The organism is Sporosarcina sp. P29 (genome assembly GCF_002743265.1).
Lineage (GTDB): Bacteria > Bacillota > Bacilli > Bacillales_A > Planococcaceae > Sporosarcina.
This window is the reverse complement of the sequence record NZ_PDYX01000007.1, coordinates 57,672-115,342: the sequence shown is the minus strand read 5'-3', so window position 1 is coordinate 115,342 and position 57,671 is coordinate 57,672. Positions and strand designations below refer to the sequence as shown.

The 57,671-nt window shown below is 41.1% G+C and carries 56 protein-coding genes (2 of these 56 cut by a window edge); 21 read left to right on the top strand and 35 right to left on the bottom strand.

The window, feature by feature from the left end:
• Both CSV68_RS08350 and CSV68_RS08345 read right to left on the bottom strand, forming a co-directional pair.
• Positions 1–762: the 5' portion of an ATP-binding cassette domain-containing protein gene (locus tag CSV68_RS08350; protein WP_199168409.1), read on the bottom strand. 147 nt of this gene lie to the left of the window's left edge; the window shows 762 of its 909 coding nt (coding positions 1–762); the start codon lies at positions 760–762; the stop codon falls past the left edge of the window.
• Positions 762–1,124: a GntR family transcriptional regulator gene (locus tag CSV68_RS08345; RefSeq protein ID WP_199168425.1), complete on the bottom strand. Its 363-nt coding sequence runs from the start codon at positions 1,122–1,124 to the stop codon at positions 762–764. The genes CSV68_RS08350 and CSV68_RS08345 overlap by 1 nt, the downstream gene beginning before the upstream one ends.
• Before the next feature lie 174 nt (positions 1,125–1,298).
• On the opposite strand from CSV68_RS08345, the gene CSV68_RS08340 reads away from it, so the two are divergent.
• Positions 1,299–1,631 (top strand): DUF5658 family protein, encoded by a 333-nt coding sequence (locus tag CSV68_RS08340; protein ID WP_099633659.1) that lies wholly within the window; start codon positions 1,299–1,301, stop codon positions 1,629–1,631.
• A 45-nt stretch (positions 1,632–1,676) separates the two neighbouring features.
• Here CSV68_RS08340 and CSV68_RS08335 read toward each other — a convergent pair whose 3' ends face one another.
• The 6 genes from CSV68_RS08335 to CSV68_RS08310 all read right to left on the bottom strand — a co-directional run bounded on the left by CSV68_RS08335 (position 1,677) and on the right by CSV68_RS08310 (position 8,109).
• Entirely contained in the window at positions 1,677–2,891 is a 1,215-nt protein-coding gene (locus CSV68_RS08335; RefSeq protein ID WP_099633660.1) for a DegT/DnrJ/EryC1/StrS family aminotransferase, read from the bottom strand.
• Positions 2,892–2,920: 29 nt separating this feature from the next.
• The gene (hisD, locus tag CSV68_RS08330) at positions 2,921–4,189 is read right to left on the bottom strand and encodes a histidinol dehydrogenase (protein WP_099633661.1); all 1,269 of its coding nucleotides are present in this window, start codon (positions 4,187–4,189) and stop codon (positions 2,921–2,923) included.
• Between the two features lie 36 nt (positions 4,190–4,225).
• A complete protein-coding gene (locus CSV68_RS08325) occupies positions 4,226–5,707 on the bottom strand; it encodes an APC family permease (protein ID WP_099633662.1) in 1,482 nt (493 codons plus the stop codon).
• Positions 5,708–5,824: 117 nt separating this feature from the next.
• Complete coding sequence (locus CSV68_RS08320) at positions 5,825–7,039, bottom strand: threonine synthase (RefSeq protein ID WP_099633663.1); 1,215 nt, start codon at positions 7,037–7,039, stop codon at positions 5,825–5,827.
• Between the two features lie 32 nt (positions 7,040–7,071).
• Positions 7,072–7,446 (bottom strand): Rid family detoxifying hydrolase, encoded by a 375-nt coding sequence (locus CSV68_RS08315; RefSeq protein WP_099633664.1) that lies wholly within the window; start codon positions 7,444–7,446, stop codon positions 7,072–7,074.
• 12 nt (positions 7,447–7,458) lie between these two features.
• Complete coding sequence (locus CSV68_RS08310; RefSeq protein ID WP_099633665.1) at positions 7,459–8,109, bottom strand: helix-turn-helix transcriptional regulator; 651 nt, start codon at positions 8,107–8,109, stop codon at positions 7,459–7,461.
• 298 nt (positions 8,110–8,407) lie between these two features.
• Here CSV68_RS08310 and CSV68_RS08305 point away from each other — a divergent pair, with 298 nt between their 5' ends.
• Complete coding sequence (locus tag CSV68_RS08305; RefSeq protein ID WP_099633666.1) at positions 8,408–9,079, top strand: MOSC domain-containing protein; 672 nt, start codon at positions 8,408–8,410, stop codon at positions 9,077–9,079.
• A gap of 51 nt (positions 9,080–9,130) precedes the next feature.
• Here CSV68_RS08305 and CSV68_RS08300 read toward each other — a convergent pair whose 3' ends face one another.
• A complete protein-coding gene (locus tag CSV68_RS08300; RefSeq protein ID WP_099633667.1) occupies positions 9,131–10,177 on the bottom strand; it encodes an NAD(P)/FAD-dependent oxidoreductase in 1,047 nt (348 codons plus the stop codon).
• Positions 10,178–10,299: 122 nt separating this feature from the next.
• On the opposite strand from CSV68_RS08300, the gene CSV68_RS08295 reads away from it, so the two are divergent.
• The 4 genes from CSV68_RS08295 (at position 10,300) to CSV68_RS08280 (ending at position 14,113) form a co-directional block, all read left to right on the top strand.
• Complete coding sequence (locus tag CSV68_RS08295; protein WP_099633668.1) at positions 10,300–11,094, top strand: ABC transporter ATP-binding protein; 795 nt, start codon at positions 10,300–10,302, stop codon at positions 11,092–11,094.
• Between the two features lie 3 nt (positions 11,095–11,097).
• The gene (locus CSV68_RS08290) at positions 11,098–12,030 is read left to right on the top strand and encodes an iron-hydroxamate ABC transporter substrate-binding protein (RefSeq protein ID WP_099633669.1); all 933 of its coding nucleotides are present in this window, start codon (positions 11,098–11,100) and stop codon (positions 12,028–12,030) included.
• Positions 12,031–12,101: 71 nt separating this feature from the next.
• Positions 12,102–13,109 (top strand): FecCD family ABC transporter permease, encoded by a 1,008-nt coding sequence (locus CSV68_RS08285; RefSeq protein WP_099661890.1) that lies wholly within the window; start codon positions 12,102–12,104, stop codon positions 13,107–13,109.
• Positions 13,106–14,113 carry a FecCD family ABC transporter permease gene (locus tag CSV68_RS08280; protein WP_099633671.1) on the top strand — a complete coding sequence of 336 codons (1,008 nt, stop codon included), beginning with the start codon at positions 13,106–13,108 and terminating at the stop codon, positions 14,111–14,113. Before CSV68_RS08285 ends, CSV68_RS08280 begins: the two co-directional genes overlap by 4 nt.
• A 51-nt stretch (positions 14,114–14,164) precedes the next feature.
• Here the strand turns inward: CSV68_RS08280 and CSV68_RS08275 are convergent, their stop codons facing one another.
• The gene (locus CSV68_RS08275; protein WP_099633672.1) at positions 14,165–14,815 is read right to left on the bottom strand and encodes a 3-oxoacid CoA-transferase subunit B; all 651 of its coding nucleotides are present in this window, start codon (positions 14,813–14,815) and stop codon (positions 14,165–14,167) included.
• A gap of 15 nt (positions 14,816–14,830) precedes the next feature.
• Complete coding sequence (locus tag CSV68_RS08270; protein ID WP_099633673.1) at positions 14,831–15,526, bottom strand: CoA transferase subunit A; 696 nt, start codon at positions 15,524–15,526, stop codon at positions 14,831–14,833.
• A 115-nt stretch (positions 15,527–15,641) separates the two neighbouring features.
• On the opposite strand from CSV68_RS08270, the gene CSV68_RS08265 reads away from it, so the two are divergent.
• On the top strand, positions 15,642–16,508 hold the full coding sequence (locus CSV68_RS08265; RefSeq protein WP_099633764.1) for a LysR family transcriptional regulator: 867 nt from the start codon (positions 15,642–15,644) through the stop codon (positions 16,506–16,508).
• A 120-nt stretch (positions 16,509–16,628) separates the two neighbouring features.
• Here CSV68_RS08265 and CSV68_RS08260 read toward each other — a convergent pair whose 3' ends face one another.
• From CSV68_RS08260 to CSV68_RS08250, 3 genes are all read right to left on the bottom strand, one after another.
• The gene (locus tag CSV68_RS08260; protein ID WP_099633674.1) at positions 16,629–18,185 is read right to left on the bottom strand and encodes an ABC-F family ATP-binding cassette domain-containing protein; all 1,557 of its coding nucleotides are present in this window, start codon (positions 18,183–18,185) and stop codon (positions 16,629–16,631) included.
• A gap of 279 nt (positions 18,186–18,464) precedes the next feature.
• Positions 18,465–19,946, bottom strand: coding sequence for a BCCT family transporter (locus CSV68_RS08255; RefSeq protein ID WP_099633675.1), 1,482 nt, complete (start codon positions 19,944–19,946; stop codon positions 18,465–18,467).
• A gap of 274 nt (positions 19,947–20,220) precedes the next feature.
• The gene (locus CSV68_RS08250) at positions 20,221–21,822 is read right to left on the bottom strand and encodes an ABC transporter substrate-binding protein (protein ID WP_099661889.1); all 1,602 of its coding nucleotides are present in this window, start codon (positions 21,820–21,822) and stop codon (positions 20,221–20,223) included.
• A 167-nt stretch (positions 21,823–21,989) separates the two neighbouring features.
• Between CSV68_RS08250 and CSV68_RS08245 the strand changes: the two genes are divergently transcribed.
• Together CSV68_RS08245 and pgeF are read left to right on the top strand one after the other, a co-directional pair.
• A complete protein-coding gene (locus tag CSV68_RS08245) occupies positions 21,990–23,123 on the top strand; it encodes an amidohydrolase (protein WP_099661888.1) in 1,134 nt (377 codons plus the stop codon).
• Positions 23,120–23,881, top strand: coding sequence for a peptidoglycan editing factor PgeF (pgeF, locus tag CSV68_RS08240; RefSeq protein ID WP_099661887.1), 762 nt, complete (start codon positions 23,120–23,122; stop codon positions 23,879–23,881). The genes CSV68_RS08245 and pgeF overlap by 4 nt, the downstream gene beginning before the upstream one ends.
• A gap of 33 nt (positions 23,882–23,914) precedes the next feature.
• Here pgeF and CSV68_RS08235 read toward each other — a convergent pair whose 3' ends face one another.
• The 7 genes from CSV68_RS08235 to CSV68_RS08205 all read right to left on the bottom strand — a co-directional run bounded on the left by CSV68_RS08235 (position 23,915) and on the right by CSV68_RS08205 (position 29,837).
• The gene (locus tag CSV68_RS08235) at positions 23,915–25,231 is read right to left on the bottom strand and encodes a DUF4179 domain-containing protein (protein ID WP_099633678.1); all 1,317 of its coding nucleotides are present in this window, start codon (positions 25,229–25,231) and stop codon (positions 23,915–23,917) included.
• Positions 25,224–25,748: an RNA polymerase sigma factor gene (locus CSV68_RS08230; RefSeq protein ID WP_233190404.1), complete on the bottom strand. Its 525-nt coding sequence runs from the start codon at positions 25,746–25,748 to the stop codon at positions 25,224–25,226. Before CSV68_RS08230 ends, CSV68_RS08235 begins: the two co-directional genes overlap by 8 nt.
• 222 nt (positions 25,749–25,970) lie before the next feature.
• Positions 25,971–26,507, bottom strand: a complete 537-nt coding sequence (locus tag CSV68_RS08225) for a class F sortase (protein WP_099661886.1) — start codon at positions 26,505–26,507, stop codon at positions 25,971–25,973.
• Positions 26,508–26,547: 40 nt separating this feature from the next.
• Positions 26,548–27,909: a copper amine oxidase gene (locus tag CSV68_RS08220; protein ID WP_099633680.1), complete on the bottom strand. Its 1,362-nt coding sequence runs from the start codon at positions 27,907–27,909 to the stop codon at positions 26,548–26,550.
• Positions 27,910–28,078: 169 nt separating this feature from the next.
• Positions 28,079–28,795, bottom strand: a complete 717-nt coding sequence (locus CSV68_RS08215; protein ID WP_099633681.1) for an anti-sigma factor — start codon at positions 28,793–28,795, stop codon at positions 28,079–28,081.
• The gene (locus CSV68_RS08210) at positions 28,788–29,351 is read right to left on the bottom strand and encodes an RNA polymerase sigma factor (RefSeq protein ID WP_099633682.1); all 564 of its coding nucleotides are present in this window, start codon (positions 29,349–29,351) and stop codon (positions 28,788–28,790) included. Before CSV68_RS08210 ends, CSV68_RS08215 begins: the two co-directional genes overlap by 8 nt.
• Before the next feature lie 138 nt (positions 29,352–29,489).
• On the bottom strand, positions 29,490–29,837 hold the full coding sequence (locus tag CSV68_RS08205) for a DUF378 domain-containing protein (protein WP_099633683.1): 348 nt from the start codon (positions 29,835–29,837) through the stop codon (positions 29,490–29,492).
• A 170-nt stretch (positions 29,838–30,007) separates the two neighbouring features.
• Between CSV68_RS08205 and CSV68_RS08200 the strand changes: the two genes are divergently transcribed.
• Both CSV68_RS08200 and CSV68_RS17150 read left to right on the top strand, forming a co-directional pair.
• The gene (locus CSV68_RS08200; protein WP_099633684.1) at positions 30,008–30,925 is read left to right on the top strand and encodes a patatin-like phospholipase family protein; all 918 of its coding nucleotides are present in this window, start codon (positions 30,008–30,010) and stop codon (positions 30,923–30,925) included.
• Between the two features lie 75 nt (positions 30,926–31,000).
• Entirely contained in the window at positions 31,001–31,156 is a 156-nt protein-coding gene (locus tag CSV68_RS17150; RefSeq protein ID WP_158233005.1) for a hypothetical protein, read from the top strand.
• A 35-nt stretch (positions 31,157–31,191) separates the two neighbouring features.
• Here CSV68_RS17150 and CSV68_RS08195 read toward each other — a convergent pair whose 3' ends face one another.
• Positions 31,192–31,419 carry a group-specific protein gene (locus CSV68_RS08195; RefSeq protein ID WP_099661885.1) on the bottom strand — a complete coding sequence of 76 codons (228 nt, stop codon included), beginning with the start codon at positions 31,417–31,419 and terminating at the stop codon, positions 31,192–31,194.
• 165 nt (positions 31,420–31,584) lie between these two features.
• Between CSV68_RS08195 and CSV68_RS08190 the strand changes: the two genes are divergently transcribed.
• The 6 genes from CSV68_RS08190 (at position 31,585) to CSV68_RS08165 (ending at position 36,868) form a co-directional block, all read left to right on the top strand.
• Positions 31,585–32,913 carry a TrkH family potassium uptake protein gene (locus CSV68_RS08190; RefSeq protein WP_099661884.1) on the top strand — a complete coding sequence of 443 codons (1,329 nt, stop codon included), beginning with the start codon at positions 31,585–31,587 and terminating at the stop codon, positions 32,911–32,913.
• Positions 32,914–33,037: 124 nt separating this feature from the next.
• Positions 33,038–33,409, top strand: coding sequence for a GntR family transcriptional regulator (locus CSV68_RS08185; protein WP_099633686.1), 372 nt, complete (start codon positions 33,038–33,040; stop codon positions 33,407–33,409).
• 6 nt (positions 33,410–33,415) lie between these two features.
• Entirely contained in the window at positions 33,416–34,276 is an 861-nt protein-coding gene (locus CSV68_RS08180) for an ABC transporter ATP-binding protein (RefSeq protein ID WP_099661883.1), read from the top strand.
• Positions 34,273–34,944, top strand: a complete 672-nt coding sequence (locus CSV68_RS08175; RefSeq protein WP_099661882.1) for an ABC-2 transporter permease — start codon at positions 34,273–34,275, stop codon at positions 34,942–34,944. The genes CSV68_RS08180 and CSV68_RS08175 overlap by 4 nt, the downstream gene beginning before the upstream one ends.
• 84 nt (positions 34,945–35,028) lie before the next feature.
• Positions 35,029–35,952 carry an ABC transporter ATP-binding protein gene (locus CSV68_RS08170; RefSeq protein WP_099661881.1) on the top strand — a complete coding sequence of 308 codons (924 nt, stop codon included), beginning with the start codon at positions 35,029–35,031 and terminating at the stop codon, positions 35,950–35,952.
• Positions 35,930–36,868 (top strand): ABC transporter permease, encoded by a 939-nt coding sequence (locus tag CSV68_RS08165; protein WP_099633690.1) that lies wholly within the window; start codon positions 35,930–35,932, stop codon positions 36,866–36,868. Before CSV68_RS08170 ends, CSV68_RS08165 begins: the two co-directional genes overlap by 23 nt.
• Before the next feature lie 84 nt (positions 36,869–36,952).
• On the opposite strand, the gene CSV68_RS08160 is transcribed toward CSV68_RS08165, so the two are convergent.
• Positions 36,953–38,407, bottom strand: coding sequence for a protein adenylyltransferase SelO (locus tag CSV68_RS08160; RefSeq protein ID WP_099633691.1), 1,455 nt, complete (start codon positions 38,405–38,407; stop codon positions 36,953–36,955).
• Positions 38,408–38,658: 251 nt separating this feature from the next.
• Entirely contained in the window at positions 38,659–39,516 is an 858-nt protein-coding gene (locus CSV68_RS08155; protein ID WP_099633692.1) for a YitT family protein, read from the bottom strand.
• 158 nt (positions 39,517–39,674) lie between these two features.
• Between CSV68_RS08155 and CSV68_RS08150 the strand changes: the two genes are divergently transcribed.
• A complete protein-coding gene (locus CSV68_RS08150) occupies positions 39,675–41,462 on the top strand; it encodes a multicopper oxidase family protein (protein WP_099661880.1) in 1,788 nt (595 codons plus the stop codon).
• Between the two features lie 41 nt (positions 41,463–41,503).
• Here CSV68_RS08150 and CSV68_RS08145 read toward each other — a convergent pair whose 3' ends face one another.
• On the bottom strand, positions 41,504–44,407 hold the full coding sequence (locus tag CSV68_RS08145) for a DEAD/DEAH box helicase (RefSeq protein ID WP_099661879.1): 2,904 nt from the start codon (positions 44,405–44,407) through the stop codon (positions 41,504–41,506).
• Positions 44,408–44,431: 24 nt separating this feature from the next.
• Positions 44,432–44,824, bottom strand: a complete 393-nt coding sequence (locus tag CSV68_RS08140) for a (deoxy)nucleoside triphosphate pyrophosphohydrolase (protein ID WP_099633695.1) — start codon at positions 44,822–44,824, stop codon at positions 44,432–44,434.
• 155 nt (positions 44,825–44,979) lie between these two features.
• Between CSV68_RS08140 and CSV68_RS08135 the strand changes: the two genes are divergently transcribed.
• Complete coding sequence (locus CSV68_RS08135; RefSeq protein WP_099661878.1) at positions 44,980–45,765, top strand: lantibiotic ABC transporter permease; 786 nt, start codon at positions 44,980–44,982, stop codon at positions 45,763–45,765.
• Between the two features lie 107 nt (positions 45,766–45,872).
• Here CSV68_RS08135 and CSV68_RS08130 read toward each other — a convergent pair whose 3' ends face one another.
• The 6 genes from CSV68_RS08130 to CSV68_RS08105 all read right to left on the bottom strand — a co-directional run bounded on the left by CSV68_RS08130 (position 45,873) and on the right by CSV68_RS08105 (position 52,557).
• Positions 45,873–46,355: a glycosyl-4,4'-diaponeurosporenoate acyltransferase CrtO family protein gene (locus tag CSV68_RS08130; protein WP_099633697.1), complete on the bottom strand. Its 483-nt coding sequence runs from the start codon at positions 46,353–46,355 to the stop codon at positions 45,873–45,875.
• A 38-nt stretch (positions 46,356–46,393) separates the two neighbouring features.
• The gene (locus tag CSV68_RS08125) at positions 46,394–47,512 is read right to left on the bottom strand and encodes a glycosyltransferase family 2 protein (RefSeq protein ID WP_099661877.1); all 1,119 of its coding nucleotides are present in this window, start codon (positions 47,510–47,512) and stop codon (positions 46,394–46,396) included.
• Positions 47,513–47,539: 27 nt separating this feature from the next.
• Positions 47,540–49,048 (bottom strand): phytoene desaturase family protein, encoded by a 1,509-nt coding sequence (locus CSV68_RS08120; RefSeq protein ID WP_099661876.1) that lies wholly within the window; start codon positions 49,046–49,048, stop codon positions 47,540–47,542.
• Positions 49,049–49,066: 18 nt separating this feature from the next.
• The gene (locus tag CSV68_RS08115; protein ID WP_099661875.1) at positions 49,067–49,930 is read right to left on the bottom strand and encodes a phytoene/squalene synthase family protein; all 864 of its coding nucleotides are present in this window, start codon (positions 49,928–49,930) and stop codon (positions 49,067–49,069) included.
• A 13-nt stretch (positions 49,931–49,943) separates the two neighbouring features.
• Positions 49,944–51,464: a phytoene desaturase family protein gene (locus tag CSV68_RS08110; protein ID WP_099661874.1), complete on the bottom strand. Its 1,521-nt coding sequence runs from the start codon at positions 51,462–51,464 to the stop codon at positions 49,944–49,946.
• A 391-nt stretch (positions 51,465–51,855) separates the two neighbouring features.
• Positions 51,856–52,557, bottom strand: coding sequence for a polysaccharide deacetylase family protein (locus CSV68_RS08105; protein ID WP_099661873.1), 702 nt, complete (start codon positions 52,555–52,557; stop codon positions 51,856–51,858).
• A 176-nt stretch (positions 52,558–52,733) separates the two neighbouring features.
• On the opposite strand from CSV68_RS08105, the gene CSV68_RS08100 reads away from it, so the two are divergent.
• The gene (locus CSV68_RS08100) at positions 52,734–53,270 is read left to right on the top strand and encodes an ECF transporter S component (RefSeq protein ID WP_099633703.1); all 537 of its coding nucleotides are present in this window, start codon (positions 52,734–52,736) and stop codon (positions 53,268–53,270) included.
• Between the two features lie 240 nt (positions 53,271–53,510).
• Here the strand turns inward: CSV68_RS08100 and CSV68_RS08095 are convergent, their stop codons facing one another.
• Both CSV68_RS08095 and CSV68_RS08090 read right to left on the bottom strand, forming a co-directional pair.
• Entirely contained in the window at positions 53,511–55,022 is a 1,512-nt protein-coding gene (locus tag CSV68_RS08095; RefSeq protein ID WP_099661872.1) for a malate:quinone oxidoreductase, read from the bottom strand.
• Between the two features lie 248 nt (positions 55,023–55,270).
• Entirely contained in the window at positions 55,271–56,464 is a 1,194-nt protein-coding gene (locus CSV68_RS08090) for a DUF4317 domain-containing protein (RefSeq protein WP_099633713.1), read from the bottom strand.
• A gap of 162 nt (positions 56,465–56,626) precedes the next feature.
• Here CSV68_RS08090 and CSV68_RS08085 point away from each other — a divergent pair, with 162 nt between their 5' ends.
• Positions 56,627–57,049, top strand: a complete 423-nt coding sequence (locus CSV68_RS08085) for an organic hydroperoxide resistance protein (RefSeq protein ID WP_099633714.1) — start codon at positions 56,627–56,629, stop codon at positions 57,047–57,049.
• Positions 57,050–57,140: 91 nt separating this feature from the next.
• On the opposite strand, the gene CSV68_RS08080 is transcribed toward CSV68_RS08085, so the two are convergent.
• A protein-coding gene (locus tag CSV68_RS08080) for an alpha/beta hydrolase (protein ID WP_099661871.1) crosses the window boundary here: on the bottom strand, positions 57,141–57,671 show its 3' portion. It continues 219 nt past the right edge of the window; the window shows 531 of its 750 coding nt (coding positions 220–750); the start codon falls outside the window, past its right edge; the stop codon is at positions 57,141–57,143.

Genomic DNA, 57,671 nt, shown 5'->3' with positions numbered 1-57,671 from the left:
GTCGACAATCCATTCTGTTAATGGACCAGCAGAAGACTTATGAATGACGGCATATCGATTAGCATATTGTTTCAATACATTTTCTTTACCTTGTAACGAAATAAATTTCTCTTGAAGTTCAGTTATTGAACCATGAAATGCACTATCTTTTCCATCGATCAATAAGATATCCTCCAGTAAGTCCTCCATTTCCTCCATATGGTGACTTGATAAAAGAATGGTTCGTGGATGCGCTAGATAATCTTTCAGCAGCGCTCGGTAGAAGTCCCTACGCGCTCCAGCATCCATTCCCGTAATCGGCTCATCAAACATGGTTAGTGGGCAACGTGTGGCAATGCCGACAACAGCATTGAATGTACTGCGTTTGCCTTTTGATAGAACACGATGGTTCAGCGACAGCGGTAATTTGAAATACTTGAGCAGACGCATAGCTAGGTCCTGATCCCAATTTTCATAGAAGCGATCACATTCCGTCAATAAATCGCCCAGTGTGAGTGCATCCGGAAAGCCCATCATATCGTCTATGAAAATCATGTTGGCAGAAACCTTAAGACTGTTGAAGGGACGCTCACCCAACACACGAAGCTCTCCATCCGACTCTTTTATGAATCCCGCAACCATCTTCATAAGTGTTGTTTTCCCCACACCATTACGTCCTACCAATCCCGTAATGACATTCTCACGGATTTCTAAATTTAACTGATTCAGTACTGTAATGGAACGATAGCTTTTCGTCACGTTTTTCAAAGTAATTGCTGGCATTATGACCTCTCCTTTCGCTCTGCTCGAATTAATTCAATGAGCTGTTCCTCTTGAAGGCCAAGCAATGCAGCTTCATTAAGCAGCTCCTGCACCAGACGACTTAACCTACCGCCTTTACGTTTCGTCAGCAGTTTCTCACGTGCATCAGCAGATACAAACGTGCCAAGGCCCCGTTTCTTGTAAATAAGTTCCGCATCCAGCAAAATCGTCAGCCCCTTCCCCGCAGTTGCAGGATTGATATTGAAAAGATCTGCCAGTTGATACTGTGAGTACACTTTATCGTCTGCTTGTAACGTACCTTCAATAATTTCCGTCTCTAACCACTCTGCAATTTGTATATAAATCGGCTTTTCTCCATCCATCTCAAGCAAGAACTTCACCACCTTAATGTAACCCAGTGCATTACTGTTGTAATGCACTATACATGTTTTTATATTATACTGCAAGTGCAGAAAAAATATGTCGTAAAGCGATGAATAAAATGATCACTTACTACACATCCTAGGTATTTACACTGTATGTAAGGAGCGGATGAAATGAATACAGTAAAGGACTTTCCCATTCAGCAAAATAGATTAATCAATGCGGGCTTTCTATTAGTTTGCTTATGTTTATTAGATGCCGTTTTCACAGATTATGGTTTACGGTTTGGTCTTATAGAAGAAGCCAATCTGCTCGTGTCGTTTTTATATGAACAAAGTATTCCTTTGTTTTATGTAGTGAAACTAGGATTACCTTTGATACTTTTATATATCGTGACGATCAGTAAATTAGGATTCTGGGTACGGATTACTATGACTACTGCATTATTTCTTTATATAGCAGTACTTTTCGTTCATATCTTTTGGTTAGTTATATCATCAATATAAGTTTACATACAAAAAAGACTATCGGATCCGATAGTCTTTTTTGGATCATTGCACAACTTCCCGAGCAACTTGTTTTATAATTTCCGCAATCACCTGGCAATCCTCCACTGTAAATGTGAGTGGCAATCGGAAGTCGCAAAGGAAATCCAGAATTTTCGCAGTGGTTAGTAGATCTCCACCTTCAGATAAGTACTGCCAGCTTTCATGTCGACTTGTAAATCCTTTTGGCTCAAAATTACCGAACCACTTAATTTCGACTCCACGCTCCGCACACGTATCAATGAATTGCTCCATCTGTTCCTTTGTCGCATCGAGTAATGTAAATTGGAACGAAGATGCAATATATTGCTCTTTTTCTACACGAATCGGGATATATATATGTAGCGCCCCACGTAATATCTCTTCTATTGCATGATATCGTTCATTCCATCGCTTTCCTTGCTTATCAAGTTGAGGTAGTTGTGAACGTATTAAAACCGCCACTAAATTGGACATACGCAGACTGAAATTCGGTATTACCTTTTTATAACGTTCAAATACTTCCATTGATGGTCTGGCCTTATGTTTTTCATACAACATATATGATCCTGAATATAGAATAGCCTTTGCGGCAACGTCCTCATCGTCCGTAACGAGCAAACCACCTTCGCCCGAATTGAGGTGCTTATATGTCTGAGTGGAGAAACATCCAGCCGCACCGAAACTTCCGGTGTGTTTGCTGTTCCACTTTGCACCCATCGTGTGAGCACAATCCTCAATTAACGTTATATTATAACGCTCGCAAATCTCCACAACACAATCCATATCGACAATATGACCTCTCATATGTGATAACAGTAAATAGGATGCTCCTGACGCTTCTGCTTTTTGTTCCAGATCATCTAAATCTATCAAATAGTCTTCAGTGATTTCTACAAATACCGGCTGCGCTTCTGCATTTTTAATAGCCCCAGGTACGGGAGCTAATGTAAATGCATTACACAGCACTTTATCTCCAGGTTGCACACCGACACTCTTTAGTGCTACATAGATGGAGCTACCGCACGAGTTGAATGTAGCACAGTAAGAAGTACCGATATAATCCGCAAATTCTTGTTCTAATATGCTCGTTTCAGCAACTTCATCTCCCTCTGTATTATAGCGATGAAGCTTTCCTGTCAGCATAAGTTCTGTCGCCCGCTTAATCCCCTCAGGGGGGATTGGCTCCTGACGGGTAAATGTTTTTTTGAACATCAGTACTTCTTTTGATTGTTCACTCATCGCGTACCCTCCCAATTTCATTCAACCTATCAAAACTTTTTTAAACGTACTTCTGCTGTTACAGCGTGTCCGACCATTCCTTCATAACGACATTGTCCTGCTATAATGGGAGCAATTTTTTTGCTCGCTTCCGGTGTACACTTTTGATACGTGACGGTCTTGAGGAACTTCCCTACCCATAGACCACCAGTGTAACGCGCTGCCTGTTCAGTAGGAAGGATATGATTCGTTCCAATTCCTTTATCTCCATAAGTAACCGTTGTCTCTTCACCCAGGAACAAAGAGCCGTAGTTTTTTAAGTTCTTCAAATAGAAATCCAAATCTGCAGTCTGTATTTGTACATGCTCGATTGCATATTCATCTGCTACCTTAACTGCCTCTTCCTTATCTGCTACTAAAATAATTTCACCATTTTGTTCCCAAGAAGCCAATGCTACTTCTGCTGTATCCAGAACAGCAATTTGTTTCCGCATTTCCTCTTGTACATCTTCAGCTAATTTACGGGAAGTCGTGATTAAAATTGTTACCGCACGATAGTCATGCTCGCACTGTCCCCATACATCGGCAGCAACTAGAACTGGATCTGCTGTTTCGTCTGCAATAATCAAGTTTTCACTCGGTCCTGCAATCTGATCGATCCCAACTCTTCCGAATACTTGACGCTTAGCTTCCGCTACAAATGCATTACCCGGTCCTACAATGAAATCTACTGGCTTGACATCTTCAATTCCGTACGCCATTGTTCCAATTGCTTGAATACCACCAAGCGAATAGATTTCATCTGCTCCCGCTAAATGCATTGCATACAAGACACCTGGATGAATACCTTCTCCATTTTTCATAGTAGGTGAACAAGCTATTACACGTTCTACTCCAGCTACTTTCGGAGGAATCACACTCATTTGAACAGAAGAGACAATTGGATAGCGTCCCCCCGGAACATAAGCCCCTACATTGGAAATTGGAATTAGTTTTTGCCCAAGAATCACACCTGGTTGCATCTCCTTTTCAAACTCAGATAGAGTTGCCAGCTGAGCTTCCGCAAATGCACGTACTTGCGTTTGGCAATATTGAGTGTCATATTTTACGGTTTCAGGTACCATTTTTATGGCTTTTTCGATTTCTTCCTGTGTAACGCGGAAACTTTGTGGATCCCAATTATCAAATTTACGGGACAATTCACGTACCGCAACTTCACCTCGAGTACGGATTTCTTTTAGGCTGCCTTTTACGATTTCGGCAATACCACCAGTATCCTCTTCCAGCTTGTTTAAACTCTTTTTAATATACTCTGCCATCTCGCCACACTCCTAATCTTCTTTAAAATGTATATTTTATACTTGTGTACTCGTTTGTCCTTGCACTTCTTCTGCATTTCTATGTCGAAAATTATCATTAGTTAATGTTTTTGATAGTTCTTCCCCTAATATAAATACATCCAACTCTTCTTTTGGAATTGCATTATACTGCTTACCGTTTAACATATAGAACACGGCACCAATCAAGATCCATACGATCATCGCAATCAAAGAAGGCATGGCTAAAAGTGCTGGAGAGCCCGGGATAAATAATAATCCCAAGAATATTAAACTAATTACTGCACCAGATAGCGAAATGATCTTTCGGAATGCACTTACTTTCCAGTCAAAAAACCTATACGCTGATGCACAGGTATATAAATAGGCAATAGCGACGCCTGTGGCTGTCATGTCGACTATCCATAATAATGCCGGTCTACCGAACCAAGGAGTTATAAAGCAAACAACGACCGCTGTAATAATCCCGACATATGGTGTACGATACTTTGGATGAATCTTTGTAAAGGCCTGAGGTAAAATACGTGCACGCCCCATAGCCAGAAGCATTCGGCTGGAAGAAACTAAGAAACCATTTATTCCTGTAAAGATCCCCATGCATAAAGCAACTGTCAAAATTGTCATTCCTAGGTTACCAAATAAGCTTTTTACTACGTTCCCCGTTCCCCATGCAGGTGTTCCTGCTACAAGTCCTTGCCAAGGAGTTGCCATCGCTGTTGCATAAACCATGACAGAATAGACAATACCTCCAGCACCTAAAGCCAGTATCATCAATTTAAAAGCGCGCTTTGACGAAAAGTTGAACTCCTCTGAGGATTGCGCAATATTGTTAAATCCTGAATATAGAAACGGTGCAGTAGCAACAATTACTAAAATAGAAGATAAACCACCAATCTCCATATTAAATGCCGGACGCAAGTTAGCAAATGCAGTATCTGGATGAAATGTCATTCCTGCACCAATTGTAATAGCTAAGATAAATAGAACCGCACTGAATATAAATTGCATTCTTCCCGTCAAGCTGATTCCTCTGATATTAGCAATACCAAAGATAACAAGAGCAGCTGTAGCTATAACAATTTGGCTGATATATACATCCCATCCTGCAATCGTATACATATATCCGATCTCAACAACTTGCGGATACAAAAACTTAAATAATACTATGATTGCCGAAGCATTCAGTGCAACTGAAGTAACATACGATAATGTTACAAACCATCCGCATATATATGCATGAATCCTGCCAAATCCAAGATATGTAAAGACAAATTCTCCTCCTGAAACAGGGAACTTCTCTACCATGTATCCATAACTTACAGCTATCACCATTACCAATAATGCGCCAATTAGTATACCCAAAATAACGCCTATAGGACCTGCTTGCCCCATCCAATCTGTCGGCAGCACGAACGCACCCCAACCTATCGCAGAACCAAATGCAATGGCAACGACCCAATGTGGTTTTAATGCTTTAGATAACTCAGTTCTTTTTTCCATCTATCTCACTCCCGTGCTTTAGACTTTTGTACATTTTGGCAGCGCTTTCATTTTGTGTTTTTACTAAGTGGTACACAATAACTTATCCAAGCCTATCGTGTACCGAATAGTTTCATTTCATCTAATGATTTTCTCGTCTTTTTGCAAAATTGGAGCATCTACTTCAATTGTGTCTGGGTATTTAATCCCTGCACCCGTGTTAAGAACTACTACCTCGTCGTTCTCTTTGATCCAACCGTCCTTACGAAGTTTTCTAGCTGCTGCGAATGCCGCTGCCCCTTCTGGACAAACGAAAGCACCTTCACTAGATGCGACTAATTTCAATTCTGCCAACAGCGTTTCATCATCGATTGCGATAGCACAGCCATTTGTTTCTTTAATGCCATCAAGGATCAGGAAGTCACCTAACGCTTTTGCAACGTTGATTCCAAATGCTACAGTGGAAGCATTCTCCCAAGGTTCTGCATGTGTCTTACCTTCTTCCCACGCTTTAACAATCGGTGCACAACCTGTTGACTGCACCGCTACAAGGCGAGGCATTTTATCTTCTGAAATCCAGCCAAGTTCCTGTAGTTCTCGAAGTGCTTTATAAATACCAATTAAACCCACGCCTCCACCCGTTGGATACAGAATAACGTCTGGAACCTTCCAACCAAACTGCTCTGCAATTTCTAGTCCCATCGTTTTCTTTCCTTCAATACGGTAAGGCTCTTTCAATGTGGAAGCGTCAAATAGATCATAGTCTTTTACTGCCTGTCCTACGATTTTCCCCGCATCACCAATCAGGCCGTTTACAAGGTACAAATCAGCTCCTGCTGCTACACATTCCTTACGTGTAATTTCTGGTGCGTCTATTGGCATAACTATGGTTGCAGTAATATCTGCTTGTGCACTATACAGTGACCAAGCTGCACCTGCGTTTCCGTTTGTTGGCATAGCTAATTCTTTGATGCCTAATTCTTTTGCTTTGGAAACACCTACTGCGGCTCCTCTAGACTTGAATGAACCAGAAGGAATCATTCCTTCATCTTTCATATAGAGATTTGCAATCCCCATATCTTTTCCTGCTTTCTTCAAATGTAGCATAGGTGTCATACCTTCTCCGAGCGTCACGACATTCTCTTCATTTTTGACTGGAAGCAACTCATGATAGCGCCATAGATCTGGTTTGCGACCTGCAAGTTTTTCTTTCTTGAAGCTTTCCTTCAGTTCATCCATCTTGTAAGCGACCAATAAAGGCCCTCCACATTCGCATAGTTGAACGATTACATCTACATCATAAGTATTTTCACATTTCGGACAGTGTAAGTGTGATACGTAGCTATAAGTCATATTATTTCCTCCTAGTAATTGTTTTTATATGCTCAACGAATTGCAATAGATTCAATTTCAATCAGAGCACCTTTAGGCAATTCTTTTACACCGACCATGGCTCTTGCAGGTTTACTATCTCCAAAGAACTTTGCGTATACTTCATTGACTTGAGCTGCTTCTGTTAGTGATGTCATGAAAATTGTGTTTTTCACGACGCTTGCTAATGACAAATCAGCTGCCTTCAAGATAGCTTCAATGTTTTTTAAGGACTGTTCTGCTTGCTCTACTACTGTTAAACTCATTTCATTTGTTTCAGGATTAATTGGTAATTGACCCGATACATAAATGATGTTTTCCTTCTCAACTGCTTGAGAATAAGCTCCTACTGCGGCTGGGACGTGATCACTGTGAATTTTCTTGAACAATTAAACCAACTCCTATTTAGAATTAAAACTGGCATCAGTACGTACCTTTTGCAAATAGTTGTATATAGTAAATTTGGAAACACCTAATACACTTGCTGCATATTCAGTAGCACCTTTTATTAAAAACGCTCCTTTTGCTTCAAGCTCACGAATCACTTCGACTTTTTCATCTGTTTCCAATAAAGCAGGAGGTTTATAATACTTGTCTAGTGCTTGTTGCGTCATTGAATGAATGACTTCATGTACATCTTTATGGAAACTCTCTTTCTGTTGCTTATCTTCTTCAAACGTTATGAAGTCTTTAAGTACACCTTCCATTTGCATCATATTGCTAATATCAAAGTTGATGCAAAGTGCGCCCAACACCTCGCCCTTTTGATTCTTCAAGAAAACTGTAGACGATTTCATCACTGAACCTTTTTGCGATACCGTCTTATAGTTTGCATAGTCGGTCACTACATTTTTCTGTAGCTGTTCCAGAACTAAGTCCGTTATTGGCGAACCTATACTTCTTCCTGTCACTGTCCCCGACAGATGAATTAAAGAACTTTCCAGGCTGCTAAAGTCATGCACGGCGACTTCACAATTCACGCCGAACATCTCCACCAAAATATTTGCTGTACGAATAGCATGGTCAAATATTAAAGCGCTTTCATTATCCATAAAAACTCCTCATTTCATTAGTTGTTTAAATTCACTTTCAATTCAAATAACTTAAGATTTATATTATCAGTAATTATTTCAATTGCAACATTATTTTAATACATACAATATTTTTGTAATTAAAATATTTGTATAAGCATTGTTTCTACTGCTCTTTATGTAAAAAGTCTAACTAAAATACAGTTCTTTTGTACTAACCGTCAAATTCATTTATTTCCTTTGACCTAAAAGTATTTACTCATTGCCTCAGTCGACAAAGACTGAATGTCGTATACTAAATATATAATTACATGGAAGGATGGGGTTCTTATTGAATATTGAGCCGTCACTGCAAATGCTTTCTATTGGGATGCCACGCACATTACAATCTGCTAATGGCGGAGAATTTTCAAGCGCTATTTGTAAACAGTCTGCCGAAGAAACATTTCTTTCTGTAGATGGTTTTCAAGGGGACGGAATTGCGGACACAAAGCATCATGGAGGTCCTGATCGAGCGGTTTGTATCTATCCTGGAGAGCACTATGCCTTCTGGGAAAAAGAGTTCTCCTGTACGTTACCGACTTCCACGTTCGGAGAAAATCTGACAGTAAACGGAATGCTCGAGACAGATATATGCATTGGAGATATGTTTGCAGTAGGAGATGCAGTGATTCAAGTCGCGCAAGGTCGAGTACCTTGCAGCACTATTAGTAAGCGCACCGGCTTGCCTAGTCTGATGAAAGGAATGGTCAACACCGGATTCACAGGTTTTTTATGCCGTGTGGTTAAAGAAGGAGTTGTTCGTTCAGATTCTCCGATTACTTTGCTTCAACAGGATCCAAAGCAAGTTTCCATTCTATATGCAAATGAAGTGTATTTTCAGCGTCCTAAAGATTTGAAAGGTTTGAAACGAATATTGGAAGTCGAAGCACTAGCTGAAGAATGGCGGGATATGCTGACGAAACGGCTAGATAAGCTCGAGAATATCTAAAAATGGAACTAACCTACGATTATAAAAATCGTCGGTCAGTTCCTTTTTTATTCATATGAGTTGTTTCACTAATTCCCGATTTCGTTCCTTGAAGAGCTCATTATGGGAAGATACCATGCCATTTTCATTTGCTTCTGGATCAATATAGGTTTTGGCGCAGTTTACTGCATTCGCGGCATCCTGAAATGCCCCTGCAATTAAATGTAGTTTGCCTTTGTGGCTTAGTACATCCCCTGCTGCATACATCCCCTCTATGGAGGTAGCACTCGTGCAAGTACCTGCAATCTGCTTATGTTCCGTTAGTTCCACACCAAGTTGCTCATCGCCAATTAACGAAGTATCACGCTCGTAACCATGATTAATGATCACTTCATCCACAGCTAGTGTAGTAACCGTTCCTTCTTCATTGTGTCGTAGCTCCACCCTCTCAATTGAGCTATGATCTTCAGACGCAATGAATCGAGATATATTGGTATTAAAGTGACAATCCACACCACTCTCATAGAGTTGCCGTACTTGCGCTTCATGACCGTTCAAATTCTCTTTACGATATGTTAGGTATACTTTCTTAGCAATCGGTTGCAGTTCATTGGCCCAGTCAATCGCCGCGTTGCCACCGCCTGAAATCAGGACGGTCTTCCCTTTAAAGCGCGCTAAAGATTTTACCGTATAGTTCAAATTCGACACTTCAAATCGTTCTGCACCTTCCACCTCAATCTTCTGTGGATTCAAAATACCTGTACCTGTCGCAATTATCACGGCTTTGCTGTAATGAACAGTACCCGATGAGCCGTGTAATACAAAATGCTTGTCATCTGTCTTTTCAATCTTCACAATTTTTTCATTGAGTACGACTTCTGGGTCAAAGGTTAATCCCTGAGCCACAAGCCGTTCAATTACCTGAGCTCCTGGTGCCGGGGTCATGCCGCCAATATCCCAAATCATTTTCTCCGGGTAGACATGGATCTTTCCACCAAGCTGCTGCTGATATTCAATGATCTTTGTCTTCATTTCACGCAATCCACTATAAAAAGCTGCATATAACCCCGCAGGTCCGCCGCCGATAATCGTTACGTCCAGTAGCTCATCTTGTCTCATTCCATCTTCTCCCTTTAAAATAATTATTGACATCGCTTGCATTTCAATTTATAGTTCTCATTGTAACGATATTGATAATCATTATCAATGATTACTTAGTAGGAAAGGTTTGATTTCACAAAATGGTTCGCTTGTATACAGAAAATCTACAAGTTTCATACGATGATCACCTTATTGTTAAAGGGTTATCGGTTCAAATACCTGACAAGAAAGTGACTGCCATTATCGGAGCAAACGGATGTGGCAAATCGACCTTTCTCAAAGCTGTCACACGCTTAATTCCTCATCAATCAGGAGAAGTCATATTGGATGGTGGAAATATCGTTAAACAAAGAACGAAACAGCTCGCGCAAAAGATGGCTATTCTTCCCCAGACGCAAGAAGCTGCCAGTGGTCTAACAGTTGGTGAATTGGTATCCTACGGTAGATTCCCTTACCAGAATGCATTGGGACGTTTAACACCGCATGATATGGATGTGATCAACTGGGCACTCGAAGTCACCAACACAACTGAATTCAAATATCGTCAAGTCGATGCATTATCAGGTGGTCAGCGCCAGCGCGTTTGGATTGCGATGGCACTTGCTCAGGAAACAGATATTATCTTCCTAGATGAGCCAACTACTTATTTGGATATGGCACACCAGTTGGAAGTACTAGAGCTGTTGCAAAAGCTCAACGAAGAGCAGCAACGCACTATCGTCATGGTGCTTCATGACCTAAATCAGGCAGCACGTTTTGCCGATTTCATCATTGCGATGAAAGATGGAGAAATTGTACGTGCGGGTATGTGCGAGGAAGTAATACAACCAGACATACTGCGCGAAGTATTTCGAATCGACGCGGAAATTGGAACGGATCCAAGAACGGGCAAACCGTTATGCATCACATATGATCTACTAAAAGGAGACGAATAACTGTTGAAGAAAATTCTATTACCTGCCCTTTTGCTTATCGTACTTGCGTTAGCAGCTTGCGGCAATAAACAGGAAGAACCTGTGAAAGAAGATACACCGGCAAAGGAACAAGGAGCAAGTGGCACGATTACTTATGAATCCGAAGAAGGTCCTGTGGAGGTTCCTGCAGATCCACAGCGCGTTGTGGTGTTATCAAGTTTTGCTGGGACTGTACATGAATTTGGTGTGAATTTAGTAGGAGCAGAATCTTGGTCAAAAGATAATCCAAGCTTTGATTCATTTCTGAAAGATGTAGAAGAAGTTTCAGACGAAAACATCGAAAAAGTTATTGAACTGGAGCCCGATTTAATTATTGGACTGAACACGATTAAGAACATTGATAAATTAAAAGAAATTGCACCTACTGTTACGTATACATACGGAAAAGTGGATTATTTAACACAGCAAATCGAAATCGGTAAATTATTGAATAAGGAAAAAGAAGCAACAGAATGGGTAGATGCATTTAAGGCACGTGCTAAGCAAGCAGGAGAAGATATTAAAGCCAAAATCGGAGAAGATACGACAGTTTCCGTCATCGAAGAGTTTGACAAACAAATTTACGTCTTTGGCGATAACTGGGGTAGAGGGACAGAAATTCTCTATCAGGAAATGAAATTAGCTATGCCTGAAAAGGTAAAGGAAATGACCGAGAAAGATGGATATTATGCTCTATCTGCAGAAGTCTTGCCTGAATTTGCCGGAGATTATGTCATCTTGAGTAAAAGTGATACTGGGGATAATTCATTCCTAGAAACAGAAACATACAAGAATATTCCTGCCGTCAAAAATGATCAAGTCTATCAGGTAAACACAGCAGAATTCTCTTTCAATGATGCCTATACACTTGATAACCAGCTTGATTTCTTTATCGAAAGCTTTTTAGGAACTAAGTAATCAAACAGGATGGGGCTCTTCTTCATTGAAGAACCCCTTTTTTTATGACAAGAAAGGAGCGGATGAATAGAATGGAAAAACCCGTTGGAAAAGTTATACCATTTAGTCTCAAATTATTTGCTAGCACAATTCTTTTAATCATCGGTTTCCTATTTGCTATGAAGCTTGGTGCCGCTCACACTTCATGGCAAGACGTCTTACTTTCATTCACATCAAACCCAAAAGAAAATGTTTTGATCCTAAAAGAAATACGCTTTCCGCGTGAAGTAGGTGCCGTGTTTGTGGGTGCCGCTTTGGCCGTTTCAGGTGCTATCATGCAGGGCATGACGAGAAACCCATTGGCTGATCCAGGGTTGCTTGGATTGACTGCCGGGGCGAATGCCGCATTAGCTATCGCGCTTGCATTCATTCCAACTATTAACTATTTCGGTATTATGACAGCTTGCTTCATCGGCTCAGCTGCTGGTGTGCTGATCGTCTTCGGTATTGCTTCCGCAAAGCGAGGCGGCTTTGCACCCATTCGACTGGTATTGGCAGGTGCAGCCGTCTCTACATTTTTGTTCGCCATTGCACAAGGTGTTGGTTTGTATTTTAAGATTTCAAAGGACGTGGCAATGTGGACCGCCGGCGGATTAATCGGCACCTCATGGGGACAGTTGCAGACCATTGCGCCAGTCATCATCATAGGTATTGTCGTTGCACTCGTACTTTCACGCCAGTTGACATTATTAAGTTTGAATGAAGAAGTTGCGATTGGACTTGGTCAAAATACATTGAAAATAAAAGTCATGTTGTTTATTATTATTATTTTATTAGCAGGAGCCGCTGTGGCATTAGCGGGTAACCTAGCATTTGTCGGATTAATGATTCCACATATTGTTCGTGCAATCGTGGGAACAGATTACCGATTTATCATCCCCATTTCCGCTATTTTAGGTGCAACTTTTATGTTGTTAGCAGATACGGTTGGACGAATGCTGCAAGCACCATTTGAAACGCCCGTTGCTGCATTGATTGCGATTATTGGCTTACCATTCTTTCTTTTGATCGTACGCAAAGGAGGTCGTGCTTTCTCATGATACATCCACGTATACGAAGAAAACAAAGAATTCTAGGAGTATGTTTAGTTGTTTTAATTCTCTTCCTGGCTATTCTCGCACTTGGTTTAGGATCTGCTTCTATCGAGTGGAGTCGGCTAGTCCCTACTTTCCTAGGCCAAGGCACTTTTAAAGAAGAGTTTGTACTGTTTTCTATTCGCCTTCCGAGAATCATTATTACGTTGCTCGCTGGCGCTGCGCTTGCCTTATCGGGTGCTATTTTACAAGGGATCACGCGTAACGATCTTGCAGATCCAGGTATCATCGGTATTAATTCCGGCGCTGGAGTCGCTATTGCGGTATTTTTCTTGTTTGTACCGATTGAGGCGGGTGCATTCGCTTACTTATTGCCGTTAGTAGGATTTTTGGGCGCCATCATCACCTCCATTTTAATTTATCTATTTGCTTATAGTAGAAAAAACGGACTACAGCCTATGCGCCTCGTACTGGTGGGTATTGGATTTTCGATGGCTCTTTCAGGCGTGATGGTCGTATTGACTTCTTCCGCCAAGCAAGAGAAAGTCGATTTTATTTCAAGATGGATCGCCGGGAATATTTGGGGAACTGATTGGCCTTATATTTGGGCACTCGCCCCTTGGTTGCTCATATTAATCCCTTTCGCGTTATTTAAAGCACATCGACTGGACATGCTCGGTTTGAATGAAACAGTGGCGACGGGTATCGGTGTGTCAATCGAACGGGAGCGAGTAATATTATTGCTGACCGCTGTGGCTCTAGCTGCTTCCGCGGTGTCAGTCACAGGTGGCATCGCGTTCATCGGGCTGATGGCACCTCATATCGCTAAGTCCCTAATCGGCCCACGCCATCGAATGAATTTACCTATTGCCATTCTGCTCGGCAGCTTTCTTCTATTACTAGCAGATACAATTGGGCGAAATATTTTGGAACCAAGTGGTATTCCAGCAGGTATTATCGTTTCATTAATAGGCGCACCGTACTTTTGCTATTTACTAATAAAAAAATAAACATGCCAGAACTACCCACTTTGGGTGTTCTGGCATGTTTCATATAAAGTATTATTTATTTTTGAAGTCCGGCGAAACCGTGAACGTTGCTTCTGTCTTGTCTTTTACTTCATCTACTGTAATACCAGCAGAAGTTTCAACAAGCACCATACCGTCCTCCGTAAAATCAAATACAGCCAAGTCCGTGATGAGTCGATCTACAACACCAAGTCCCGTTAACGGCAAAGAACAGGTTTGCTTAACTTTCGATTCCCCGTGTTTATTGACATGATCCATGATCACTACGACACGTTTTGCACCGACAACTAAGTCCATTGCGCCGCCCATTCCTTTGACGACTTTTCCTGGAATCATCCAGTTAGCTAAGTCTCCGTTCTCCGAAACTTCCATGCCGCCAAGGATCGCTAAGTCGATATGTCCACCGCGGATCATCGCAAACGATTCCGCGCTATCAAAAAAGGATGAACCGGGGACTGTGGTAATAGTTTCTTTTCCCGCATTAATCAGATCTGCATCCTCTTGCCCCTCTACTGGGTAAGGGCCAATACCAAGCAAACCGTTCTCCGACTGCAATAACACCGTCATCCCATCTGGAATTTCATTGGCTACAAGAGTCGGCATACCAATACCTAGGTTAACATTCATACCGTCTTGAATTTCTTCTACCGCGCGCTTTACGATTGTATTCCGTGTTTCTGTCATGTTCATCTCTCCTTTTTACGCTTTTCTCACTGTTAAGCGCTCAATACGTTTTTCATAATCCGTGCCAAGTAAAACTCGCTGTACATAAATACCCGGTGTATCAATCTCTTCAGGAGCAAGCTCACCGGCTTCGACGATTTCCTCTACTTCCGCAATTGTTATTTTGCCCGCCATCGCAGCAAGTGGATTAAAGTTCATTGCCGTCTTACGGTACACTAAATTTCCCAAGGTATCGGCCTTCCAAGCTTTCACAAGCGCAAAGTCCCCGACGATTCCTTCTTCAAGTAAATACGTCTGACCTTTAAACTCTTTTGTTTCTTTACCTTCTGCAATGGGTGTACCGACTCCAGTTGCTGTGTAGAATCCAGGAATTCCTGCACCACCCGATCTAATCCTCTCGGCAAGCGTTCCCTGCGGACTCAGTTCTACTTCTAACTCACCGTTTAGGAACTGCTTTTCAAAAGTCTTGTTTTCTCCAACATACGAAGCAATCATCTTTTTAATCTGTTTATTCACTAACAACTTCCCAAGGCCTGCATCATCTACTCCACAGTTATTGCTAGCTACTGTTAAATCCTTCACACCTCTATCTTTTAACGCCTCGATGGACTTTTCCGGAATACCGCATAATCCGAAGCCTCCTACAATTAACGTAGCACCGTCTTGAATATCTGAAACCGCTTCCATAAATGAATTCATTACTTTACTCATACCGTAACCTCCTCCAACTCTTTAGTAATAGTGTACAGATTTCTGACTTATATGTAAAATGAATATATTGAATAAAATTTATTCTTATTGCGAATAAATGAAAGGTTGGATTATCATCGAACTCAAAGACTTTCAAGCTTTTATACACGTAGCAGATCATTTAAGCTTTACAAAAGCCGCCGAACATTCGTATATATCACAGCCCTCTTTAAGTAAATCGGTGAAAAGACTTGAAGAAGAACTGAATGTCATACTTTTCAACCGCTCTACACGCAGCCTTCGATTGACGGATGCGGGTGACATTGTATATGAACAGGGACAGCAAATCCTTCAATTACTTGGAGAGCTTCCGGTCTTACTTGAAGATCTTGCGGAGGGTGTGTCAGGAGAAATTAAAATTGGTATGCCACCTTTGATTGGGACCTTGTTCTTTCCACAGATTGCTAAAAGTCTTTCAAAGAATTACCCCCATATTAAAATCGAGTTGCACGAACTCGGTGCTAAAGTAGTAGAAGAGCTTGTAGATAAAGGTCAGATTGACGCTGGCATTATTGTGTTGCCAACCGATCAAGACGTATTCCAAGTTCAACCTTTCATTTCAGATAAATTCTATCTGTTCGTCCACTCTGATCACCCATTTGCAAAACGAGATGCTGTCGCATTATCCGAGTTAAAAGACGAACAACTCATCTTGTTCTCTAAAAGCTTTGCCTTACACCACTATATTATAGGTGCCTGTAAAGAAGTAGGGTTCAATCCAACTATATCGTATGAAAGCTCCCAATGGGATTTGATCATCGAACTGGTGGCAGCAAAACTGGGTATTACGCTTCTTCCTCAATCCATATCAACGAAATTTACAAATGAAAACATTAAAATGATATCCCTTCAGGAGCCACCTCTACTATGGAAGCTCGGCATCGTCACTAAGAAAAACAGTTACCATTCATTTGCTTTAAAAAAGTTTATGCAGATGTTTTAAGGTCAATTGAATTAATCTCTACAAAACAAGATGGTTTGCGCCAACGATCATAAGTATTGAATAAAAAAATCCAACCGGTATCGGTCGGATTTTTGTTTCACGTGGAACAGTAACATTTGTTTAGAACATTTTCGTAGTCCATGACTCACCATTCCATATAGTAGATACTACATCTTCATAAAAATCAGGTTCGTGTGATATGAGTAAGATACTTCCTTTATACTCTTTTAACGCACGTTTGAGTTCTTCTTTAGCATCGTAATCCAAGTGATTGGTCGGCTCATCCAAAACTAATAAATTCGTTTCACTATTTACTAGTTTACAAAGACGCACCTTCGCACGTTCTCCCCCACTCAGTACTTTCACTTTACTTTCAATATGCTTTGTCGTTAATCCAACGCGCGCTAAAGCCGAACGCACTTCATATTGAGCAAGATGTGGGAACTCACTCCATATTTCTTCTAGACAGGTGTTATCCGTATCGGCTTTCATTTCTTGTTCGAAGTATCCGATCGAGAGATGCTCGCCCTGCTCTACTTTACCTGATAGAGCTTTTATTTCCCCGAGAATACTTTTTAGCAATGTGGTTTTACCAATACCATTAGCGCCTGCCAAAGCGATTTTCTGTCCACGTTCCATAGAAAGATTCAAAGGTTTCGATAGCGGTTCATCGTAGCCTATCACTAGATCTGTCGTTTCAAATAAATATTTTCCAGGCGTTCTTGCCGTTTTGAAATCAAAATGTGGTTTAGGTTTTTCTGAATCCAACTCTATAATGTCCATCTTATCCAACTTCTTCTGTCGAGACGTTGCCATTCGACTCGTTGCCGCATTTGCTTTATTACGAGCTACGAAGTCCTTCAAATGGGAAATCTCTTTCTGTTGCTTTTTAAAAGCCGCCTCGACCTGTTGCTGCCTCATTTCACGCACACGCAAAAACTCGTCATAGTCGCCGGGATAACGATTGACCTGTTGATTTTCCATATGATAGATCAAGTTAATGACACTATTCAAGAATGGAATATCATGCGAAATCAAGATGAACGCCCCTGGATATTCTTGCAAATACGTACGCAACCATTCAATATGCTCGACGTCCAAATAGTTCGTCGGCTCATCAAGCAATAAAATATCGGGCTTTTCAAGCAATAATTTAGCCAGTAATACTTTTGTACGCTGGCCCCCACTCAAATCATTTACATCCGTGTCCAATCCAAATTCATCGAGTCCAAGACCGTTTGCGACTTCTTCTACTTTTGCGTCAATCATGTAAAAATCACTCTGCTCTAGAGACTCTTGAATCTTTCCGGTTTCTTCAAGCAAACCTTCCAGTTCATCTGGCCCCACTTCACCCATCTTCGTGAAAAGACTATTCATTTCCGTTTCCATATCGTATAAATATTGAAACGCGGTGCGTAATACATCACGGATGGACATGCCCTGCTTCAAAGCTGCATGTTGATCTAAGTATCCTATACGAACACGCTTTGACCACGTAACAGTCCCAGCATCTGGCTCTAGCTTATGCGTAATGATATTCATAAACGTAGATTTCCCTTCCCCGTTTGCACCTACTAATCCTATATGTTCACCTGCTAATAGACGAAATGATACATCTTCAAAAATCACACGGTCACCGAAACCGTGGCTAATATTTTTCACTGTTAATAAACTCATGTTGTACACCTATTCCTTTTCCATTGTATCGATCAAACTTATCTACGTTATTTTAACATTCTACACTTATAATTACTTAAGAAAAGAGAAAACAATATGTATTTTAGAGCAACTACACTTAGTTATAGTAACTACAGAATGTCTAGTTCATTTCATGTTTGTATTATTTTTTATTAACGTAAAAACAAACTACAAATGTAATGATGCCTCTCTGCTTACCTGTTGCCTCAATAAAAAACAGAAAGGAACATGCAGTCAAAGCCGCATGTTCCTTCTTTTTTATTTCATTTTATATAACTCTTCGTTCATTGACTTGAACAACGCATACATCATCAATAAGATAACGAATGAGAATGGCAAGGCCGCTATAATAATTGTATTCTGCAAGGCAAGAAGTCCACCTGCAGAAAGCAAAATTAATGCGATTGTGGAAACAATGATACCCCAAATCACTTTGACAGAGTTCGGAGGTGTCAACGAACCATATGTTGACTGCATGCCCAACACGTAAGTCGCTGAATCAGCTGATGTGATGAAGAATGAAGTCACTAGAAGAATCGCGAACAATGATAGAACTAGTGAAAATGGCATTGAGTTAAACATCTCGAATGCAACTACTTCAATATTCAATGATGCCAAATCTGCTACTCCGTTATTCTGCATTTCAATTGCTGTAGTACCGAATGCCGAGAACCATAAGAACCCGAAGAATGAAGGAACAAGCAAGACGCCTGCCATAAATTCGCGGATTGTACGCCCTTTAGATACTCGTGCGATGAACATACTGACGAATGGTGACCAAGAAATCCACCAAGCCCAATAGAATATAGTCCATCCATCTAACCATCCACGATTTTCACCATTGAGTGGAGCTGTTCCCATACTCATATCGATGAGATTTGTGAAATAGCCACCAACTGAATCAGTGAACATATTCAAGATCAATAATGTAGGGCCAAGAATAAGAATTAATCCTAAAAGGGCTACTGCTAATATCAAGTTGATATTGGACAAATAGCGAATCCCTCTACTTAATCCAGACCAGGCCGATCCAATAAATAGTACTGTTACGACCGTTACGATTATAATTTGTGATTGAATACCTATCGTGAAACCAAATAAGTAATCCAACCCTGCGTTAATTTGAACAGCACCTAATCCTAGTGAAGTTGCCACACCGAAAGCAGTTGCGAAAACTGCGAGGACGTCAATTACTGTTCCTAGTGGTCCTTTTACTTTTTCCCCGAAAATCGGCTTCAATGTAGCTGAAATCAAGCCTGGTTCGCCTTTTCTAAACTGGAAGTACGCCAATGCCAAGGCGACCATTCCATACAAAGCCCAGATATGAAGACCGTAGTGTAGAAATGTTTTCCGCATAGACTCTTTAAAAGCAGCAGGTGTTTGCGGATCCTCTGTTGCCGGTACTGCGTAATGGGATAATGGTTCTGCGGCACCGTAGAAAACGAGTCCGATTCCCATCCCAGCGGAGAATAACATCGCAATCCACGTAATCGTAGAGAATTGCGGACGATCTGTATCTTTTCCTAAACGGATTTTACCGTATGGACTGAATATCATAAAAATACTGAGCAACAGTAGCGCTGTCATAATTAGCATGTAGTACCAACCGAATGTAGATGCTACAAAAGCTTTACCAGCTGAAGTGATTTCCTCGAAATGTACTGGATTTATTACTCCATATCCTACCGCGATTATTATTAAGACAATGGTAATATAAAAAACCTTTGATATTTTCTTCATAGTTCCCCCTTTAGAGATGAATTACACAAGCAGGTTTACACTATACTGTAAAGAAATCTAGAAATCAAATGAATACAAACAATTTATTTGATTTAATTAGAACACGACATAGCTTAAACCCTACTGCATTAAGTTTTCTTCTACATCTTATACAATCTCATTTTATTTTTATCACTATACTTTACTAGTAGAAAAAACCTGTCGAATTATCAAAAAACTGGATATTATGAAAGAAAAGGTTGGCTGGAATTTTCCTAGCCGACTATACTATGACTTACTTGTCTACATACATTATCGCATAGTTATCATTCTCCATTGGATGGGGTTCAAATCCTTTTACATAATCGGCAAATCCGATAGGTGGCGTCGTGTGTGCTAATGGAACCCACGGTGCATCTTCGTGAAATACTTTCTGAGCCTTTTTATAAAGTTCAACTCGTTCACTTTCATCGAATGTTACACGCGCATCCTCAATGAGTTTTTGGAATTCCTTATTATCATAAAATGCTAGATTGTTCGCAGGTGGCTCCATGTTTGTATTACTTAGATTTGGATAAAGGAAATTGTCAGGGTCTGCCATAACACCCGTCCAGCCATAGAGTGCCATTGGATGTTCGCCGTTTCCAGTCTTCTCTAAATACGTTGCCCACTCGTATGTAACGATAGTTGCCTTAACCCCAATTTTCTCTAAGTTCGCTTGAATTGCTTCTGCGGTTTTCATAGGCTGAGGTAAATAAGGTCTGGGGTTATTCATTGTCCAAATCTCTGTTTCAAAACCGTCCGGATAGCCTGCTTCTGTCAGTAGATTTTTAGCTACCTCGGCATCAAAGGCGTAATCCTCGATGTCTTCGTTATAGCCCCACAAAGAAGGCGGGATAGGATTTTTCGCTACTTCTCCAAACCCACTGTAGAACCCATCAACTATAGACTGTTTATCAATAGCCATATTCATTGCTTGTCTAACCTTTACGTCGTCAAACGGTTTCTTCTGTGTGTTCATAACCATAAAACCTTCATTGAAACTCGGTCGTTTGACGAGCTTAAGATTTTCATTGTCTTCCACTGTCTTTGCGTCTTCTGGATTCATCCCATCAATGAAGTCTGCTTCTCCACTCAACAGCACGTTCAATCGCGTAGAATTGTCAGGAACGACCGTAAAGATAATCTGATCCAACATTGGCTGATTTTCCACATAGTAGTTCTCATTAGCTTTCACGACGATTTTATCGTTGCGTGACCAGCTTTCAAATTGAAATGGTCTCGTACCCACAGGATTTTCAAAGAATCGTTCATTATACTGTTCGATTGCTGCTGGACTTGCAATTCCGAACATAGGGATAGCCAGATAGCTAACGAACGGAGCAATTTTCTCTTTCAATTTAATCTCTACTGTCTGCTCATCAACTGCTGTTACAGACTCGACTTTATGATCCTCTTCTCCCTTAAACCCGCCATAAAGAAATGGATAATAAGGGAAATCACCAATATGATATTCATTGTTTGGATCCATCCAGCGCTCAAAGTTGAAAACTACCGCATCTGCATTGAAATCTGTTCCATCGTGAAACTTCACTCCTGATTTCAGAGCGAGTGTCCACGTTAGACCATCTTCACTAGTTTCATAGGACTTTGCCAACTTAGGTTGTAGCTGTAAGTCTTTATCATATTCAAATAATGTTTCAAAAATTGCATGTGTAACTCGGATTGATTCTCCATCTGTGATATTGATTGGATCAAGACCAACTGAATCGGCACCCCTCGCATAGATTATGGTGCCACCTTTTTTCTGCTCCTCATCTTTGTCACTTCCGTTTGAACAAGCGCCTAGGAGGAATAAACCTACTAGCATACTCATCATGATTACTAATCGCTTCATAAAGATCCTCCTTCTATTGATAGTTCGACCTATTACTTTACTATTCTCGAGTAACTGTTTTGAAAAGTCAATTAACTTTTTGTCGAATAGTCACCATCTTTGCTGTTTACTAGTCAATATGTTTTACTTTTAACATCATCTACTTCATAAAACGGAGGGAATTCATAATGACTGACCCGCTAAACTATATAGAACTTCATCAAAAGGAAATCCTACAGACCTATCAAGACCTGCATGCTATTGCTGAACCTAGTTGGCAAGAGCAGCAGACTTCACGTTATTTACAGGATCATCTCTCATCTGCCGGATTAAGTATCACTACCTACACTGGGCATCACGGATTCATTGCAGAAATTGCTGGACGTACGAATGGCGTCATTGCGTTGCGTGCGGATATGGATGCACTAGTACAGGAAGTCGACGGGGAAGTAGTCGCTAACCACTCTTGCGGACATGACGCGCACAGCACAATGGCGTTATATACCGCACTGGCTTTAAAGAACAGCGAAACAGATTTACATCATACAATCCGATTCATTTTCCAACCTGCTGAGGAGTTAGCAGAAGGCGCATTGCAAATGATGGAAGAAGGCGTGCTAGAAGATGTTCGATTTCTAGGTGGCCTGCACGTACGTCCACATACGGAAGTGCCGTTCGGTAAGTCTGCCCCTGCGATTTTACATGGATCGTCTGCCACTATTATAGGCACAATTACAGGTACACCTGCGCATGCAGCGAGACCTGAAGAAGGTAATAATCCAATTGAAGCAGCAAGTTTACTAATTCAGTCACTGCGTCAGATCCGCTTACCAGGTAATAAAAAATTCTCCATTAAAATTACAGAGCTACATGGTGGTGAAACGAGTAACTCCATCCCTGCCAGTGCTCGATTCACACTAGATGTTCGCGCTGAAACGAATGATACGATGGATGCTTTGCTGGCAAAAGCCCGCCACATTATACAGTACACTGCTGCACTGACAGAGACGAAGATTACCTATGAAGAAGAGGGCTATTCACCTGCCGCTACGGAAAATGCCACAGCAATCCAACTGGCACAACGGGCGATTGGTTCTGTATTAGGAGAAGAAAATGTAGAGGGACCATGTATTTCTCAAGGGGCAGAAGACTTTCATTTTTACACGTGGAAAACCCCTACTATTCCCGCCACGATGATTGGACTCGGTTGTGATTTGAAACCAGGCTTGCATCATCCGCAAATGTCATTCAATACCGACGCTTTAATTTACGGTGCACAAATTCTGACGCAACTATTGCTAAATGCGGATCAAGAGTTATGAAAACAACTATCTATCAAGACCATAACAATTTACTAGCAGGAATGACCATGAAAGATTGCAGTGAAGTCGAGTCCAATAATACCGCTTTGCATGCATGCGTTTCGCCAGTTGACGTGATAAACAATCGCCGTCAGTTGGCAGACTTCTTGCAATGTGATTTGGAAGATTTCGTATTTGCCAATCAAACACATAGTGCTAACTTTCATAAGGTGACTACACAAGATAGAGGTAAAGGCGCATGGCAACAAGATACAGCAATTCCTGACACCGATGCACTGTATACATTTGAACCAAATATCGTGCTGTGCAGTTTAACGGCGGACTGCGTTCCTGTATTATTTTACAGTGTAGATCGTACATTGATTGGCACAGTCCATTCGGGGTGGCAAGGCACTGTGAAAGAAATCACACTCAAGCTGTTTCATCACCTACAGCAATACGAGCACTGTGACCTGAGTCATATTCATGTCCAAATTGGTGCAGCACTCAGTCAAGAAAAATTTGAAGTCGATGAAGATGTCTATAAGAAGTTCCATAATCTTGGCTATGCAGACGAATTCATATCCTATAATGCGGAAACACAAAAATATCATATCGATAACCAGCTGACCGTGAAGAAACAATGCACGCTGGCTGGAATTCCTGAAGCCAATATTACAATAGACCGTACATGTACATTCCTAAGTACAGAAGGCTTTTCCTATCGGCAAGATAGGCAGGCGGGTCGTCATGTAAGTTTCATTAGGAGAACCGTCTAAAAAACGCAGTGAGAAGTCCCTCACTGCGTTTTTTTATTTCAATTCTATTTTGATATCGCCTTCCAAATAGTTCGGATAGGCAAATATTTCGAGCTTCAAGGGATTTGTATAATCGGTAGGACTAAAACTAATATCCCAATGTTTTATTGAATCACTACTATACATACCTACTGATGGGCTGTGCATTTCTATTCCTTTCGCATCAGATATAGCGGATGCAAAATCATATTGGAAGGACGGATGATCTGCTTTTACCATAATGAATTCCGCATGGCTTTTATCTGATTTCACTAACTGTATTTTTTGATCTTCAGGTTGATTAAACCATTCTCCTGTTTCCGTATTGACTTCTGCTATAGCCTCTTCTGCTTTTAGCGCCTGCACTTTATTGATTCGCAAATAAAGCTTCTCAGGCTTTGAAAAGTAATTGCTTTGAAGGAAAAGTGTGGATTCACCATCCTCGCCTCCAAACGCCGTCGTACCGTTTTGGATAGATCCCCAGACTTCGCCCTTCTCATCCTCCAGCCGCATATCCTCGAATTGTAGAATTTTCATCGGATTGGCAGAGTCAATAGTAATTTTCACACCAACACGCAACGGGGATACAGTAACCTTTTCAATCGTAAATTTCTGTCCTGCAATATCCACTTCTTTATCTATAGTATAGACTTCACTTGGTTTTACTTGCTTAGGCACAGTGAAGGGTACGGTAAACACTGTCTCTTCGCCTTTTAGCTTAGTAGCTACCTTCAAGTCAAACGACTGATCTTGTGAAGTATACAATTCCCCAAACTGATAATCGATACGGTCCTTGTACGTATACACCTCTTCTTCATCCATCATATTTCCATAAGAAAAGCTGCCTTCTGGCATACCTTCCGCTTTCAAATTGATATAATCGACTCGTAAGCCAGTCAGTGGACGTTCTGAATCAATCGTATAGAATATATTCATTCCCGTTTCATCTAAAATAACGCCATCTATTGTTAACGTTTTATCTTGAATAGTTTGAGTAACCCCGATTTCTTGATAATAGTCGTTCTGGATCGCGGCATTGAGTCCTTTATCCATCGCAATCAATTCCACAAACTTCTCCATACCTGGTATGGAAGCTACCACATTAGCAAAGACGGGTGATACGCGAATGGATGTAATGAAAGTCAGAAGCAATAATGCAATGACTGCCACACTCCCTAAGAATCTCTTACGTCTTTTTCTGATTCGACGTTTTTCCTGCCGCACCCTTTCCACCCCTTGACGGATCGCCTGGTCAGCTTTAGATAAAGGCAAGGGTTGTTGATCCAAACGCTCTTTCAACTGCTTCAACCGCTCTTCTTCTGTCTCATACATGATCACTACCCCCTTTATCTTCAAAGTATGACCTTAATGTGCGCATCGTCTTGTAGAGTCTCGACTTCACAGTGCCTTCCGGTATATTTTCAGATTGTGCAATATCTTTAAATTTCGATTCCTGAAAGTACTTCAAATAGATTAATCGCTGTTCATCGTCAGACAATGTCGCCAGTGCTTCTCTCATTTCAATATATGAAATATCTTCTGATGATACAGTTTCCAACGCGCTATTATTTGCTGTAAATCGTTTACGCAGTTTCAACTGATCTTGGCAATAATTCATCATAATGCGGATTAGCCAGGTCTTGAGGTAATTGGGTTCTTTTACTGTCCGTACCTTTTTATAGGCCCGATATGTTACTTCCTGCAGTGCTTCGATCGCATCGTCTTCGTTTTGCAGAAAAGCCAAGGCCGTCCGAAGAAGTGATTCCTTATGCAATTGCATAACAGCGAGAAATGCTTCATCATCTCCGGCTATTGCTTTTACATGCAACTCTTTTTCTTTTATCTCCATTCGACCGTCACCCCACTCTCTGCCCTCTTATACATTAGACTCTACATTAGCTTAAAAGTTTACATCATTTTTTATTTATTTTTATGCACAAAAAAGATGCCTGCTCTCGCAAGACACCTTACTTCACTTATTCTGTTCCTTCAATTAATTCTGTATAGACGACTAAGCGATCGTCATGCGTTTTAGCCTTTCGATTCCATGATCCGGTACATGTGATTAAATTCAATCCACTGCCATATGTGAAGCCGAAGATGGTATCGACTGGTGCATCGGTACGCGGGTATGCAATTTTTTCACTACCGCGAATCGTACAATCTCACCGTCTTCGCCATGTACCAATACTTCATCGCCAATCTCCATCTTATCTAGCTCGTAAAATACGGCTGGACCCGTTTTGGAATCTACATGACCTGCAATGACTGCGTTCCCCCTTCCACCAGGCTTTGTCCCCGGTGAAAACCAGCCCGCCTGATCGGGATCTTGTGGAACACCCATCTGACCGTTATCAAGACGTCCTACTTCCTCGATTGTTGCCTTGACGTCGAGCGAAGGGATTTCAATAACTTTTGGCTCGATTCCAACCCGCTGGTCTTCTAAGGAGAATTCCTCCGGTGACCGCAAAGGAACAATGGGCATGTCCTCTACCTCTACTTTTGCAGAGGAAGAAGCCTTTACAATTTTCTCTTGTGGCTGTGAATCGGACTGTGCACAACCAGCCAACATGATGACCCCAATGAGTACTTGTATATAGAATTTCATCGTCTACACGGCTCCCTCCCTAAAAAAGTAGTCTATTCTTTTATTGTTGCTCTCCTGTTTTCCTACGAATCAAGACCATTGATGTACACACAATGAAGATCATGCTTAACGTTACCCACAAAATCGTGTAATCCGTTTCCTGACTCATACCGCCCATTCCTGTTTTCGGCATATCTGCAGGCATTGCAGAAGCAAACTGATCAGGGAACTGATCGACAATCGCACCGGATAATGCCGTTCCTACACCAAACATGTGACTGTAGGCTTCGTGAATATTGTCATATGCTGTTTCATAATCCTCATCCACATAACTGTCGAATGCCATAAGTAATTGATCGACGTGCATCTTCAAGCCTTCTTCAAGATCTGCCGCTTTCAATCGACCTTCCGTTGCAGTGTCTAAAAATGCTGCTTGCGTCACACGATAAGCATCCAAATCCGCCATCGCTTTGTCTTGTCCCGCTTTATCCTCTTTCGCCGTTGCTTGTACATAATCTACGAAGTACCCAATATGGCTGCTCCAGATTTCATTGAACTGTTTTGCACCTTCTGCCCCGTATACTGATTCAACAGATTTCGTTAAATCTTCCGTATTCGTATTCAAAATAGCTGCAGCTGCGTCAAAGTCTTTCGCGCCGTCAATACCCTTTTGCATAGCCAGTATTGCTAAAGCTGCATGTGTAGAAAATTCATTGTTTAGTGATTCGCGTAAATCTGCAGCCTTCGTATCTACGGATTGATTATCAAATTTCTCAGGGAACTGGTCAGTGATAGCCCATGATAAGCCTTTTCCTGTTCCGAACATGTGATGCATAGATTCCTTTAGACTTTCATATGCCTTATCGTAATCTTCTGCTCCATAGTTATCGAATGCCCAGATCAACTGATCGACGTGCATTTTCAAGCCTTCTTCTAGATCTGACGCCTTTAGACGATTTTCCGTAGCGACAGCCAAGAAGTCTGCCTGAGTGACACGGTATCCGTCTAGATCTTTAAGCGCTTTCTTTCTGCCTTCTTCATCTTTCTCAGCTGTTGCCGTAACATAGTTGACGAAATAGCCTATATGGCTGCTCCAGATTTCTTTGAATTGCTCACCTGCTTTGTCGCCGTAAACAGAGCCTACCGCTTTCGACAATTCATCCGTATTTTCCCCAAGTTGTCCAGCCGCGGCTTCAAAGTCTGCCGCTCCGTCCAAACCTTTCTGCATCGTAACAACCGCCAAGTAGGCATGCTCCGAAAGAATGCTGTCGAGTGTTGCTCGTAAATCTACCGCTTTGTTCGATATGGCTTCTGATGCTTTCCCTCCGTGTTCATGTTCTGCCGCACTTGTCAGAATCGCACCTGTTGGAAATAGTAATGAAACACTCAATGGAATAGCCGCCCAAGATTTTTTGAATTGCATAATTAATCGCTCCCTTTTTCGTTTTTGTTATACAGCTAACGTAACAAAAATAAGAATGGATCACTTTTTTCGAATTTTTTTAAAAAAAATTTTAAAATATAGTACTTCTGCAATAAAAAAGGTCTGAATCCATCACATTGCGTGAGGATCCAGACTCTATTTAGATCGTTTATATTCCACCAGCCAAGATAATCTGACCTTCTGGTGCTGGAAGATTCGGTTCTTTTTCTATCGTGATGGCAACCGTGTCCCAAGTTCCGGAAAGATCTGCGAGTGGATGACTTACAGTTCCTGTACCCGTTTCATTAGGTTGGACGATTCCCGCGGGATACGGTTGGTCCCCTTCTATCACCCAGACCTGATAGAGTTCGTCTGCAGATAATGTCGGTAAATCAGTGGCGTCAAGTAGCAGTACTTCTTGATCGCCATCAGCTATCAACATGGCGACTGCAGATGCACTTGTACCCTCTTCGGGTGCTAGTATACTTTGGCCAATCAATTGGATCTCACTCTGTGCTATGTCAGGTTCCTTTTGCATTTCAGTAAATAGGAAAGCATTTGCAACAAGTGAGGCAAATAACCCTGCAGCTAGTATGGATGTCGCAACACCCAAAGGGCGACGACTTTTTTCCTTTACCGGTATCTGCATGACATTTTCGTTCTTACTTGATTCGTCAGGAAGCGAAGCAAATACCCGCGCTTTTAAATCTGTCGGTACTTCTACTGCCTCTGATTCATACGGTAAATCTTCTGTCAGCATTTCCCACTCCATTAACTCTTCTTGACAAGATGGGCATTCTATCAAATGATCTTCAAATTGTCTCATCTCGACATCAGTTAGGGTACGATTGAAATAGTCAATCAACATATGACATGATTTATTCATTCGAAACCCCTCCTTCCTGACCGATAATTCCTTTTAAATGTTTAAGTGCTAGCCGAATCCTGCCTTTGACTGTTCCGAGTGGTAACTTACAGTGTTCAGCGATTTTGCTTTGACTGAAGCCTTTGAAGTAGAATAATTCAATAATTTCCTGTTGCTCTGCACGTAACTCTGCTATTGCCGTTCGAATCAATTCACGCCGTTCATTCCACTCCGCTGTTACTTCTGTCGATACGGTTTCTTCCGTCAGCGAATCTTTGTCCAACATCGGTTCGTACGCATGACGTTTAGATTTACGAAGTTCGTCTATCGATTTATTTCTTGTCACGGTCAGTAGCCAAGATGAAAACTTCCCTTTATCCTCAGCATATTGATTCGTTCCATTCCACAACTTTAAAAAGACATCTTGCGTCACTTCTTCCGCTATCGTTCGATTATTGGTCAATCGATAAGAAAACGAAAATACCAATTTTTCATAACGGTCATATAACTGTTCAAATGAATGCCGATTGTGTGCGACTGTTTGATAATAGAGCTGTACGTCATCCGTTCCGATCATAAAATTCTCCTTTTTACAGGCTTTTTCTTTTTACTTTACCACAGACAACCGGATGGTATCGCTCACTGCTCTTGTAAAACATCTTTAATATAGAAAAAGAGAGCGCCCTCGTCGTTAGATACGAGAACGCCCCACTTATTATTCTTTTGGACCTTTAGGTGACCGATCCACTTTTTTACGCTTCTCCGTCATATCCAGTTCTTCCCCAAATTCGGTGTTGTAATTCACATTCCGAATTCGATCGAACTGCTTATGGGGCTCTACTTTCTCATCCACGTCATCAATGATCTCTTCATTCGATCTAACTAAAAGTCCAATCGCTGCCAATCCGCTCAGTCCGACAATGGCATAGACTATCTTCGCAAGAATCGTGTCTTGTCCACCAAATACGCTGGCAACCAAATCAAAGTTGAAAAAACCAATCAATCCCCAGTTTAGAGCACCAATAATGACTAACGTCAGTGCAATCCGCATAAATACGCTCATGTTGCACACCTCCTCCAACAATCTATAATCGAATCCTGTACATGTCTGTATAGATTCCTTATTATAGTTCACTGAAAGAGATTTTTCATACATTTTCATATGAATAATGTTCTATTTCCGTTGCTTAGACCTTACATTAATAGACCAATAAAAATGAAAGCAGGGATACAGTGCGGATAAATGGCGTGTTTTCAGGCGGCGGATTGAAAGGTTTTGCGCTAGTTGGAGCGGTCCAAGAGTTGGAAAAACAAGGTTATCGTTTTGAAAACGTAGCTGGTACAAGTGCAGGAGCTATTGTAGCGAGCTTTTTGGCGGCCGGCTATACAGCCGATGAAATCGAAGTTATGTTGGCTGAAGAAGATTTCCAAGCGCTGCTGGATCCGAGGAAGACTCTATTGCCATTTCCCTTTATGAAATGGGTCTCGCTTTATTGGAGAATGGGTTTGTATCAAGGTAAGGCGTTGGAGGATTGGTTTTTTGAAAAGCTTGCGCGTAAAGGTTGTTATGCGTTTGGTGATCTTCCGAAAGGCTCGTTAAAACTGGTCGCATCTGACTTAACCAATGGCAAGATGATGGTACTACCTGATGATTTACAGAAATACGGATATGATGCTAACCAATTTTCCATTGCAAAGGCATTGCGTATGAGTTGTGGTATCCCCTACTTTTTTGAACCTGTACGTCTCGATGCACCAAAAGGAACGATTGTCGTAGATGGTGGCGTATTGAGTAATTTCCCGATGTGGATTTTCGATGAAGATACATCGTCGCGTAAACGACCTGTTATCGGAATCAAATTAAGTCGCAATCAAGATGAAGTACCCGGCCGCACCATTCGAAATGCCATGCAATTATTCGAAGCGTTATTTTCAACCATGAAAAATGCGCACGATGAAAAATACATTTCAAAACAACATGTGCAAAACGTAGTCTTCATTCCTGTAGAAAACTATAGTGCGACACAATTTGATTTAAGTGAGGAACAAATGGATGACTTGCTGTTTATCGGACGTAGTCGTACCAAGGAATTCTTGCTAACTTGGTCACCAACGAAGCCTCAGTTAGTCAGCAACCAAAATGTAATATGATTGAAATATTTGATTTCAATGCAGTTTAAAACGCCATCTTAGGGGGTAAATTGACTTATAAGGAGGGTTGCAATCATGACCAACCAAAATGAAAGTTCTATTTTCATCCGAGAGCTCGAACTACTTAGTGACGAGTACCATTCTGCGCCCGCCGATATCAAAACGTATATCCTACAAGATATTCAGTTACTTGAATCTGCGATTTCTCTTTTACAAAGTGACGTCCAGTAATGGCTTATCATATAAGAGTAGACCTATCCTCTAGCTCATAAAAATAACTGTTGCAGTTCACTATCACGCTCTGCCCGTTCTTCTTCTGTTGCCAAGTCATATTTTTTCAACAAATGAAATACCACGTTCAATGTCTCTTGACTCAATGGTTTGCTTAAAAACAACTCACAATTTTTCACTAATTCTTCTGGCATGAAGGATTGCTGTTCTGCTAACTTTTCTATGACGTCTTGTTGCGTATGATCAATTGCACAATTGCTCATCTGGATTCACTCCCTTATTGACACTGTATCATAATTATCAAAAAGTTTAAAACGAAGACTTGTCGCTAATTTCGTTAGAGCTACGAGTCTTTTTGTTATTAATTTTTAAAGTGAAACATACTAGCAGTTGATATTTCATTCGATCTACCTGGAGATGAAAAGATCATGACAGCTATTAAAAAACGTAAGAAAGCTATTTCTCCTCCTGCTCTTATTGCTTTCTCTTTCCTATTCACTATAATAATTGGTACTCTACTATTAAAATTACCGATGGCTACATATAAACCAATTAGCTGGATAGATGCCCTTTTCACTGCCACTTCCGCTACAACTGTAACTGGACTAAGCGTCTTTGATATCACCGCTACACTAACCATTTTCGGAGAAGTCGTGTTGCTCATACTGATTCAAATAGGCGGAGTCGGATTAATGGCATTTGCAGTTGCCATACTCATTATTTTAGGCAGAAAAGTCGGCATGACCAACCGTATATTCATCCAGCAAACATTTAACTACCAATCCATTGGGGGAACGGTTCGCTTTGTAGGTGAAATCTTAACGTTCGTGTTCGTGATAGAAAGTATTGCCTTTATCGCTTTATGCACTGTATGGGTACCCGAGTTTGGCTGGAAACAAGGAATGTATTACAGTGTATTCCATGTAGTATCTGCTTTTAATAACGCAGGGTTTTCATTATTTCCTGACAATTTGAGTTCTTTCGCAGGTAATCCTATCATCACCATGATCCTGTCTGGGTTATTTATTATTGGAGGAATCGGCTTTATTGTTGTGAAGGACATCCTTCAAAAGAGATCGATTCAACAATGGACACTACACACGAAAATGATGATATTCGGTACGCTGACAGTGAACATTATTGCTACGCTCTTTTTATTTATCTTAGAGTTTCATAACGAAAAAACAATCGGTAGTTTCAGTTTTCTCGACAAGCTTTGGACTTCATACTTCCAAGCCGTGACCCCACGTACTGCTGGATTCAATATGGTCGTCATGGGAGATATGGAGGAGTCTTCTCTCTTACTAACACTTCTTCTCATGTTTATTGGTGGTGGTAGCGCATCTACAGCTTCCGGCATAAAGTTAACGACCTTTATGGTTATTTTACTGGCGACGATTTCTTACTTTAGAGGAATAAAAGAACCGCATATTTTCCAGCGTACTATCAAGTCGGAAATCATATTTCGTTCTATGGCTATAGGAGCGGTTAGCTCTGTCATTATCTTTGTCGCTTTATTTTTGCTGACTGTTACTGAAAAGATGCCATTCCTACCTTTATTATTTGAGACAGTCTCCGCTTTCGCAACTGTAGGACTTTCATTAGGAATTACAGGAGACATTAGCCCTGTCGGTGAAGTCATTCTTTGTTTCGTTATGTTTCTAGGCCGCATAGGACCGTTAACTTTATTTTTCCTGCTCATTCACACCAAAAAAGAATCCTATCATTATTCATATGATCAAGTGCAAACGGGTTAATTAACAGTTACTGCTGCTATTTAAAAAACTCCAGAGATTGACTCTGGAGTTTTTTTATTGTTGACGCAATTGTCATATCTGTATATACTGTGCATATACAGTATAAATGAAAAGGGGTGATGTATTGAATATTGTCATTTCCAATTCGGTGAATCAACCGATCTATCTGCAAATCAAGAATCAGTTGAAAGAGCAGATTTTATTAGGGACACTGCAAGAGAAAGAAGCACTCCCTTCCATACGCAAATTAGCGAAGGATCTACAGATCAGTGTCATCACAACGAAAAAAGCTTATGAAGAACTAGAACGGGATGGACTTATTGAGACTTTTCCAGGCAAAGGATCATTTGTTGCTGCGCAGAATCACGAGCTATTGAAAGAAGAACAGTTAAAGAAAATTGAAGAACAGCTGATGAATGTTATTGAGGACGGGCGAGCTTTTGACGTAAAGCTAGAAGAGATCATTCATATGCTGACATTACTATATGAGGAGTGAAGAGTAATGGAGAATATAGTGGAAGTACGAGATCTATCGAAACAGTTTGATGGCTTTGCACTGAAAAATCTCAACTTCGATATTAAAAAAGGGTTCATCACTGGATTCATCGGAGCTAATGGTGCTGGGAAAACAACAACGATTCGCTGTTTGATGGATTTAATTCGGGCTGACCAAGGAGAAATACGTCTGTTTGGCGAGGCGCATAAAAACCACACGGTAGAAATTAAGGAGCGCATCGGTTTCGTGTATGATGCAGATTTCTATTATGAAGACCTGACTATCGAGAAAAACAAACGGATTCTTGCCCCCTTCTATTCTAAATGGGACGATGAATTATTCCATTACTATCTAAGAAAGTTTCAGTTGAATACAGCACAACGCATAAAGCATTTATCGAAAGGTATGCGCATGAAATTTTCACTTGCAATGGCTCTTTCCCACCACCCGGATTTTATCGTTATGGATGAGCCAACAGCTGGTCTGGATCCAGTTGTTCGACGAGAATTGCTCGAAATGATGCAAGACCTCATACAAGATGAAGAAAAGGCGGTTTTCTTTTCGACGCACATCACGACTGATTTGGAGAAAATAGCAGATTTCATTGTCTTTATTCATCAGGGAGAGATAATCTTTCAAGGTGAGAAGGACGTATTCACCGAACGTTATGTATTAGTCAAAGGTACAACGGATCAGCGTACTCTGCTTGATGGACTCACTGTGATTGGTCTACGTACTACAGATGTCGGCTTTGAATGTTTGGTAGATACTACCGAGACTCCTTTAGACCACCTGTCAAAATTGTTTATTGAAAAGCCGACACTCGAAGACATTATGTATTACACCGGAAGGAGAGGGTTCGAATGAATGCTTTAATTCGAAAAGATGTATACACGCAAAAGATGAGTACTTACCTCATTACAGCACTGTGGTTCATCATCTTTACAAACTTTTTCACAGAAGGTCAACCTGTACGTCATGTTTTACTTCTAATCTTCGCCGCTTATTACATGGCCATTTCAACGAGTAACAAGGCATTTGAGAAAGAGTCGGTCTTAATAAACAGCCTACCGGTTACAAGAAAACAATTTGTACTGGCAAAATACACGTCTGGTTTCATCTGGTTCTGTCTGTCAGCGGCTGCTATCTTAGTTTATATCTTCTTGTTCGATACATTTGCTCCATTTCCAACTAGGATGATGACCATCCCAGAATTACTCATCGCGCTTGGATGCTTTTACCTCATCATTTCCCTCTTTTATCCGCTGCAATTCAAGGCGGGCTATATACTGGCGACTTCTTTAACCATTGCCTTGCCATTTCTAAGCTTGATGGCGTTTAGAATTATATTAAATATTATGGAAAACCCGAGAATGGTGGCAGAACAAACATTCTTTCTGCAAACTGCGGATCTTATTACCACGAATCAATGGACAATTGCACTCTCCGTTCTACTAATCAGCGCCTTACTGACATGGTTATCCATTCTGTTATCGATACGAATTGTGCATAAAACAGATTTTGATCATGCATAATTTTTTACACGAACTAACTTTTTCAAATAAAATTCGTTACTTATTATAGAAAGAATGTTAGTAAATAATGAAAAGAGAGGATGTATGAATATTAAACCTATAGTCGAGTTACAAAATCTGACGAAAGTCATCGGTAACAAGAAAATTATTGATGATCTAAGTTTATCATTATACCCCGGGCAAATTACTGGATTCCTCGGACCTAACGGGGCGGGTAAAACTACGACCATTCGTATGATGGTCGGCTTGATGAAGCGAACAAGCGGTGAGATTCTAATTGATGGGAGACCACTTTCGGAAAACTTTGAAGAGGGTCTTTCAAAAGTCGGTGTCATTGTTGAAAATCCTGAAATGTATAAGTTCTTGTCAGGCTATAAAAATCTGTTGCATTTCGCACGTATGCAGAAAAATATTAGTAAAGAACGAATCAATGAAGTCGTTAGACAAGTAGGATTAGAACAGCGTATCCATGAAAAGGTCTCCACTTACTCGCTAGGTATGCGACAACGTCTTGGCTTGGCCCAAGCTTTATTGCATCGTCCAAAATTCCTCATCTTAGATGAACCGACAAACGGACTGGATCCTGCAGGTATTCGAGAGTTTCGGCAGCATTTACGGGCTATAGCTGAAACGGAAGGTGTTTCTGTCTTCGTTTCGAGCCATATGCTCTCGGAAATCGAATTAATGTGCGACCGAATTGCTGTCATTCAAAATGGTCGGCTCGTTGATATACGGGATATGTCAGAAACGGCGCAACCTCATTACTATTTCGAACTGTCACCTGCTGAAAAAGCACACGACCTGTTGTTGTCCGGAGGTTTCGCACCAGAATTATTACCGGTTGGATTGGTACTGCAGGTCGAAAAAGTTCAGATTCCATCCATTATAAAGCTACTGACAGCCAATGAAATCGAAGTGTTCGCTGTGCAACCGCACCGTAAAACATTAGAGGATCAGTTCCTAGAAATGACGGGAGGCGGACAGATTGCTGAATCTTATACAAAATGAATGGATGAAACTATGGTCTAAAAAAGGTACGTGGATTATGACGATTTTGCTAATCGCAGCCGTCATTGGTGTTATGGGAATAACCAAATGGGTAAACAACCAGAACACTACACTGCCGAGCGATTGGAAGTCTAATGCACAAGAACAAATGAACTATATAAATGAAACTACTCAGTCGGATTTACCAGAGATGGAACGCAAGCAAAACGAAGAAACACTTAAGATTTTGGAATACCGTTTAGCAAATGATATCCCGCCCCTTGCCGTAGACGGTAGAGAATCCTTAATTATTAATCCTGTAGGGGTTGGTAGTCTTGTCGTACTTCTTACAGTTATTGTTGCAGCGGGTATCGTAGCTTCCGAATTCTCTCAGGGCACAATTAAAATGTTGTTAACACGACCAGTAAGTCGTTGGAAGATCATGACGTCAAAATACATCACAGTTCTTTTGTTTGGCGTCTTCCTAATGTTTATTGGATTTGCGGTAACTATTTTGAGTGCGTACATCCTGTTCCCTTCAGGAGTAGGTCAGGAACTGAAATGGGACGGCAATGCGATTGTGCCCGTCTCCGTATGGGGACACGGTTTGTATATGCTTGTTCTATCTTTCGCTAACGTTATCATCACCGCTACATTTGCATTCATGATTGGTAGCGTCTTCCGCTCAAACGGCATGGCGATCGGCCTTTCATTGTTCATATTCTTTACAGGTAACACCATTGTTCTATTGCTTTCACAGTATGAAATTGTAAAGTATCTTGTATTCACACATATGAATCTGACAATGTATGAAACAAATTCCGTATTCGTGGATGGTATCACTATGCCATTCTCGCTTGTAATATTGGCGGCATATTTAGTCTTTTTCTTAGTAATTAGTTACACTGTGTTTACGAAACGGGATATTACTGCATAATATTTTCGTTTTGGATTTTGAACTTACTCCATACAAAAAAGACGTCCCATTGAAGTGTATTCACTTTCAATGGGACGTCTCTTTTTATGTTCCACAATATGTTTGAAAAGTAGTTCCGTCTTCAGGCGGATTCACGTATTCTTGTTGTTCAGTCGTATATGCATAAGGGTTTTCTAGAACTGTAAGTAACTTCATAAACGGCTGCATATCTCCAGCTTCAGCTGCCTGTAACGCCTCTTCCACCCGGTGGTTTCTCGGAATGACCGATGGATTATTCCGCTTCATCAACGATTTTACTGTTTGCGTATCTTCCGATTGACGTTGTAGTCTATCAAACCAACGCTCTTTCCACTCAATAAAGTCGGGCTCATCGAACCACTCTTCTTGCTGTCCAAGTGTCAATGAACGGAAAGTATTTGTATAGTCAGCCTGATGACCTTTCATGACAGTCAGCAAGTCATTTACCAGTGTTTCATCGGCCGCTTCTTCATTGAACAAACCTAATTTGGATCTCATACCTGCCATCCATTCCGCACCGTAAATCCTGGCAAAGTTGGAAAGCTTGTTCTCCGCCAGTTTCACGGCTTCCGCTTGTTCTTCGTGAAGCAACGGCAAAAGTGTCTCGGCAAAACGTGTCAGATTCCATTCCGCTATACCTGGTTGATTGCGGTAAGAATAGCGTCCTTGCACGTCAATTGAGCTAAAGACGGTTTGCGGGTCATAGCTGTCCATAAATGCACACGGTCCATAGTCAATGGTCTCGCCGCTAATTGTCATATTGTCCGTATTCATCACCCCATGAATGAATCCGGTAAGCTGCCAGTTTGCGATCAAAGATGCCTGACGCTGTATGACTTGTTCAAGTAACGCTACATAAGGATGAGACTCCGATTTCGCCTCAGGGAAATGACGTTTAATTGTGTAATCTGCAAGCGCACGTAAATCTTCGACAACTTGTCTAGCCGCCGCATATTGGAATGTTCCGACACGTAAATGACTCGAAGCAATCCTTGTCAACACGGCTCCTGTCAAAGCTGTTTCACGTAAAACAGGCTCTCCTGTTACCGTAACGGCTAAACTACGTGTTGTCGGGATATTCAGTCCATGCATCGCTTCGCTAATCAAATACTCACGTAACATGGGCCCAAGAGCCGCACGTCCGTCTCCACCGCGCGAATAGGGTGTCCTTCCTGATCCCTTCAATTGAATATCCACTCTTTGCCCTTCTGGTGTTAGATGCTCTCCCAACAGCATGGCACGTCCATCACCTAGCATGGTGAAATTACCGAATTGATGGCCCGCATAGGCTTGAGCAATAGGGTCAATTCCTTCAAGTTTTTCGTTTCCGGCAAAAACTGCAATTGCTTCTTCAGAATGTAATTGTTTTTTATCAAGACCGAGCGATACTGCTAGTTCATCATTAGTCACAACCAGTTGGGGTGAGCTGACGGTGTTTGGTTCCACTACGGTGTAAAATGTTTCGGGTAGTTCACGGTAACTGCATTCAACTTTCCAACCAATGTTTTGATTATGTTTCATATGTTTTTCTTCCTTTCCATATGATGCCCTAGTAAAAATTACTTATATATCGATCCTTGTTTCCTTAACTCACTATTCTATCTCCAGATGCATGTATTGTATCATTTCGGTTAGCGGCCAGCCAAAGCATTCGAATTACTGAAGTCTCTTCAAGCATCGATCAGCACACCTATATTGGGCTCATGAACCAACACCAGTATTAGCATAAAAAAGCTATCCGAGACATCATTTGATGTCCAGGATAGCTTTTTTCAATATACTTTTGCGAGTGAAAATCCTCTACCAAGAATTTCCGAAGCATTTAGGAAGACGACAAATGCCTGAGGTTCTTCCTCTCTCAGGATCTTCTTCAAATAAATTGCTTCCGCTTGCTCTACTACACATAAGATCATCGTCTTCTCTTGATTGGAAAAGCCACCTACCGAACGTACTTTAGTCAATCCACGGTCGATTTCTTCTTTAATAATCGTCTGTATACGCTCTTCATTATCCGTAATGATCAATACTAATTTAGATTGTGATGTTTGTAATTGCACAAAGTCAATGACTTTACTCGTCACAAATATTGCCATCATCGCAAATAATGCCAATTCCAAATTAAATACGATAGCAGAAGCAATCACAACTAGTCCATCTACGAGTAATTGCGCATAACCACTAGACAAACCTGTATATTTCTTAACGATTTGCGCTACCGTCGCAAGTCCCCCAGTCGATCCATTTCCTCGATAGACTATCCCGAGCCCTACACCTAACATAATCCCCCCATATATGGCAGACAATAAAGGATTATCAATTGTGGATGGGATATCAGCAGTCACCCAAATGGTTAGCGGCACAAAAAATGTTCCAACTAATGTTTTCAGACTAAAATCCTTGCCAAGAAGAAATAAGCCTATAAAAAATATCGGGATATTAATAAGCCACTGCACAAAGGCAGGTTCAAATCCATACATCTCGTATAAAATAGTACTCACGCCAGATACGCCTCCAGCTGCGAGTCTTGCCGGTAAGAAAAATATATTAAAAGCTAAACCGACTAAGATGGATCCAATCACAATCCACACGTATTCTATCAGCAGCTTTTTCCTTGGTGAACGGGTCTTCATTCATAAAACCTCCCTATCTTGATGCGCTAAAAGCACTTTTGCTATTTTACATCATATGTTGAGCTATGAATAGCCTATCATTAGTTTATAGGCATAAGTGGTCTTCCTCTTGCATCTACTAGTTTTGATAGTAAATTCACTTGGAAGGAAGCGATGTATTGAAATTAACACCGTTTATTGATCCACTACCTATTCCTCAATATCTTACTCCACTCGAGAAGCATAAGTGCTTCTCGTACTATGAAATTGGCATGAAAGAGTTCTTTCACGAGTTTCATTCAGAGTTGGCGCCTACAAAGATTTGGGGATATGAGGGGCAATTCCCTGGTCCACTAGTGAATGTCAACAGTGGTGAGTGCGCACATATCAAGTGGAAGAATGAACTCCCCGAGCAACATTTCCTACCAATCGATAGAACACTGCACGGTTCAAGCGAACATATGCCAGATGTTCGTACAGTTGTGCATTTACACGGAGCGGAAGTTGAGCCTGAAAGCGATGGTCATCCTGAAGCTTGGTTTACAAATAACTATCGTACCGTCGGCGCGGTATTTGACTCGCCTGTTTATAAATATAATAATAATCAACGTGCAGCTACACTTTGGTACCACGATCACGCGGTAGGCATTACCCGTTTAAATGTCTATGCGGGTCTCGTTGGCATGTATATTATTCGCGATGAAGAAGAACGCAAACTGAATCTTCCTTCCGGAGCGTATGAAATGCCATTAATTATCGCTGATCGCGGCTTTAACGAAGATGGCTCCCTATTTTATTCAGATACACCGGCTTTCATACCGGGACCACTACAACCGGGATTAACATTCCCTCATCCTTCCGTCACACCTGGCGAAGCGTTTGAAAACATCACAGTCAACGGTAAGGTCTGGCCATATTTAGAAGTAGAGCCAAGAAAATACCGATTCCGCATATTGAACGCATCCAATGAACGCTTTTACAAAATGAATTTATCTAACGGACAGAAGATCATACAAATCGGTTCAGATGGCGGACTATTGGAAACACCTGCCTATATGGATGAGTTAACGATTGCACCCGCTGAACGTATGGACGTAATTATCGATTTCTCCAAACAGGCACCCGGTGATACGATCGTCTTAGAAAATACTGCAGCGACACCGTTTGATTTCGCACCGCCAGTAGGTGCTCTGCCTGACCCAGAAACCGATGGACAAATTATGCAGTTCAGAGTGGTTGAATTAGCGGCGCCAGATACGAGCAATCTCCCGGCTATACTCAGCCACATACCCAAACTTCGCGAATGCGACGCTGCTCGAACACGTGATATTACACTGGATGCAGACATCGATGAATATGGTCGTTTAAAGTTCCTGTTTAATAATAAAGGTTTCATGGAACGAATCGATTTCAAGCCTAAACTGAATGATACAGAGATCTGGCGCATCATTAACACGGCCGGCGCAACGCATCCTATACACATCCATTTGATCCAATTCCAGATCCTCGACCGCATCCCATTTGACGCCCAAGGTTTCACAGCGAATGGTTTACTCAACTTCACTGGACCTCCAGAACAACCTGACATAAATGAACGTGGTTGGAAAGACGTCGTGCAGTCTCCACCTGGGTTTGTGACACGGGTCATTATGCGCTTTGCTCCATTCACCGGTCGCTACATGCTTCATTGTCATATTTTAGAGCACGAAGATCATGATATGATGCGACAATTCGAAGTAGTGGAGCGCAAATGTGACTGCAAAACCAACTGCACATGCAAAGAACATAAAACAAAACGTAAATGTGAGTGCAAGAAGAAGTGTACATGTCAAGGTAAGTGTACATGTAAAAAAACTTGTACTTGTAAGAAAAAGAAATCGAATCACCCATCGAAAAAAGAACACCATCATAAAAAATGTCCAACATGCCCTCCTTGTTCCGAGACATATCGATGCGAATGTGAATGATGAAAAAGAACCCCGTGAGAGATGTGATCTCACGGGGTTTTTTAGGCTTCTATCAAATAATCATAGAGTGTATTTTCTACTGGGTACTCCATTACCATGTTCATATGGACTACTGGCAAACACTTTCCTTTACCATCTATCATATGGTCTTCCACAACACTTTGCTGATCAGGTAGGCCTTTCCCCAAGTAATAGAAGTCTGTTCCCTCATCGTCATCTTTCTTTACGAATAAATGAATGTCGATCTCTTTTTCTTTCGCCTGAATAATCGTTTGCACTTCATTCGATCGGAGTGTTCGATTACTGCGTGTATACCATTTGAATAACTCAGGATTGATGAATTCATCACCGTAATCCACGCTCGCTTCCACTTCCCCATGCTTATGATACGTGACGAATATAGGACAAGTACCGTGCTTTGTTTTATAACCATACATTGTCGAGCTCTCGTCCGCCTGCCAATTCAATAATTTACATACATCTTTACGTGAATATTTGGCATGCAGCGTTAATTTATTTGCACAATCGTATACTTTAGATTTCTCTTTCGCACTACGCAACACATCCGCAATTAGAAACACTGCATACGAATCATCTTCAATACTCTGCTGAATCTTTTCGTTGAACGTGAAAACTTGGTTATGATCCATCGTAATAATCGCTTGATTGCCATATTTCGTTTGGGCATTTTGTGTGAAAAATGATAAATTAAAAATTCGCGTGACGGATTCAATCGTATCCTCATCCACTTGACAGCCTGTAGTTTCTAGCTCGTAGATGAATTCATCTACATGGACACTTCCTTTAGAAAGTAACATCTCCGCCAGCACTACTTCATGCATCCGTTTGCCATTGATCAATTCTATAGAGAACATCGTTAATACTTGATTCTCATATGGAGTAATCGTTTGAATAGGATCTTCTTTAGATGCAACCTTCAGTAGAAAATCAAAGTAACTAGTGTGTTTATTAATGATAACGACTGGATCAATAGAATGCTGCTCGATAAAATCGTATAGATAAGGCACTCTGCCAATTTTATTCCTCAAATCTTGATACGCTTCTTTCAAGATTTTCAAAGACGTTAAATTACTGCTGTTGATTGCGTTGAAAATACGTTTCTGTGCAACTTCTTCAAAATTAATTGTCGAGACACCTTTAATATAACTAGTATCTTTCATATTCCGTCGAACAGTGTCTTTATTCATCGAGCGATCCCCAGACAATGCAATGGGAATCAAATAGTTATTCGCATAGTTTCCGATAAAATCAATGACCGTAACGAATGGCTTGTTGCGATCCTTGCGCAGTCCACGTCCTAGTTGTTGAATGAAAATGATACTGGACTGTGTTTGTCTAAGCATGACCACTTGGTTAATACTTGGAATATCGATACCTTCATTGAAAATATCCACGGTCAGTATATAATCGAGTTCTCCTTTTTCTAGCTGATCCACTCTGCGCATGCGCTCCTCATACGAATCATCGCCCGTTAATGCTACGGTTCTGTAGCCACGCAAATTGAGTTCTTTTGATAATTCACGCGCCTCTTCTTTTCGACTGCAAAACATCAAGCCTTTCACTTGATTACCGGCGTGACTGTAATAGGAAATTTTTTCAATGACATGCTCAACACGTTCATCCGTAACCAATTTAGAAAGAACGGTGTGGTCACCAATAAGCTCGCCATCTATTTCAAAATCCGTCACGCCAAAATAATGGAACGGACACAGCATATCTTCTTCTAGGGCTTCTTGAAGACGGATTTCATACGCAATATTATAATCGAAGAGCTTGTATATGTTGAAGTCGTCCGTTCGTTCAGGTGTCGCGGTCATCCCCATCAGAAACTTCGGTGAGAAATAGTCGATCACACGCAAATAGCTCGCCGCGCCCGCTTTATGTACTTCATCAATTAAAATATAATCAAAGTCTTGCGGATCAAAGTCCCGAAGGTTTTCAGGCTTTGACAATGTCTGGATACTTGCAAACACATACTTCTTATCCGACTGCCGGTTGGCACCTATATACACCCCAAAGTCCTCGTCGATTCCCCCGAGCACCTGCTTGAAGTCTTGCATAGCTTTCTTCAAGATTTGCTCCCTATGCACAATGAATAGCATACGTTTCGGTGCAAATTTACGTACATCAAACGCGGATAGATACGTCTTGCCTGTACCTGTTGCTGAAATGACCAACCCTTTGTCCTGACCGTTCGCACGCACTGCCTCAATACTTGCAAGAGCCGCCTGTTGCATTTTATTCGGCTTAATCACTAGCGCTTGCTCAATTGCATTCGTTTGATAGGCGGATGGATGCTCAAATACTTGAGCGGCACTTGCCCGATCTGCATGTTCCTGATAAACCGTTTCGTAGTGTTCAATCCACTCTTCAGTTAATACATTGGCATCTGACCATACATCTTCAAACTGATCTTTAAAATGATAAACAATTTCCCCATCACGATGAGATGTTAACTTCACATTCCACTCGTAATTCACTTGAAGCGCATGTGCCGTTAAGTTTGAACTACCTACGATTAACGAATATTGATCACCTTGCTGAAAAATATAGCCCTTTGAATGAAAGCCTTCCTTTTCAGTAAGACGTACTTCTACGTTCGGAATGTTCAGTAGCTCACGAAATACTTTTGGCTGATTGAAATATAAGTACGTAGACGTAATAATTCGGCCGTTTACACCTCGTTTATGCAAATCATAAAATAAGGATTTTAGTGTAGCCAGGCCGCTTTCCGTAATAAATGCCACGGAGAATAAAAATTGTTCACAGTGTCGAAGTTCATTCTGAATCGAGGATAGCACCGTCGTATTCTTTGTTGAACTATTCACCAATAGCTCCGGTTTATAACTACCACTCTGATTATGTTCTTTATTCACAAACCCCTTGTGTAAAGACGCTTCAAGTTGCCGAATAAAATCTCCCATCCCACTGACACCTCTCTCTTGACGCTATTGATTTCCCAACTTTTTTATTGCCGGTATATCCGCAGGTGCCCATTCCAGCGTATGTAACTGATCTTTTGCAATCCAACGTAATTCCGCGTGCTCTGCCGCCACAGGCTTTCCTTCTACAATGTTCGCCATGAACGTTTCCAATCGGACAATTACTTTTTCGTACTCATATGTAGTATCTTCTACTGCTTCCCCTACAGTTATAGTGCAACCCAACTCTTCTTGAATCTCACGTCGCAGTGCTTGTTGATGTGTTTCTCCCTCTTCTATTTTGCCTCCTGGGAACTCCCAAAAATTCGGTAGTGTCATCACTGGACTTCGAAGTGCAGCTAACACTTGACCTTGCTCATTTTCAATCACTGCCCCCACAACATGGACATTTTTCTTCATATAGTATGACCTCCATTTTATTACCAACCTATTTTGGATCCATTATACCATCAACCGAAATGAAGTGAAGAAAACCTCCCATGTTTCACTCTGCATAAAACCAGGAATACTTAACTATAAACTACACTATACTAATAGAAAGTGGAGGTGGGGAAATGAAACAAGGAAAGACTTCTATACTGTTACGCATAGCTATTGTTATCACCTACGCCATCATGATCACAGCTAACGCATTGGCCAATATCATTCCGTTAAATGGACAAACGACTGGCGAGCTATCAGACAAATACGGAAATTTATTTGCACCGGCAGGATTTACGTTTTCTATTTGGAGTCTGATCTACTTACTCTTACTACTTCATGTCATCTATCAATTGGATCTTTTCCAAAAGAAGAAAAATCCACAACTTCTCAGTCCAGTGGGCATATGGTTCTGTATCTCTTCCCTACTGAACGCAACGTGGATTTTCTTGTGGCATTACGAATATCTACTACTTTCCGTTATCGTCATGCTATTCATGTTGCTGACATTAATAAAAATCAATACCCTGACATTTCATGCTTCGTTGACTCGTAGAGAATCCTTCTTCATAAAGCTTCCGTTCAGCGTCTATTTTGGATGGATTACAATCGCTACCATCGCAAACATTACCGCTTATCTCGTTTCAATTGAGTGGGATGGATTTGGTTTATCTGACGCGACATGGACGATAGTCATTTTATTCGTAGGTGCTGTTATCGGGATTTCAACTACGATTCGACGTCAGGATATAGCCTACGCACTTGTATTGATTTGGGCTTATTACGGAATATATTCCAAGCACACTTCAGAAAGTGGCTTTAATGGGGAGTACCCTTCTGTTATCTTCTCTATATTAATCTGTTTGGCTCTCATAACTTTGACCATTGTATTCGTAGCAGTAAAAAAACTACGCAACTAAAAAAAGCGCAAAGGAGTAGGCAATCACCTCTTCCTTTGCGTCAAATATTCCTGCCATCAGGTTGTGTTATCATACAATACCCAATACTTACATACTACTACAAAAACTTATCTTGATGAATTTATCAGCCTTTCCAAGCGCGGACGATTAAACCGTTGCACGATGATCAATGGCACGTTAAACAGCACGGCATAGGCAATGTTTAACCAAGCGGCCCAAACAGGATTCCACAAAAAGAAGAAAAAGCCAGGTAAGATGGTCAGCCAATGCACACATTCTGCACGTCTGGACTCTAACAGAAAGTCATAAAGCGATGAAACATCAGCCCCGTGCAGCTGACTCTTATTATAACCGTTAGAGATGAACAACGTACCATCAGGGATATAGCCCTTCCACTTCTTCACGCGGAATAACCGTTGCCAAATTTGACCTTCTTGCTCCCAACGAAAAGCTTTGTACAAGCATTTATGCCGCACAAACGAATCGATAGGAATTCGCTGCGCCGCCATCGATATAGAAAGATGAAATATCACCCATGCTACTGCGTCCACCACGATGACCCACAGTAACGGTAATTCAATAAGTGGCATCCTATCATCCCCTTCATTGGCTCCTGCAACTTTTATCCTTATACGTTAATATTGCGCCCTTTCCATTCCACACTGCCTTTTCGTTTAGATAGATACAGAGAGTACATGAATATCGAAATAAAGACGACCAATAATAACGGATACAGCGGAAATATCCACCAAACAAAACGACCGACACGTCTTGAAGCGATCACTAATTCAATTACGTACAACGTATATAAACCAATAGATACCCCTAGCCAACCTGTCGAACTAAAACTTGAAACAATCAGCATAACTGGAGCAATCGACGCACCCGCCATCCAGACATAGATCATCCCCATAACGAGTGGATGCGTCGCCGTAGAACCACTTGCCATGCTTTTAGAATAGCCTTGCACCATATCAGACAAGCCGCCAGGATACATACGTAACCACGCAATTCCCTTACCACCAAAACAGTGGACAGGCAGACCATGTTCTTGAAACGCCTGCCCAAGTGCTAAGTCATCCATTATAGCGCCGCGAACAACCGCGTGTCCGCCCACCTGTCCATACTGCTCCCTATCACATAACAAGCACGGCCCAAATGAACCCCCAGCTTTCAAACGGTCTCCCACTATAGTAAATACGTTCATCCCTGCCATCACTATGAGAGGAAAGAGAAATGCCAGTTGTTCATACCATCTCTCTGCATAATGATCTGGCTGTAACGACAAAATGCCACGGCTCCCCATGGACTCGAATGATGCCACGTAAATCGACAAACTGTCTGGATGCGTAAAAACCGTATCTGCATCCATAAATAACAATAGTTTATTTTCTGCCGTCAACGCACCTGCCCAACAAGCCGCAGATTTTCCAATCCAACCGTCTTCTAGTAGCTCGTTTGAAATCACGACTGCCCCGTAAGATCGTGCCAGCTCTCTTGTACCGTCAGTAGAACCGTCATCTACCACGATCACTTCATACGATACATGTCGCTGATGAACAATTGATTCGAGTAGCGGTTGTAGTCGCAACTCTTCATTCCTCGCTGGAATAATAATAGAAGCGGAAGACTTGGGAGTGCCTGTAGGTTGTATAATCGGTACTCGCCAAAAGACTAGTACGCCTGACAATAGACCAAGGAGTGCTATGACAAATGCTATCATCAACAGTATTACTAAGACGTCCATCGCAAACCCCTCTCCCGCATCGTGTATTTATGATTGTGAACGTTTCGCCAGATCACGCGCGATGATTTTATCGCATACTTGTTGACCACTTAGCGTCACCATGGGCATACCACCACCGGGATTGACTGTACCACCGACAAAGTACAGATTGTCAAAGCGCTCACTTTGCTTCGGATGTTTAAATCCTTTATTTTTCTTTTTATCCGACACCGTTCCATAGATCGAGCCACGGTGGGAACCATACGTGCGTTCAATATCGTGAGGTGTCCAGACATCCCGCGTCACAATATTCTCGCGCAAGCCTTCGAGCCCCATACGCTCTAGCTTTTTCAGCACATTATTTTCTAACTTCAAATAATCCGCTGGCGTAAACGGGTTATTTTGAATGTACGGAATATGTGGGAGGATTTTCAAGTTTTCATGCCCTGGTACCGTTTGCGATGGATCCGTTTTATTTGTATTGACAAGATAAATCGTAGGATCATCAGGTAATTGCTTCTTCACAAATACTTTATCCATTTGCTTTTCAAGATTCTTGGAGAAGAAGAAGTTGTGATGATTAAGTTGCGGATAGCTCTTCTTTACGCCTAAATGAAGCACCAAGCCTGAACTGGATGGTTCGAACTTCTTCTCGAGTTTTTTCGTGAACTTAGGGTCACTATCAACCATCTTCTGATAGAACGGAATGACTTCCATATTGGAAACGAAATAGTCTGCCTCTACTATTTCACCGTTAGCCAGTTCAGCGCCAATAATTTGGTCTCCAATTGTCTTCATTTTCCGAACACCGATCCCTGTATGTAGCTTGACACCGACTTCTTCTGCCAATTGAACAAGTGCATTAGCTAAATGATGCATTCCGCCCGGTACATACCAACAACCTTGCGCATGCTGCATATAGACCATCATATTTAGTATAGCTGGCGCGTCATAAGGAGAAGAACCAACGTATTTAATAAAGTACGACAGCATATCGCGCAGATGCGGATTACGTACACGCTTGTCAATTGCACCGTGTACAGTAGAAAACAGATCAAAGCCTTTAATCGACTTGAGTGCGCCGTGATGTTTAATCACTTCACTCGTGGAGTCCAGTCCTTCTTTGAAGTAGCCCGCTTCCGTCATGTCATACAGACCTTTAGAATAGTTCAGGAACTTCTGATAATCTTTCATATCCTTATGTGATAACTGTGGGTTCATCTGCTCCATCTTTTGTAAATCACCATATAAATCGAGCACTGTTCCGTCGGGGAAGAAAGAACGCCATTCACGCTCTAATCTAAGTATTTTTACGTAATCTGACATACACTTCCCACTATCCTCAAACAGCTTTTCGAAAATATGCGGCATCGTCAAAATGGAAGGGCCCAAATCGAAACCGAAACCGTCTTGCTCCAAGCGATTTAATTTTCCACCTAGATGATTGTTTTGTTCATACAAGGTTACAGAATAATCACGTTGCGCTAATGAAATAGCAGCTGACAGCCCACCTAGGCCACCGCCAATCACCACTACGCGTTTTTGGTTTTCCAACATATAGGGCCACTCTCCTTCTTACATGCTCGCACGGGCAACTAACTTTGCCATTTCCACCGCTGACACATAATTTTTCTGATTAAAACAATCGTATCCACTTTTTCGTACACTATTTAATATTCCTTGATAAACATGTGCTGACGATAATACGGGAAAACGGCTATCCTCATCGAATTCTCCAATATGTTGCGTGAAATTGTCATATAAGTTCTCCGCACGTTTCGCAAGATATTCCCACATAGCCACAAAGTTCTTTGTGATTTGCCCTTCTGACAAAAAAACTTCACTATACTTATAGCGTTCCATTTCCTCTTGTGGCAAGTAAATACGACCTTTGTCTCGGTAATCTTCACCGACATCACGAAGGATATTTGTTAGTTGCATTGCAATGCCGAGCTCTTCCGCCACGCGATTCAAGTCCATCTTAGCGTTACTGGCAATAATGGGTAACAACATTTTTCCTACAGAACCTGCCACATACTTACTATACGTTTCCAATGAACTAAGATTCGATGGGCTTATAAAATGAATATCCATACGTTGCCCTGTCAGTTGTTCGTAAAACGGTTGTATGTCCATATCGAAACGATTGAATACGTCACGTAAAGCTCTCCATAATGGATGATCTACTTCTTGGCCTTTTGCAAAATGATTGAGTTCATCTGTCAATCGATCCAACGCAATAAGTTGTAAACCGCTTGTATTATTTTCATCTACACTATCATCTGCAGTTCGGCAAAAGGCATAGATAGCATATACTGCGCGCGCTTTATCTTTTGGTAAGTTTGAGAACGCGTAATAAAAGCTCTTTGAATGACGCTTGATGATTTTTTCACAATAGGCATAGTCAGAAGCTATAGTCGATGATCGATCGATTACCATATGAATTCTCCTCTCAAGTTGCTTGGAATAATATACCTCTATCGTCATGCATCAGTTCTTCTGTCGCAATTCGTGCGGAAAGAAGAACAATCGGCACCCCCGCACCTGGATGTGTACTACTACCTGTAAAGTATAAATTTTCACAATGTGTTGCTTTACTTTGTGGACGTAAATGATTACTTTGGCTAAGTGTTGGCTGCAACCCGAATGTTGCGCCATTTTGTGCATTGAAACGCTCTTCAAAGTCTTTCGGTGTCATAAAGCTTTCAGATACAATTTCATTCTCCACATTTTCAAAGCCCTTTACTTTCTTCAATGCTTCCAGAACGTAGTGGCGATAATGCTGGATTGTTTCTTCATCCCAATCGTATTGCGAACACGAACGATCCGAAACCGGTACTAAAATATACAAACCATCTTTACCTTCAGGTGCCAATGAAGGATCTAACTTGGAGCCAATATAAACGTAGAAAGATGCCTCTTCTAGTTTCTTACCAGTAAAAATATCATCCAAGTTTTCTCTTAATTTCTCATTGAAGATAAAATTATGTGCAGTCTTTACTTCTTCATATTTCTTATCCATTCCAAGATACATCAGGAAGCATGAACAAGAGTATTTCATATTATCGATTTTCTTATCCGTGTATTTCCCCTTAGAAGGCACATCTTTTACCAGTCTTTTCATTGCGTATGGGAAGTCTGCATTGCACATTACATAATCGGATTCGATGAATTCACCCGCAACTTGTATACCTTTTGCTTGTCTATTTTCAATGACTATCTCCTCGACCGGTGTGTTGTAATGTACTTTGCCTCCAAGCTCTAGGAACAAACGCTCAAGCGATGATGCCATAGTGTACATTCCGCCTTTAATAAACCAGACGCCGTAGAGGAATTCGATCATCGGAATCATCGTATATAATGACGGACCACTATAAGGTGAAACTCCGATATATAATGTTTGGAAACTGATCATCTGCTTAAGACGTTCATCTTTAATGTACTTGCTCATAAATGCATCCGCCGTGTCAAACGTCTTCAGTTTCAAACCTTGTTTAAGTACAGACAAGTTATAGAAATCCGATGGTTTGCGGAATGGCTTCTGCAAGAAATGTTCTTTCGCCACTAGGAAACGCTTATAAATCACTTGCAAGTATTCTAGGAATCCAGCTGCATCATCTTCACTTATTCCTTCGAATACTTCCATTAGTTTTGACAGTTCAGCAGAGATTTCATAGTGATCCTGCGGTTTATCACCAAAATACACGCTATACATTGGATCTAAACGCTCCATTGGAATATAGTCGTCCGGATCTTTTCCGCATAGATAAAATATTTCTTTATACAGATCAGGCATCATCACAATTGTAGGCCCCAAATCAAATTGATAGCCGTCTTGTTCGATACGATGCATCTTACCTCCAGCCATGGACTCTTTTTCAAACAGCTCTACTTGATAACCTGCATGTTGAAGTCGAATGGCGCTCGCTAATCCTGCTACGCCTGCCCCAATTACATGTACTTTTTTCTTCATTCCTCACAACTCCTTAAGTCAAATTCGAAACAAACATTATACAAAAGTGTATATTTAATGGATTAATAGTATTTTTCTTCGCATAACCTTATACAATGGTTATACACTATTATTGAATCTTACACAAGCGATAGAATGACCGTTCTTTAAAAACTATGTAAAAACGCCTCTAATCTTATAGAAGATTAGAGGCGTTTCGCATAAAGTTATAGAGGTGTAGGCTTGTATATACTTACTTGATTACGATGTGAGAAGAAGAATACCGTAAAGAACATGAGGACGCTGATCAACTTTATAGCTAGAAAACTTTGACTATCACATGCTAAAACATTAATAAAAAGTAATTGTATAATTACATATCTACAAACTACCAACAGCTGAATTATTATATCTAAGCTTTGACAGGTACAAATTTTACACCATTCGCAACAGCCTCTTCCAAGTATACCGAGAGCTTATCCAACATATAGGCTGGTGCTTCGTCATCTGCTCCTCGATTGGTGCCGTCATCGTGCAATAGCACAATGGAGCCATCAGCAGGTGTGTTGCGCAAGCCTTCTAGTAACCCTGATTTACAACTCCCTATTTTCCAATCATGAAATACGTGTGACCAAAGAATAATTTGATAGGATTTGGTGACGAATAGTGTGGCAGCATTTAAGAAACCCCACGGTGGTCTGTATAATGTAGGCGAGTCACCTGTGACAGTCTTAATCGCGCGGTGGGTTCCTTTAATTTCATATGACAGTTGAGACGGTGTTAACAGCCAGCTAGACGTATGGCGGTCATGATGAATGCCGATTTGATGGCCTTCCTTATGCATACGTTCTACAACTTCAGGATAATCTCGAACGTTCTGACCTACCACGAAAAATGTTGCTTGGATTTGATAGTGTTTGAGTAAATCGAGCAGTTGCATTGTATAAACGGGATGGGGTCCATCATCAAACGTGAGTGCAATGCCTTTTCTTTCAGGTAATCGTTTCATGACACGATAGCCAGTTGCTCGAATCAAGGCAGTAGCTCCAATGCCATAGGCAAAAGGAAGAAGTACAGCTGCCCCTGCTATCCAAGCCAGATTTTTCTTTTTCATTCTAGCTCACTTCCTTTTTTCCTAAGTATAGAATGTATTCGTTCATAATTCAAAACCCACTCTATGGGTTCATTCTTATCTGACCCCTTAACTTTATTGTAAATTGACTCTTTTTAAAGTATCAGATTGCCTTTATTCTAAATTTACTACTTTTATACGTGAGGAAGATTCAGACTATGCAAAAAACACAGAGCTATCCAGCACAACGAACGAAGACCTTTGATTTAATCCTGACATCTATGCTTGCATCACTTGTGTTCGTCGCTACTCTTTTACTTAATATTAAGCTCCCTTTAGGAAATGGTGGATTAATCCATCTTGGTACTGCCATGTTGTTCATTGTCTCCATTTTATTCGGACCGAAGAAAGGCATGATTGCAGGAGCCGTTGGAATGGGCTTGTTCGACCTCGTCAGCGGATGGGCTTTATGGGCTCCTATCACGATTTTGACACGCGGATTGCAAGGTTATATCGTGGGTAAGGTTGCTTGGTCAAATGGCCGCAAAGGAACGAGTTTTAAATTCAATCTACTTGCAATGTTACTATCCATTCCATTCACGATTGCCGGTTATTATATCGGAGAAAGTATTCTATATAACAGTTTGATCATCCCGCTAGCTTCCATCCCAGGTGATCTGGTCCAATGTGCAGTAGGAATTGCTATTGCTATACCGGTTTGTGCGATGTTGAAGAAGGTTTCTATGTTTAAATAAGTAGTCCCCTCTGCCAAATAAATATGCAGGGGGGTTACTTATTTTACTTATAATTTAAGGTTGTTCGTAGAATGTAATATTTATTAATTGTTAGGAGTATGTTAGGAAGAATTAGTACAACCGAAGTTCCAGCAAACGTTAAAGTATACTTGAACTCCTTCAACGCGATAATTATACATAAGACGACAAAAACGCACTACTACGAAATACATCGTAGTAGTGCGTTTATAATTCTAACTATTAGTTACGAACTGCTTCTTTCTCTAGCTCATTTTCAGTTAACTTCAATATCTTGGAAGTAGAAGCATGCATGTCCTTCAATAATTCAGGATGCTCTGCTAATGCTTTACCATATGAAGGAATCATTTCTTTCAACTTCGGCTCCCAATCACTTACTTGTCCTGGGAAGCACTTGTTAATAAGATCCAGCATAACTGCTACTGCAGTAGATGCTCCTGGAGATGCTCCAAGTAACGCTGCAATGGAACCATCCTGATCTGTTACAAGCTCTGTGCCAAATTGAAGCGTACCTTTGCCTTTTGGAGTATCTTTAATGACTTGTACACGTTGACCTGCAGTCCATAGATCCCAATCTTCGCTTTTCGCGTCTGGGATGAAATCACGCAGTTCATTGATACGTTGTTCTTTTGTTTGTACTACTTGTTCTACCAAGTATTTAGTCAATGGCATATTCTTTGCACCACATGCTAGCATAGTCGTTAAGTTATTCGGTTTCACTGAACCAATAAGATCCATCATAGATCCTTCTTTTAAGAACTTCGGTGTGAAGCCCGCGAACGGTCCGAATAGCAAGGACTTTTCACCATCAATATAGCGAGTATCTAAGTGTGGAACAGACATTGGTGGTGCACCCACTTTTGCTTTTCCGTATACTTTCGCATGATGTTTTGCAATGACGTCTGGATTTTTGCAGACCATGAAGACACCACTGATTGGGAATCCACCGATATGTTTACTTTCAGGTATACCTGTTTTCTGTAGTAATGGAAGACTTCCGCCTCCGCCACCAATGAAAACAAATTTAGTTTTATGGAATTCAAGCTTACCGTCTATATTATTCTTTATTCTTAATTCCCATTCGCCATCACTTGTACGTTTGATATCTTCTACTTGATGCCCGTAGTTTACATCAACGCCCACTTTTTGCATGTGCTCGATTAACATACGAGTCAATGCACCAAAGTTTACGTCTGTACCTGTATCGATTTTTGTTGCAGCAATTGCTTCATCCACAGTACGGTCTTTCATGATCAACGGAATCCATTCTTTTAGTTTTTCCGGATCTTCGGAAAACTCCATTCCTTCGAATAGTGGATTTGCTGTCATCGCTTCAAAGCGTTTCTTCAAATACGTCACATTGTCTTCACCTTGTACAAGACTCATGTGTGGCAGTGGCATAATAAATTGTTCAGGGTCTTTGATCAAATTTTTCTCTACTAAATGTGACCAAAACTGCATAGATAACTGGAACTGTTCATTAACTTTAACCGCTTTTGCGATATCTACAGTCCCATCTGGTCTTTCGGAAGTGTAGTTCAGTTCACACAATGCTGCGTGTCCTGTTCCCGCATTATTCATCTCATGCGAACTCTCTTCCCCAGCTTTATCTAGTTTCTCGAATAACGAGATATTCCAGTCAGGCGCTAATTCTTTAAGCATTGTTCCTAGCGTTGCACTCATAATTCCGGCACCAATTAATATAACATCTGATTTAGTTTGTCTATTACTCATTTTGACCTTCCTTATATGTGAAATTTACAGAAACGTAAATGTTCCTAAATAAGGCGTCACAGCATACATGGCGCGTACTAGGAGCACTTTATTCTGTCTCATGTTTAACCATACATCTACTACCATCTTTTCTAGTATACATCAAATATAACTAGGTTTAAAGGGACTTGTTTATTTGTCAGAATAAAGCCAGTAATGTGTCGAATTTTTGAACTTCTTCACTTGTTAGATTTAATTAATGACTGTTTTCATGTCAATAAATCTTCCGAAATCACTTTGAATCCTTCAATAATTGTGTCCTCTTCTACTTCAATCAAAATACATTGCTTGCCATCATAGTTCACTTGCTTCACATACTTTAAGTCTTGTGGACTGATTGAAATATTTGCTACTTTGGTTTCGATCTTAATCGACTTCGACGTATAGCTTGGTACGATGTGAGTTGCTTTCATTTCATAAGAGGTGTCGTCCACTACAGTCTGGAAAGCCGTTTCTACAGCTTCTGTATTCACGTAATCGACGCCGCTCATTTTCAACACACGCTCTACTTGCTTCGCATCAATTGCAGGTGGTTCTTCCGGTTCTTCTTCTTCGTCATCCGCTACAGTTAATCGGTAGATAGCTTCATATACATTTCCTAATGTTTCCGTATCTACTTCACCACCGACTACTTGTTTGACGATTTCCTCGAAAACAGCCTTATCGTCCGCAGCAGTGACCACTTCTTCTCCATTCAGAACATTCTCTATGAATGCATAATCTGGCTTATTCGCTCTACCAGCAGCATACAACACATGATTTACATCAGCTGAGTTGTCTGTAAAGCAAGGGAATAAAAAGCCGCCTATCGGTGACGCAAGATTAATGATAGGATCGAGCATCGTATTCGATTTGAATTCACGCTCTTGGAAATCAAATACGATGGAGCGCTTCGGCAAGTCCGTATGATTCATACTGCACAGAATAAACGGCGTCGTAAACACTTCATCCCGCATATCAATTTCTGTTTCTTCACTGTTACGCTTAGTCTTTTTAAAGTAGTTTCCACGAATAAATGTCACAACGAGATCCTTTTCATATTGGATATCTTTCACCATTTTTAGTGCTAGATGTTGCATCTCTTCTTTCCAATCCTCGGTTTCTTCCACCTGCAACCCATCATACAAAAGCTTTTGTGCGTGACCCTCGTTATTCTCTTCAGTCTGACGTTCAAATTTCACTTCAAATAACTTCATGCCTAGTTTACCACCTAGCACCTTTTTGAAATTCGTCATGAACAATTCTTGTTGCTCACGGTCTAGCAATGCAAAAGCCTGACTCTCTTCGTGGTAGATCTCACTACTTTCCTGCCTAATATAGACATGGTAAATATCAGTAATCGTCAAAAGATCTGTATCTAATTTAAATCGTTTACGAATATCTGCAATATCATTTTTGTTCATATCGTGTTCCCACTTCCTAACTAATTTAACTAAACGTATTGACTACGTTAGATGACGTTACCATACACGAGCATAAAAGATTATAGAATTCACACATAATTATCCAATATTCGGGTACACAATGGAGTGAGACTAAAAAATTAGATAAGGGGTAGTGATTTCATGTCAGAAAAATTATTTACATCCACAGCAACTGCTAACGGAGGAAGAGAAGGCCATGTAGTTTCCTCCGACAAAGTAGTCGAATTCGATACGGCAATGCCGGGTACAAAAAGAGCGAAAGAATTAGAGAACTCTACTAACCCTGAGCAATTATTCGCTGCAGGTTATGCAGCTTGTTTCGACAGCGCACTTCAACTTGTCGCAAGCAAAGAACGCGTTAAGTTTTCATCAGAAGTTACAGCAAACGTCAGCCTGTGCAAAGATGAAACAGACGGCGGCTTCAAACTAGAAGTTGATTTACAAGTAACTGGTACAGATATCGAAAAGGCTCAACTAGAAGAACTAGTTGAAAAAGCACACCACGTCTGCCCATATTCCAAAGCAACTAGAGGCAATATTGAAGTGACACTAACAGTACTTTAATTTCATAGTCTAAAAATAACGCTATAGGCTGTGCTGGAAATCGTGAAGACACGAACCTAGCACAGCCTTTTAATTCAGCAGAAGATACTTTCTACTTTTTCAAACCCTCAATTAATTCCACAATCGCAGCAGAAGTCTGCATCATCTGCTCTTCATTCGATATAGTGGCTTTACCGTCACCCTTCTGCTCACCATAATCACCAAAACCTGCATGATTACCGCCCTCTATCTCGATGAACTTCGCATTTTCAGGCATACTAGATTTGGCTGCCTGAATGGCTTTCGCATCTGCCACCTCATCCCGACTCGCCGAAATCGACAAAATATCCACCGACGTTTCACTCAAATCCGTATGACTCCCAGGATAAGAAGCCAGCAGCACAAGCGCGGAAATCTTTTCATGACGAGATGCATAATCCGATGCCGTCACGCCGCCTAAAGAGTGACCGCCTATTAACCATGTATCTATTTCAGGATGATTACGTATTACCTTATCTGCTCGATCAGGCGAGAATATGGCCATCTTGAGCGGCAAGTGAGGAATGATTACAGTATAGCCTTGTTTAGCAATTTCCTTGGCCAATGGTGCGTATGCTTCAGCTTCTACTTTTGCCCCTTGATA

What these genes read in the sequence shown, in the direction of transcription:
- CSV68_RS08345 (WP_199168425.1), bottom strand. Translation starts at nt 1,124, where the DNA reads ATGGATGGAGAAAAGCCGATTTATATACAAATTGCAGAGTGGTTAGAG.
- CSV68_RS08340 (WP_099633659.1), top strand. Translation starts at nt 1,299, where the DNA reads ATGAATACAGTAAAGGACTTTCCCATTCAGCAAAATAGATTAATCAAT.
- CSV68_RS08335 (WP_099633660.1), bottom strand. Translation starts at nt 2,891, where the DNA reads ATGAGTGAACAATCAAAAGAAGTACTGATGTTCAAAAAAACATTTACC.
- hisD (WP_099633661.1), bottom strand. Translation starts at nt 4,189, where the DNA reads ATGGCAGAGTATATTAAAAAGAGTTTAAACAAGCTGGAAGAGGATACT.
- CSV68_RS08325 (WP_099633662.1), bottom strand. Translation starts at nt 5,707, where the DNA reads ATGGAAAAAAGAACTGAGTTATCTAAAGCATTAAAACCACATTGGGTC.
- CSV68_RS08320 (WP_099633663.1), bottom strand. Translation starts at nt 7,039, where the DNA reads ATGACTTATAGCTACGTATCACACTTACACTGTCCGAAATGTGAAAAT.
- CSV68_RS08310 (WP_099633665.1), bottom strand. Translation starts at nt 8,109, where the DNA reads ATGGATAATGAAAGCGCTTTAATATTTGACCATGCTATTCGTACAGCA.
- CSV68_RS08305 (WP_099633666.1), top strand. Translation starts at nt 8,408, where the DNA reads ATGGGGTTCTTATTGAATATTGAGCCGTCACTGCAAATGCTTTCTATT.
- CSV68_RS08300 (WP_099633667.1), bottom strand. Translation starts at nt 10,177, where the DNA reads ATGAGACAAGATGAGCTACTGGACGTAACGATTATCGGCGGCGGACCT.
- CSV68_RS08295 (WP_099633668.1), top strand. Translation starts at nt 10,300, where the DNA reads ATGGTTCGCTTGTATACAGAAAATCTACAAGTTTCATACGATGATCAC.
- CSV68_RS08285 (WP_099661890.1), top strand. Translation starts at nt 12,102, where the DNA reads ATGGAAAAACCCGTTGGAAAAGTTATACCATTTAGTCTCAAATTATTT.
- CSV68_RS08280 (WP_099633671.1), top strand. Translation starts at nt 13,106, where the DNA reads ATGATACATCCACGTATACGAAGAAAACAAAGAATTCTAGGAGTATGT.
- CSV68_RS08275 (WP_099633672.1), bottom strand. Translation starts at nt 14,815, where the DNA reads ATGACAGAAACACGGAATACAATCGTAAAGCGCGCGGTAGAAGAAATT.
- CSV68_RS08270 (WP_099633673.1), bottom strand. Translation starts at nt 15,526, where the DNA reads ATGAGTAAAGTAATGAATTCATTTATGGAAGCGGTTTCAGATATTCAA.
- CSV68_RS08260 (WP_099633674.1), bottom strand. Translation starts at nt 18,185, where the DNA reads ATGAGTTTATTAACAGTGAAAAATATTAGCCACGGTTTCGGTGACCGT.
- CSV68_RS08255 (WP_099633675.1), bottom strand. Translation starts at nt 19,946, where the DNA reads ATGAAGAAAATATCAAAGGTTTTTTATATTACCATTGTCTTAATAATA.
- CSV68_RS08250 (WP_099661889.1), bottom strand. Translation starts at nt 21,822, where the DNA reads ATGAAGCGATTAGTAATCATGATGAGTATGCTAGTAGGTTTATTCCTC.
- CSV68_RS08245 (WP_099661888.1), top strand. Translation starts at nt 21,990, where the DNA reads ATGACTGACCCGCTAAACTATATAGAACTTCATCAAAAGGAAATCCTA.
- pgeF (WP_099661887.1), top strand. Translation starts at nt 23,120, where the DNA reads ATGAAAACAACTATCTATCAAGACCATAACAATTTACTAGCAGGAATG.
- CSV68_RS08235 (WP_099633678.1), bottom strand. Translation starts at nt 25,231, where the DNA reads ATGTATGAGACAGAAGAAGAGCGGTTGAAGCAGTTGAAAGAGCGTTTG.
- CSV68_RS08230 (WP_233190404.1), bottom strand. Translation starts at nt 25,748, where the DNA reads ATGGAGATAAAAGAAAAAGAGTTGCATGTAAAAGCAATAGCCGGAGAT.
- CSV68_RS08225 (WP_099661886.1), bottom strand. Translation starts at nt 26,507, where the DNA reads ATGAAATTCTATATACAAGTACTCATTGGGGTCATCATGTTGGCTGGT.
- CSV68_RS08220 (WP_099633680.1), bottom strand. Translation starts at nt 27,909, where the DNA reads ATGCAATTCAAAAAATCTTGGGCGGCTATTCCATTGAGTGTTTCATTA.
- CSV68_RS08215 (WP_099633681.1), bottom strand. Translation starts at nt 28,795, where the DNA reads ATGAATAAATCATGTCATATGTTGATTGACTATTTCAATCGTACCCTA.
- CSV68_RS08210 (WP_099633682.1), bottom strand. Translation starts at nt 29,351, where the DNA reads ATGATCGGAACGGATGACGTACAGCTCTATTATCAAACAGTCGCACAC.
- CSV68_RS08205 (WP_099633683.1), bottom strand. Translation starts at nt 29,837, where the DNA reads ATGAGCGTATTTATGCGGATTGCACTGACGTTAGTCATTATTGGTGCT.
- CSV68_RS17150 (WP_158233005.1), top strand. Translation starts at nt 31,001, where the DNA reads ATGACCAACCAAAATGAAAGTTCTATTTTCATCCGAGAGCTCGAACTA.
- CSV68_RS08195 (WP_099661885.1), bottom strand. Translation starts at nt 31,419, where the DNA reads ATGAGCAATTGTGCAATTGATCATACGCAACAAGACGTCATAGAAAAG.
- CSV68_RS08190 (WP_099661884.1), top strand. Translation starts at nt 31,585, where the DNA reads ATGACAGCTATTAAAAAACGTAAGAAAGCTATTTCTCCTCCTGCTCTT.
- CSV68_RS08180 (WP_099661883.1), top strand. Translation starts at nt 33,416, where the DNA reads ATGGAGAATATAGTGGAAGTACGAGATCTATCGAAACAGTTTGATGGC.
- CSV68_RS08175 (WP_099661882.1), top strand. Translation starts at nt 34,273, where the DNA reads ATGAATGCTTTAATTCGAAAAGATGTATACACGCAAAAGATGAGTACT.
- CSV68_RS08170 (WP_099661881.1), top strand. Translation starts at nt 35,029, where the DNA reads ATGAATATTAAACCTATAGTCGAGTTACAAAATCTGACGAAAGTCATC.
- CSV68_RS08160 (WP_099633691.1), bottom strand. Translation starts at nt 38,407, where the DNA reads ATGAAACATAATCAAAACATTGGTTGGAAAGTTGAATGCAGTTACCGT.
- CSV68_RS08155 (WP_099633692.1), bottom strand. Translation starts at nt 39,516, where the DNA reads ATGAAGACCCGTTCACCAAGGAAAAAGCTGCTGATAGAATACGTGTGG.
- CSV68_RS08145 (WP_099661879.1), bottom strand. Translation starts at nt 44,407, where the DNA reads ATGGGAGATTTTATTCGGCAACTTGAAGCGTCTTTACACAAGGGGTTT.
- CSV68_RS08140 (WP_099633695.1), bottom strand. Translation starts at nt 44,824, where the DNA reads ATGAAGAAAAATGTCCATGTTGTGGGGGCAGTGATTGAAAATGAGCAA.
- CSV68_RS08135 (WP_099661878.1), top strand. Translation starts at nt 44,980, where the DNA reads ATGAAACAAGGAAAGACTTCTATACTGTTACGCATAGCTATTGTTATC.
- CSV68_RS08130 (WP_099633697.1), bottom strand. Translation starts at nt 46,355, where the DNA reads ATGCCACTTATTGAATTACCGTTACTGTGGGTCATCGTGGTGGACGCA.
- CSV68_RS08125 (WP_099661877.1), bottom strand. Translation starts at nt 47,512, where the DNA reads ATGGACGTCTTAGTAATACTGTTGATGATAGCATTTGTCATAGCACTC.
- CSV68_RS08120 (WP_099661876.1), bottom strand. Translation starts at nt 49,048, where the DNA reads ATGTTGGAAAACCAAAAACGCGTAGTGGTGATTGGCGGTGGCCTAGGT.
- CSV68_RS08115 (WP_099661875.1), bottom strand. Translation starts at nt 49,930, where the DNA reads ATGGTAATCGATCGATCATCGACTATAGCTTCTGACTATGCCTATTGT.
- CSV68_RS08110 (WP_099661874.1), bottom strand. Translation starts at nt 51,464, where the DNA reads ATGAAGAAAAAAGTACATGTAATTGGGGCAGGCGTAGCAGGATTAGCG.
- CSV68_RS08105 (WP_099661873.1), bottom strand. Translation starts at nt 52,557, where the DNA reads ATGAAAAAGAAAAATCTGGCTTGGATAGCAGGGGCAGCTGTACTTCTT.
- CSV68_RS08100 (WP_099633703.1), top strand. Translation starts at nt 52,734, where the DNA reads ATGCAAAAAACACAGAGCTATCCAGCACAACGAACGAAGACCTTTGAT.
- CSV68_RS08095 (WP_099661872.1), bottom strand. Translation starts at nt 55,022, where the DNA reads ATGAGTAATAGACAAACTAAATCAGATGTTATATTAATTGGTGCCGGA.
- CSV68_RS08090 (WP_099633713.1), bottom strand. Translation starts at nt 56,464, where the DNA reads ATGAACAAAAATGATATTGCAGATATTCGTAAACGATTTAAATTAGAT.
- CSV68_RS08085 (WP_099633714.1), top strand. Translation starts at nt 56,627, where the DNA reads ATGTCAGAAAAATTATTTACATCCACAGCAACTGCTAACGGAGGAAGA.